We start from the raw sequence: 57,180 nt of genomic DNA on the forward strand, positions 1-57,180 counted from the left end.
TCCGCTCCTCCCCCCCCCCCCGCCCGCCCCTGCGGGCGCGCCGGCGGGCGCGGCCGTCGGGGGCGCCCCGGGGTTGGGGGGGGGGCCCCCCCCCCCCCCACCACCCCCCCCCCCCCCCAGCCGGGGGCGGCCTTCCCGGTTTCACCGGATTGTGGTGTTTTGCTTGGAGTGTCGCTTTTTCGCCGCCTAGCTTCGGCCGGTGACCACTCTCGAGCCGGCCGCCGTCGCGGATCTCGTGCGGAGCACTCTCTCCGCGCACAAGTCGTTGTTCCTCGCCACCTCGGGCAGTAGCGGGCCGTGGGTCGGCGGGGTCTACTTCGCCGAAAGCGGCGAGTTCACCCTGAACCTCGTGCTCGAGGACCGCGGCCGGACGCTGGCCGCCATCCGGGAGCACCCGGTGGTTTCGGTCGTCGTTTCGACGGGTTCGCCGATGCAGCCGTTCGTGCAGGCCCAGGCGCTCGCGGAGGTGGTCGGAGCCGATGAGGACGCCCGGGTGCGCGAACTGCTCGTCGCCAAGGTCCCGGAGGCCGCGCCCTTCCTGGCCGCGCCGGTCACGGCAGTCCGGCTGAACGTGCCGAAGTGGCGGGCCACGGACATCGCGAACGGCGTGCTGCCCGGCGTGGAGCTGCCGGGCCCGCGCTTCCCCTAAGCGTTCAGCTCTTCCAACGTCGTCGGCACGTGGAACGGCGGCGTGCTCGTGCCCGTGATCCGGTAGCGGCCCCACGGGTCCGGGTCCGACAGCTCGCCCGTCGCCGCGTGCGAGCCCGCCTGGATCGACACGGTCTTCTTCTTGCCGCCCGCGAGGCGGGTGAGCTCCTCGTTCACCGCCACCCGGCCGTACCAGCGGTAATAACCGTCGATCGGCTGGAAGTAGCCGCGCAGCTCGACCTCCACCGTCAGCGAAACGCCGTCCACCACCAGGGTGGCCGGGCCGCGGTAGCCGTCTTCGTCGTGCTCGTGCTCGCTCATGAGGTTTCCTCCAACGGGTCCGAGGCGCGGCCCAGCTGGACCACCTTGTTGGCTTCCAGGGGCTGGTTCGGGTCGATGACCACGCCGTTCTGGCGGGTCAGGCCGTCGATCGCCGCCCAGATGATCTGCGTCAGGTACTCGACGACCGCGTCGCGGCTCATCGAGCGGCGGTCCAGCCACCACTCGCCGGTGTTCTGGACCATGCCGACGATGCCGTGCGCCCACGGCTCGGCCGCGCCGGAGTCCATGTTGAACATCCGCATGTAGTCGCCGAGCAGCGCGGTCAGCGCCGTCGCGATCAGTTCCTTGTCCTCCGCCACGACGTCCGACGAGACCGGCTTCTCCGGCCGGCCGTGCGCGAGCAGGCGGTACAGGTTCGGGTGCTCCTCGATGACCGTGAAGAATGCGTCGAGGGCCATCCGGATCCGCGGCACCGGCGCCAGTTCCGCGTTGATCGCCGGGATCAGCCGCTCGAAGAGGATCTCCGTGCCGCGCTGGCCGAGGGCCACGTACAGGTCGGCTTTGTCGTCGAAGTGCCGGTACAGCACCGGTTTCGTGACGCCGGCTTCGGCGGCGACGTCCTCCATGCCGAGCTCCGGGCCGTGCGTGTCGAGGGCCCGCAGCGCGGCTTCGACGAACTCCTTGCGCCGGGCGATCCGGTGCTTGCGCCAGCGGTCGCGCCGGGCGTCGCCGGTCGCCTCCTCGCCGCGGGAGGACCTGCCGGGCTGCTTGCCTGAGCGCTTGACACGTTCGATCACGAGGGTCATGCTACGCACAGGTAACTGTTACCTCAAGTTACACATCCGGAAGGGGTGTCGGCAATGACGCGGACGCTGAAGGAACCGGACCGCGAAAAGACCGCGGACCGCCTGCTGAAGTCGTCGGCGAACAAGTTCTACGACCCCGACGTCGACATCGACTGGACCGCGCCGCTGGTCGAGGGCAAGCGGTTCATCCTCGAAGAGCGCTCTTCCCTCTACGGCACCGAACTCTGGGACAAGCTGACCCCGGACCAGCGCATCGAGCTGGGCAAGCACGAGGTCGCGAGCGTCGCGACCACCGGCCTGTGGTTCGAGATCCTCCTGATGCAGATGCTGCTCAAGGAGGTCTACGAACAGGACCCGACGTCCGCGCACGCCCAGTTCGCGCTCACCGAAATCGCCGACGAATGCCGGCACTCGACGATGTTCGCGCGGATGGCCGCGCGGATCGGCTGCCCCGCCTACGGCCCCGTGCCGTGGCTGCGGCGCCTGGCGAAGCTCATGCCGACCATCTCCTACGGCCCGGCGCGCTACGGCGCGATCCTCGTCGCGGAGGAGGTCCTGGACCGGCTGCAGCGCGAGCAGATGAACGACGAAGGCGTCCAGCCGCTGGTCCGGATGGTCAACCGGATCCACGTCCTGGAAGAAGCCCGGCACGTCACGTTCGCCCGCGAAGAGGTCACGCGCGGCATGGCGAAGCTGTCGAAGGCCGAGATCGCCTACCAGCAGTTCATCATCGCCCTGATCTCGTACTTCGTGACGCGGGCGTTCATCAACCCGGACGTCTACAAGGCGGTCGGCATCCGGCCGCGCGACGGCGTCGAAGCGGCCCTGAACAACCCGCACTGGCAGGGGACGATCGCGTGGGCCGGCGAAAAGATCATGCCGTTCCTGCAGGAGTCCGGCCTGGTCGGACTGCCCGGCAAGTACTTCTGGCGCAAGTCGTTCCTGCTCCCGGCGGGCCGATGACCACCGTCCTCGCGCCCGGCCGGTTCGTCACCAGCGACGGCGCGGAGCTGCACGTTTCCCAGGAGGGGCCCGCCGGCTCGCCGGTCACGCTGGTGCTCGTGCACGGCTGGACGCAGGACCACCGGACGTGGGACTTCGTCCGACCGCACCTCGACCCCGGCGTGCGCGTCCTGCGCTACGACCTGCGCGGCCACGGCGGCTCGTCGCCGGCCCGGCCCGGCGGGGCGACGATCGCCCGGCTGGCCGACGACCTCGCCGAGCTGATCGCCGACCGCGTCCCGGCCGGGCCGCTGGTCCTGGCCGGGCACTCGATGGGCGGCATGACGCTGATGGTGCTCGCCGAACGGCACCCGGCTCTCGTCAGCGAGCGGCTGGCGGGCGCGGCGTTCGTGGCGACGTCGTCGGGCGACATGGACAAGCTGACGCTGGGGTTCCCCGGCCTGGTCGGCCGGAGCGTGACGCGCTTCGAGCCGCGGGTGGCGAAGCTGCTGGCCGGACTCCGGAGCGACACGCTGCGGCTGCGCCCGGGACTGGTCCGCTCGGGCGCCCGGCGGCTCGTCTTCGGCGACCGGCCGGGGCGGGCGCAGGTGGACAGCGTCGTCGAGCAGCTGCTGCGTGCGCACCCGGCCAGCGCGGGGCTGTTCCTGGACGCCATCGCGGCCCACCGGGGCGTCGGCGGACTCGGCGCGCTCTGCGACGTGCCGTCGGTGGTGCTGGCGGGGGAGAAGGACCGGCTCTGCCCGCTGCCGCACGCGAAGGTGATCGCCGACGAACTGCCGCACGCGGAGTTCGTCCGGTTCCCGGGCGCCGGGCACATGCTCCCGCAGGAACGGCCCTTCGAGGTGGCGCGCCGGATCAGCGCGCTGGTCCGCGCCGCCGTCCGCTGACCAGCGCCCCGATGTGGCGTTCGGTGCGCTGGACGCAACCAACGCCACATCGGGGCCCTTGGAGTGAGCGGGTCAGGAGTCCTTGAGGGGGAAGCCGCCGCCGATGCCGCGCCAGGCGAGGTTGGCCGTCAGGGCCACCGCCTCCTCACGGCTCATCGACTGGTGGTGGGCCAGCCAGAACCGCGCGCTGACCTGGCTCATCCCGACCAGCCCGACGGCCAGCAGGCGCGCCTTGTCCTCGTCGAGGCCCGCGTCCGCGGTGATCGTCTCGGTGATCGCGTCCACGCTCGCCGACGTCGCCCGGTCGACCGCCTCCTGAACCGCGGGCTCGCCGCGCAGGTCCGACTCGAACACCATCCGGAACGCGCCCGCGTCGTTGCTGACGAAGTCGAAGAACGCGCCGACCGTGGCCGGGACGCGCTGCTTGTTCTCCGTCGTCGAGTCCAGGGCGTTCTGCACGCGCTTGACCAGCTCGTCGACGTGGCTCTCCAGCAGCGCGATGTACAGATCGAGCTTGCCGGGGAAGTGCTGGTACAGCACGGGCTTCGAGACGCCCGCGACCTCGGCGATCTCGTCCATCGCGGCGGCGTGGTAACCGTTTTCGGCGAAGACCCGCTGCGCCGCGGCGAGGAGCTGGGCCCGGCGCTCGGTCCGGGGCAGCCGCACCCCGCGTTGCTGCAGCCGCGTCATCTCCGTCATGCTTCGTCCTCCCGTCATCGTCTTCTTCGACGGGCGGGGTCGCCACCGCGTGAAGTCGCCCTGAAGATTACTCGCCGGTACGTGTGCCGCGCCAAGGGTCGGGCATTCTGGATCCGTGAACACCCCCGTGCCGGCGCGGCCGCCGCTGACCCACGTGCCGCTTTCGACCAGGGCGTTGCCGTCGCTCGACCCGGTCCCGCCGCCGTGGCCCGCGGCCTTCGAAGAGGTCGGCACCGCCCGGCTCCACGTCCGCCGCACGCCGGGCCCGGACGGCGTGCCCGCCGTCTACGTGCACGGACTCGGCGGCTCGTCGACGAACTGGACCGACCTGGCCGCGCTGCTCGCCCCGGTCGCCGGCGGCACGGCCATCGACCTGCCCGGGTTCGGCTACTCCGAGCCCGAAGAAGGCTTCGACTTCACGCTGCAGGCGCACGCGGACGTCGTGGCCAAGCACGTCGAGGCGGTCGGCGGACCGGTGCACCTGTTCGGCAACTCCATGGGCGGCGCGATCGCCCTGCTGGTCGCGGCGCAGAAACCCGAGCTCGTGAAGACGCTGACGCTCATCTCGCCGGCCGTGCCGGACCTGCGCCTCGACCCGCGGCGGCTGTCGGACCCGCGGATGGCGCTCGCCTACCTGCCGCTGGTCGGCGCGCGTGTGCGGGCCCAGCTGGCCGCGCTCGGGCCGCGGGAACGCGCCGCGCAGGTCATCAAGCTGTGCTTCGCCGATCCGTCGCGGTTCCCGGAAAGCCGGCTCGACGAGCTGACCGAGGAACACGGCGCCCGCGCCGGGTTCGCCTGGGCCGCGCCCGCGATGGCCCGGAGCACCTTCGCGATCTTCCGGGCGTGGTCGACGCTGGGGAAGGCGTCGCTGTGGTCGGTCGCGCCGCTCGTCAAGGCGCCGACGCTGGTCGTCTGGGGCCGGGAGGATCGCGTCATCTCGGTGAAGCGCGCCGCGCGGACCGCGCGCGCGATCCCGCGGGCCCGGTTGCTGGTGCTCCCGCGCACCGGGCACGTGGCGCAGATGGAGCGCCCGGTCGTCGTCGCCAAGGCCGTCCTGGGCATGTGGGAGCACGTCGAAGCGGGCACCTGGTGACCCGATCGGGGGACGGTGAGTTCACTCGATGATCCGCCAGTCGCCGATAACGGTTCGGTGGCGCTGTGGCACTCTGGTGCGGTGGACCGGGTGAAGCAGGACGCGCGAGGCGACGATCGGCGGGCTCCCCACCGCGCGTCGGCCCGCCGGACGCCGGAGCCCGCCGACCCCCCGCGCACCGGGCAGTACCGCCCGTCGAAGTCGCCGGCGCAGCGCGTCGGCGAGGACCGCTACCGCCCGGGCAGCCGCCGGACCAGCGCCGAGCCGCTGAGCGCTTCCTGGAAGCCGGACGTGCCGGTCGCGCGGGAGAAGGAGGATCCGCCGCCGAAGTCCGGCGTCGCGAAGCTCACGAAGACCTACGGCTGGCGCGTCTACGCCCTGCCGATCCTGGTCGTGCTGACCGTCCTCGTCGTGGTCAACACGGCCAACAGCCCGGCCCAGCCGATCGCCGAGCAGGGCACCGGCGCCGGCGCGCCCGGTGCCGAGTCGGCGGGCGGCGACAGCTCCGGCGGCGCCATCGACGGCAACGGCGAGCAGGCCATCCCGGAGAACCCGGCCACCCCGGTCGACCTCAAGGTGCCGACCGCGGACCTGCCGGAGGGCATCCCGTTCACCCAGGCCGGCGCGGGCAAGTGGCACGTTGTCCCGGGCACCGGCCCGAAGATCGGCAACGGGAAGCTCTACACCTACACCGTCGAGGTCGAGGACGGCATCGACCCGGCGAGCTACGCCGGCGACGACGCCTTCGCCACGGCCGTCCAAGGCACGCTGTCGAATCCGACGCAGGGCTGGACCTGGGACGGCAAGATCGCGTTCCAGCGGGTGGACGGCAACTTCCCGAACCCGTCGTTCAGGGTGAGCCTCACCACGCCGGAGACGACGCACCGGCCGGACGCCTGCGGGTTCCAGATCAAGTTCGAGGCGTCCTGCTACCGCAAGAGCCTCGGCCGGGTGCTGATCAACCTGGCCCGCTGGGTGCGCGGCGCCAAGGCCTACGGCGCCGACATGACGGGGTACCGGCAGTACGCCATCAACCACGAGGTCGGGCACGCCCTGGGCAACCAGCACGTCGGCTGCGGCGGCAACGACCAGCCGGCGCCGGTGATGATGCAGCAGTCCTTCGGCGTCTCCGACGACTACGTGTCGATGCTCAACGACATCCCCGGCGGCGACAAGGGCAAGGTGGCCAAGGACGGCCGCATCTGCAAGACCAACTCCTGGCCGAACCCCACGCCGCAGCCGCAGTAAGCGGGCGTCCCACCATCCGGACGCGGGAAGGCATATTTGCCTGCGCGCGTTGTGCATAGTGGGATGGACGCGATCCGCGCGCGAGATGGAGGACCCATGTCAGCACTGCCGCCGCTCGTCGAGCCGGCTGCCGAGCTCACCAAGGAAGAGGTGGCCCGGTACAGCCGTCACCTGATCATCCCGGACGTCGGGGTGAACGGGCAGAAGCGGCTGAAGAACGCGAAGGTCCTGGTGATCGGGGCCGGCGGCCTCGGCAGCCCCGCGCTGCTGTACCTGGCCGCCGCCGGGGTCGGCACGCTCGGCATCGTCGACTTCGACGTCGTGGACGAGTCGAACCTGCAGCGCCAGGTCATCCACGGCCAGTCCGACGTCGGCAAGCTCAAGGCCGCGTCCGCGCAGGAGTCGATCGCGGAGATCAACCCGCTGGTCAAGGTGCACCTGCACACCGACCGGCTGGACTCGTCGAACGCGCTGGAGATCTTCGAGCAGTACGACCTGATCGTCGACGGCACCGACAACTTCGCGACGCGCTACCTGGTCAACGACGCCGCGGTGCTGCTGGGCAAGCCGTACGTCTGGGGCTCGATCTTCCGGTTCGAAGGCCAGGTCAGCGTGTTCTGGGAGGACGCGCCGAACGGCAAGGGCCTCAACTACCGCGACCTCTACCCGGAGCCGCCGCCCCCGGGCATGGTCCCCTCCTGCGCCGAGGGTGGCGTGCTGGGCGTGCTGTGCGCGTCCATCGGCTCGATCATGGTGACCGAGGCGATCAAGCTCATCACCGGCATCGGCGAGCCGCTGCTCGGCCGCCTGATCAGCTACGACGCGCTGGAGATGAAGTACCGCGAGGTCAAGATCCGCAAGGACCCGGACACCCCGAAGATCACCGAGCTGATCGACTACGAGGCGTTCTGCGGGGTCGTGTCGGACGAAGCTGCTTCGGCCGCTTCGGGCAGCACGATCACCCCGGCGGAGCTCAAGGCCAAGTTCGACAGCGGCGAGAACTTCGCCCTGATCGACGTCCGCGAGCCGCACGAGTACGAGATCGTCAACATCAAGGGCGCGACGCTGATCCCGAAGGACCGGATCCTCTCGGGCGAGGCGCTGGCCGAGCTGCCGCAGGACAAGCCGATCGTGCTGCACTGCAAGTCGGGTGCCCGGTCCGCCGAGGCCCTCGCCGCACTGCACGCGGCCGGCTTCAAGGACGCGACGCACCTCGGCGGCGGCGTGCTCGCCTGGGCGAAGCAGATCGACCCGAGCCTGCCGACCTACTGACAGTGTGAGTTTTACCCGGCCGGGAAACCCGTGTGAGCAGCGCGTCTTCTCATTCGTGGAACACCCCGGCCGGGTAACGTCACGGCCGTGCGGTCAATGCTCGAACGTCCTCCGGCGCACGTCTGCGCGGCCTTCGGCGGCCCCGCCGACGACGCTGCCCGCCTGCCGGATTCGACGGCGTGGCGCTGCGGCGACCTCGTGTTGAAGCCGGTCACCGACAAGGTCAAGACGCTCTGGACCGCACACGCGCTCGACTACGTCCGCGAGCCGGGCCTGCGGGTCGGGAAGCCGGTCCGGTCGACGGACGGCCGCTGGATCGTCGGCGGCTGGACGGCGTCGCGGTTCGTCCCCGGCACGCCGGAGCACCGGGGTGACGCGTCCGTGCTGGCGGCGGTGAAGCTGCACCGCGCCACGGTCGGCCTGCCGAAGCCGGACTTCCTCGACGCCCGCACCGACGTCGACGCGGTCGCGGATCGCGTGGCCTGGGAGGAACTCGAGGTCCCCCTGGAGGAGACGAAGGGCGGCCGCTGGTTCGAGGTCCTGGCCCCCGCCCGCCGCCCGATCCGCCTGCCGGCACAGGTGGCCCACGGCGAGCTCCTGGCGGGCCTGCTGTTCGACGGCGATTCCAGCCCCGGCCTGGTCGACTTCGTGCCGTACTACCGCCCGGGCGAATACGGCGCGGCGATCGTCGCGGTGGACGCACTGGCGTGGGCCGGGGCAGGGCGTGACCTGCTCGAACGCTGGGCCCACCTGCCGGAGTGGCCACAGCTGTTGTTGCGCGCGGTGCTGTTCCGGCTGGCTTCGAACGCGTTGAACCCGAGGTCGACACAGGCCTCACTGGACGGCCTGCGCGCAGCGGCCCGCGAGGTGTCAGGCGTCCTGTAACGGGCCCCCACCCAGACCTCCCCGCAACCCCGATACGAAGCCAGAACACGGCCGGTACTACCGGCCGTAGCCACAATCGGGCTTCGGGGTGGTGGGCGCTGTCCCGGACCGACCCGCTCAACGACGGGCCGTGGTGGTTCGAGCGGCGGTTGTTCGACCAAGACGGCTGGGGCCGCTTGTGACCGACGTCGCAAGGTCACGGGTCATCTCGGCAAAGGGCCGCTGACCTCCGGACTCCCGGCCAGTGGACGGCGATCTCACCGGCCGGGCGCCGGACACACCGCCGTAATGTCAACTGCCTGAAACATTCGGTCGAATCCGGTTAACACGGCCTCCTTAGCGTCAGGGCAAGCCCGAACCGCCGAGGAGGTGCCCGATGCCGCAGGTCGACACCCACTGCCCGTACTGCGCCCTGCAGTGCGGGATGAGCCTCGACGGCGCCCGGGTGACGCCGCGGGACTTCCCGGTCAACGCTGGTGGCCTGTGCCAGAAGGGCTGGACCTCCGGCAGCCTCCTCACGTCCCCGAAGCGGCTGACCACGCCGATGCTGCGCGTGAACGGCGCGCTCGAGCCGGTCAGCTGGGACTTCGCCCTCGACCACGTCGCCCGGAAACTGCGTGAGACGCAGGCAACTCACGGCCCGGACGGGGTCGCGATCTTCGGCGGCGGCGGGCTGACCAACGAAAAGGCCTACCTGCTGGGCAAGTTCGCCCGCGTCGCGCTCGGCACGTCGCAGATCGACTACAACGGCCGGTGGTGCATGTCCTCGGCCGCCGCCGCGGGGATCAAGGCCTTCGGGGCGGACCGCGGGATGCCCTTCCCGGTCACGGATCTGAAGAACGCCGACGTCGTGCTGCTCGCCGGGGCGAACCCGGCCGAGACCATGCCGCCGTTCACGCAGCACCTGCGGGGCACCGACCTCATCGTCGTCGACCCGCGGCGCACCCCGACCGCCGAACTCGCGAGCCTGCACCTGGCGCCCGCGCCGGGCACGGATCTCGCGCTGGCCCTGGGCATCCTGCACGCCGTCGTCGAAGGCGGGCACCTCGATCAGTCCTATGTGGACGACCGGACGAGCGGGTTCGCCGAGATGTGGCGGATCGCCGCGAGCTGGTGGCCGGAGCGTGCCGAGCGGGTCACCGGCGTCTCGGCCGCCGACATGCGCCTCGCCGCGGAAAAGCTCGCCGCCGCCCGCAACGCCTACATCCTCACCGCGCGCGGCACCGAGCAGCACGCCACCGGTACCGCGACCGTCGGCGCCTGGATCAACCTCGCCCTCTCCCTCGGCCTGCCCGGCCGGAAGGGCGCCGGCTACGGCTGCCTCACCGGCCAGGGCAACGGCCAGGGCGGCCGCGAGCACGGCCAGAAGGCCGACCAGCTGCCCGGCTACCGCAAGCTCGACGACCCGGCCGCGCGCGAGTACGTCGCCGGCGTCTGGGGTGTCGACGCGGACAGCCTGCCCGGCCCCGGCCGCTCGGCCACCGAACTGCTCGAAGCGCTCGGTCAGGAGAACGGCCCGAAGGCGCTGATGGTTTTCGGCAGCAACGTGGTCGTCTCGGCGCCGCGATCGCAGCGCGTCCAAGAACGACTGTCCGAATTGGACTTCCTGGTCGTCGCCGACTTCGTGCTCTCGGAGACCGCGGCGCTCGCCGACGTCGTCCTGCCGGTCACGCAGTGGGCCGAAGAGGACGGCACGCTCACCAACCTCGAAGGCCGGATCCTGCTGCGGCGCAGGGCCTTGACGCCGCCGCCGGGCGTCCGCTCCGACCTCGACGTCCTGAACGGGCTCGCTCTCCGCTTGGGCCAGCCCGAAGGCCGGTTCCCGGCCGACGCCGAGACGGTGTTCGAGGAGCTGCGGATCGCCTCGAAGGGCGGCATCGCCGACTACTCCGGCGTCAGCTACGACCGGCTGCGCACCGGTGAGGCCCTGCACTGGCCGGTGCCGGAGAACGACCACCCGGGGACGCCGCGGATGTTCCTCGACGCCTTCGCGCACCCGGACGGCCGCGCGCGGTTCGTGCCGGTCGAGCACACCGGCCCGGCCGAGCTGCCGGACGACGAATTCCCGTTGCAGGCCACCACCGGCCGCGTGCTGCAGCACTACCAGTCCGGCGCGCAGACGCGGCTGATCAGCGAGCTCAACGAAGTCGTGCCGGAGGCGTTCGTCGAGGTCCACCCGGACACCGCCAAGCGCGCCGGGCTCGAAGAAGGCGATCGCGCGCTGGTCCGGTCACGGCGCGGCGAAACCGTCGCGAAGGTCCGGTTCGTCCAGAGCCTCAAGCCCGATCTGGTCTTCCTGCCGTTCCACTTCCCGGGTGAGCAGCGCGCCAACCTGTTCACCAACCCGGCGCTCGACCCGGTTTCCCGGATGCCGGAGTTCAAGGTGTGTGCCGTGTCTCTGTCTACTGTGGATGGTGCCGCATGACCCCCCGTGAAGTCGTCATCGTCGGCTACGGCATGGCCGGCGCCCGGCTGGCCGACGAAATCCGCCGCCGGGACCCGATCGCCGAGCGGGTCCGATTGACTGTCCTCGGCGCCGAACTGCACGCGGCCTACAACCGGGTGCTGCTGTCCGCCGTCGTCGCGGGCGGGATGAGTGCCGAAAGCGTTCGCCTGCACGACGACGAGTGGGCCCAGCGCCACAACATCGACCTGCGGCTCGGCGTCGACGTCGAACGCATCGACCGCGAGAAGCGCTGCGTCGAGCTGGCCGACGGGTCCGCCGTCGCCTACGATGCCCTGGTCCTCGCGACCGGCGCGAACCCGTGGATCCCGCCGGTGGAGGGCCTGGAAGCCGGGCCCGGCGTGGTCGCCTTCCGCAGCCTCGACGACTGCGCCAAGATCCTCGACGCCGCCCGGTTCGGCGCGCCGGTCGCGGTGCTCGGCGGCGGCCTGCTCGGCCTCGAAGCCGCCCGCGGCCTGGCCGGGCGCGGCAACCAGGTGACCGTCGTGCACCCGCTGGGGCACGTCATGGAACGCCAGCTCGACCCGGCCGCCGGCCACGTGCTGGCCCGGCAGCTCACCGACATGGGCGTGACGTTCAAGTTCGGGGCCACGGCCGCGCGCTACCTGCCCGGCGACGGGCTCAAGCTCGACGACGGCACGCTCGTCCCGGCCGACCTGGTCGTGGTCGCCGCCGGCGTCCGCGCCGAGACGCGCCTGGCCGTCGACGCCGGGCTCGACGTCGACATGGGGATCCTCGTGGACGACGTGCTGCGCACCAGCGACGGCCGCATCCACGCCCTCGGCGACTGCGCCCGCCACCCGGGCGCCCCGGCCGGGCTGATCCAGCCCGCCTGGGAGCAGGCCGAAGTCCTCGCCGACGTCCTGACCGGGACGAACGCGGCGGCCCGTTACCGCGGCACCACGGCCGTCACCCGGCTCAAGGCCCGCGGCATCGACCTCGCCGCGCTCGGCGAGACCCAGCTCGAAGCATCCGACAACGGCGCCGAGGTGCTCACCTTCAACGACCCGACCGGTGGCCGGTACGGCAAGCTCGTCGTCCGCGAAAACCGCGTCATCGGGGCGATCCTGCTCGGCCTGCCCGACGCGGCCGCCACGATCACCCAGTTCCACGACCGCGGGACGCCGCTGCCGGAAGACCGGCTCGCCGTCCTGCTCGGCCGCGCGCTGCCCAGCGGCAGCACTCCGGCGGCCAGCCCCGCCGACCTGCCCGCGGCGGCGGTGATCTGCCGCTGCAACAACGTCACCAAGGGCCGGCTGATCGAAGCCTGGAAGGCCGGGGCCACCGACACTCCCGCACTGGCGCGGGCCACGCGAGCGACCACGGGATGCGGCGGGTGCACCGACACCGTCGGCGGCATCGCCAACTGGCTCGCCGCGCAATGACCGATCCGACCCGCACTGAGGAGAACGCCGTGGCGCACCAAGGAAAGCACTGGATCGAGCACTGGGAACCCGAGAACGAGCAGTTCTGGGAGTCGACGGGCAAGCAGGTCGCCCGTCGCAACCTGTGGTTCTCGGTCTTCGCCGAGCACATCGGCTTCTCGATCTGGACACTGTGGTCGGTCATCGTCCTGTTCATGGGCAAGGACTACGGCTTCTCCGCCGCCGACAAGTTCCTCCTCGTCTCGACGCCGACCCTGATCGGCGGCCTGATGCGGCTGCCCTACACCTTCGCCGTGGCGAAGTTCGGCGGTCGCAACTGGACGGTCGTGTCGGCCGTGCTGCTGCTGATCCCGACCACACTGGCCGCGATCGTGCTGCACCCCGGCACGTCCCTCGGCACGTTCCTGCTGGTCGCGGCGCTCGGCGGCGTCGGCGGCGGCAACTTCGCGTCGTCGATGACGAACATCAACGCCTTCTACCCGGAGAAGCACAAGGGCTGGGCGCTCGGCCTCAACGCCGGCGGCGGCAACCTCGGCGTCGCGGCGATCCAGCTGGTCGGGCTGCTAGTGATCGGCACGGCGGGCGCCACCGCGCCCCGGCTGGTGCTGTTCATCTACCTGCCGCTGATCGTGGTCGCGGCACTGTGCGCGTACTTCTTCATGGACAACCTCGCCACGATGAAGGGTGACACCAAGGCGATGCGCGAGGTCGTCAAGGACCCGCACACCTGGGTGATGTCCTTCCTCTACGTCGGCACGTTCGGCTCGTTCATCGGCTACAGCTTCGCCTTCGGCCTGGTGCTGCAGAACCAGTTCGGCCGCACCCCGCTGCAGGCGGCCGCGGTGACGTTCCTCGGCCCGCTGCTCGGTTCGCTGTCCCGGCCCACCGGCGGCTGGCTGGCCGACCGGATCGGCGGCGGCAAGATCACCTTCTTCACGTTCATCGGGATGGCGCTGGCCACGGTCGTGCTGGTCCTCGCGTCGACGTCGAAGTCCCTGGCGCTGTTCACGATCGCCTTCATCGTGCTGTTCGTGCTCACCGGCATCGGCAACGGCTCTACGTACAAGATGATCCCGGCGATCTTCCGGGCCAAGGCGAAGGTGGCGATCGCCAACGGCGCCGAGGAAGCGGCCGAGCTGCTCAAGGCACGGCGCCTGTCGGGTGCGCTGATCGGCCTGGCCGGCGCGATCGGCGCCGAGGGCGGCCTGTTCATCAACCTCGCCTTCCGGCAGTCGTTCGCCGACACGAAGAGCGGTGTCCCCGCCTTCATCGGATTCCTGATCTTCTACGGGCTGTGCTTCGCCGTCACCTGGGCGGTCTACCTGCGCAAGCCCGCCGAACAGCCCACGAGTGAGCGCGGTCTGGCGCTCGCGGGAGCGGAGGTCTGAGATGCCCACCCTGGTCGTCGCCGGACACGGCATGGTCGCCCACCGGCTCGTGGAGGCGGTGCGTGCGGAAGACCCTGCGGGGAACTGGCACATCGTCGTCCTGTCCGAGGAGCCGCGCCCGGCGTACGACCGGGTGGCGCTCACGTCCTACGTGGACACCTGGGACCCGGCCACGCTGGCCCTGCCGGGTTCGGACTACGCCGGCGATTCCCACGTCGACCTCCGGCTCGGCGAGCTGGCGGTATCGGTGGACCGGTCTTCGAAGACCGTCACCACGGCTTCCGGCGACGTCGTCGCCTACGACGCCCTGGTGCTGGCCACCGGCTCGCGGCCGTTCGTGCCGCCGGTGCCCGGGCACGACCTGGACGGCTGCTTCGTCTACCGGACCATCGAGGACCTGGACGCGATCCGCGCGGCCGCCGTCGACAAGCCGGGCCGCGGCCGCCGGTCCGCGGTCGTCATCGGCGGTGGCCTGCTCGGCTTGGAGGCCGCGAAGGCGCTGCGGGACATGGGTCTGTCCCCGCACGTCGTCGAGATGGCGCCGCGGCTGATGCCGCTGCAGGTCGACGAGGGCGGCGGCTCGCTGCTGCGGCGGCTGATCACCAACCTGGACGTCACCGTCCACACGGGAACGTCCACCGACGCCATCGAGGCCGACGGCTCACGGCTGCTGGCCAAGCTGGGCAACGGCACCGAGCTCGACGTCGACCTCGTCGTGTTCTCGGCCGGTGTCCGGCCGCGGGACGACCTCGCCCGGCAGTCCGGTTTGGACCTCGGGCCGCGGGGCGGCGTCCTCACCGACGCCTCCTGCCGCACCAGCGACCCGGCGATCTACGCGATCGGTGAATGCGCCGCCGTCGAGGGTCGCGTGTACGGCATCGTCGCGCCCGGTTACGCGATGGCGGAGATCGTCGCCGCGCAGCTCACCGGCGGCGGGGGGACGTTCCCGGAGCCGGACACGTCCACGAAGCTCAAGCTGATGGGCGTCGACGTCGCTTCCTTCGGGGACGCGCACGCGGCTACCGAGGGCGCTCTGGAAGTCGCCGTCAACGACGCGGTCGCCGGGACGTACAAGAAGCTCGTGGTCACCGACGACGGCAAGACGCTCCTGGGTGGCGTGCTCGTCGGCGACGCGACCGAGTACAACACGCTGCGGGCGCTGGTCGGGCGTCCGCTGCCGGCCGAGCCGGGCGCGATCCTCGCCCCGGCGGGCGGCGGGGCCGCGGTCGGCGTCGACGCCCTGCCCGACGCGGCGCAGATCTGCTCGTGCAACGCCGTTTCCAAGGGTGCGATCAACCACGCCATCCACGAGGACGGCTGCGACACCGTCCCGAAGCTCAAGGCCTGCACCCGGGCGGGCACCGCCTGCGGGTCGTGCGTCCCGCTGCTGTCCAAGCTGCTCAACGCGGCCGGCGTCGAGCAGTCGAAGGCCGTCTGCGAGCACTTCCCGCAGTCGCGCGCGGAGCTGTTCGAGATCGTCCAGGCCACCCGGATCACCACGTTCAGCGAGCTCATCGGCCGGTACGGCTCGGGCAGCGGCTGCGCGATCTGCAAGCCGGCGGTGGCGTCCATCCTGGCCACCCTGGGCAACGGGCACGTGCTCGGCGGCGAGCAGATGACCCTGCAGGACACGAACGACCGGTACCTGGCGAACCTGCAGCGCAACGGCACCTACTCGGTGGTCCCGCGGATCCCCGGCGGTGAGATCACCCCGGACAAGCTGATCGTCATCGGGGAGGTCGCGCGCGACTTCGGGCTGTACACCAAGATCACCGGCGGCCAGCGGATCGACCTGTTCGGCGCGACCGTGGATCAGCTGCCGCTGATCTGGCGGCGGCTCGTCGACGCCGGGTTCGAGTCCGGGCACGCCTACGGCAAGGCGCTGCGGACGGTCAAGTCGTGCGTCGGGTCGACGTGGTGCCGCTACGGCGTCCAGGACAGCGTCGGCCTCGCGATCGAGCTGGAGCTGCGCTACCGCGGGCTGCGGTCGCCGCACAAGCTCAAGTCCGCGGTTTCGGGGTGTGCCCGGGAGTGCGCCGAGGCACGCAGCAAGGACTTCGGCATCATCGCCACGGAGAACGGCTGGAATCTCTACGTCGGCGGCAACGGCGGCACCACCCCGCGGCACGCCGACCTCCTGGTGTCCGATGTGGACACCGCGACGCTGATCCGCACGATCGACCGGTTCCTGATGTTCTACGTCCGCACAGCCGACCGGCTGCAGCGGACCGCACCCTGGATCGAGGAACTCGAGGGCGGGCTCGACCACCTGCGCGCGGTGATCGTCGACGACTCCCTCGGCATCTGCGAAGACCTCGACGCGGCGATGGCCAAGCACGTCGACAACTACGCCGACGAGTGGAAGGGCGTCCTGGAGGACCCGGAGAAGCTGGCCCGCTTCACCTCGTTCGTCAACGCGCCGGGCACGCCCGACCCGGCGATCTCGTTCCGCTCGGAGCGGGAGCAGAAAGTGCCCGTGATGCTCGGAGTGCCGGAGGTGCGTCGATGACTACTTCGATCCAGCGGACCTGGACGGCGATCTGCCCGGCCGGCGCGGTGCCCGAGTACGCCGGGGTGGCGGCGCTGCTCGACGGCGGCGTGCAGGTGGCGATCTTCCGGCTGCCCGGCGACCGGTTCTACGCTCTGTCCAACTGGGACCCGTGCAGCGGCGCGGCGGTGCTCTCGCGCGGCATCGTCGGCGACGCGGACGGCGTGCCCGTGGTGGCCTCACCGGTCTACAAAGAACGGTTCGCCCTCGAAACCGGCGAGTGCCTGGACGCTTCGGACGTTTCGGTGCCGGTGTACGAGGTGCGCGTGCGGGAAGGCGTCGTCGAAGTGGAGAGCCCGTGAGCGATGTGCTCCCACTGGCCGGTTTCGTGATCGGCATCACCGCGGCGCGCCGGGCTGACGAGCTCGGCGCGCTGCTGGTGCGCAAGGGGGCGAGCGTCCGCTACGGCCCGGCGATCCGGATCGTGCCGCTGACGGACGACACCGAACTGCACGCGGCGACCACCGCGCTGCTGTCCTCGCCGGTGGACGCGGTCGTCGCGACCACCGGCATCGGTTTCCGCGGCTGGCTGGAGGCGGCCGAGGGGTGGGGACTGGGGGATTCGCTGCTGGCGCGGCTGTCGTCGGCGTCGCTGCTGGCGCGAGGGCCGAAGGTGACCGGCGCGCTCCGGGCGGCCGGGCTTTCGGAGTCGTACTCGCCGGCGTCGGAGAGCAACGCGGAGCTGCTGCAGCACCTGCTGTCGTCGGGCGTCGACGGGATGCGGATCGCGGTGCAGCTGCACGGGGAGCCGCTGCCGTACTTCGTGGACACGCTGCGGGCGGCGGGGGCGGAGGTCATCGAGATCTCGGTGTACCGCTGGGTCGGCCCGGTCGACCCGGGCCCGGTGGACCGGCTCCTGGACGGCGTCCTGGACGGCTCGATCCACGCGCTGCCGTTCACCAGCGCGCCGGCGGCGGCGTCGCTGATCGCACTGGCCCGGCGCACGGGCCGGCTGCCGGGGCTCGTCACGGCGCTGTCCGGCCCGGTGGTGGCCGCCTGCGTCGGACCCATTACGGCTGGACCGTTGGCCGCTTTGGGGGTGCCGACGGTCCAGCCCCACCGAGCGCGCATCGGCGCGCTGGCCCGGACGGTGGCGGAGACCCTGGTGGCGCGGTCCCCGCGGCTGCGGGCGGGTGGCCGGTCGATCGAGCTGCGCGGCCAAGCGGCCATCGTGGACGGCGAGTGGTGCGAAGTGGCCCCCGCGCCGATGGCGTTGTTGCGTGCGCTGGCGGCGTCCCCGGGGCGGGTGGTGTCCCGGCGCGAGCTGATTTCGGCGTTGCCGGGCGGCGGCGAGGAGCACGCGGTGGAGACGGCGATCGGCCGGCTGCGGACGTCACTGGGCGGCGGGAAGGTGGTCCAGACGGTGGTGAAGCGGGGATATCGGCTGGCTGTCGACGTCTGACGGCGTGTCAGGGTCGGTGTCAGCGCGGTGGCCTTCCGGTGTCAGCGGGTCCGGCGAAGGTGGTTTCACACACCGAGTCAAGGAGAATCCGATGCAGACCTTCACCACCACCGCCCCCATCACCACCGTCCTCGACATCCCCGCCGGCCGCGTCCGGTTCGACGCTTCTCTTCGCTCGGACACGGTCGTTCAGGTCCTCCCCGCGGATCCGGCGAAGAGCCGCGATGTTGCGGCGGCTGCGGAGGCGTCAGTGTCCTTCGACGACGGCGTCCTGCGGGTTTCGCTCGAGGCGAAGAACCAGTACTTCGGTCCGTCCGGGGCGGTCGAGGTGACCGTTTCGCTGCCCGAGGGTTCCTCGGTGGAGGCCAAGGCCGCCAGCGTCTCGCTGCGCGGTGTGGGCCGCCTCGGGGATGTGACGGTCTCGGGCGCCCACGGCTCGATCGTCTTCGACGAGGCGGCGAGCCTGCGGCTGACGGCCCACGCGGGCGACGTCTCGGTCGGCCGGCTGACCGGCTCGGCGGAGATCACCACCGGAAAGGGCGACATCCGCATCGCCGAGGCATCGGCAGGCAACCTGGTCCTGAGCACCCAGGCGGGCAACATCACGATCGGCGCGGCCCCGGGCGTCTCGGCCTCCCTCGACGCGGGCACGACGTACGGCCGGATCAGCAACGCGCTGAAGAACGAGGGCACGGCGGGGCTGACCATCCGGGCGACCACGTCCTACGGCGACATCGACGCGCGTAGCCTGTGAGGCCGGTCCTGAAAGGCCTCAATGTGGCGTTCGGTGCGTCCAACGCACCCAACGCCACATCGGGCGCTTGGGGCGGCCGGAACTGTCGGTGCCCGCTGGTAGCGTGGAAAACGGGGGGCGCCCCCGCGGGCGGGTCAGCCGGCCCAGGTGACCGTGTGCTTCTCGAACCCCCGCGCCGCCGCCACCCGGGCCGCCTCCGCCTCCACTTCCTCGCGGACCGCCGGGCGCAGCGGGTCGAACGCCGTCACGGTGAACGCCAGCTTCGCGCCGCTGCCCTTCGTCCGCCACGTCCCCGCGACATCGCCGTCCGCGAGCAGCACCCCCGGGTTGCCCAGCATCTTCCAGACTTCCTTGCGCCGCAACGGGTCCGGGACCAGCAACGCCTTGTCCCGCGCCTGGATGAACGGGTCCAGCGGCGGCAACAGCCGCACGACGTCCGGCTCCGGCGGGTTCTCCAAAGACGAAAGGCAGCCCTCCGGCAGGTAACGGGTCTTGCCTTCGACCGAAACAGAAGCCAGGTCCGCGGGCCACGTGCGGTCCACCACTGCGCGGGCCGTACCCGCGAACTCCGCCGCTTCGCCCGGGGATGCCGGGCCGTTCAGCCGCAGGTAACGCTCGATCACCGCGGTCGCCGCCGCCGGGTCCGGGGTTTTCCGCAGGCGGCCGCGGCCCTCCAGCGGGGCCAGCGTCGCCGGGGATGCCCCCGAAACCAGGCGGATGCCGCCGAGCGGGGCCGCGATGCGCATCAGCTGCTCCTGGATGTGCGTCGCGTTGCAGCCCCGGCACCACCGCGAGAACGACGGTGGCAGGCGCTGGGTGACCGCCGTCGAAACCGCGCCCTTCGTCATCGGTTTCGTGACGACCTCGCGCAACGCCGCGGCAGCGGTGAACACCACTTCGGCAGCGCCCAGCCTGGTCGCCGCCATATCCTTGCGCTGCCACAGCATCCGGGCCAGCGCGTCGGCGTCGTCGAGCGGCACCAGCGCGCGGATCGCCTCGGGCAGGTCCGAACGCAGGTGGTAGTGCGGCGCGCCGCGCAGCGTCCAGGCCAGGACGAGGCGCTCGTCCTCCAGGGACACCGGGCCGTCGAGCCGGGCCGCCAGGGCGAGCAGCGCGGTGTCGCGCATGCTGTCCTGCAGCCCGGCCCGGACGACGGCGAGGTCGGCCACGTCCTTCGCCGAGCGGTGCAGGCCGTGCTCGGCGATGCGGTAGGCGAGTACCTGACGGCGGTCCACGTGCGGCTCCTAGAACGTGTACTCGAAGGTGTAGGCCACCTTGTCCTCGCCGAGCGCGCCGCCGGCGGTGCCGCTGCCGGTCAGCCCGGCCAGCTCGCCGGTGCCCGAACCCGGCACGACGGTGAACGTCGAGGCGATGCCCTTCGCGTCGAACGTGTACTCGTGGCGCACGACGAACGTCCCTTCGCGACCGTCGACCTTGCCCTCGAAGCGTTCGAAGCTCGGCGACGTCGTCTCGCCGCTGTCGTACCCTTCGCCCGCGTAGTACAGCAGAAGATCGCAGATCGACTCGCCATCGAGGACGCCTTCGTACGCGAAGGTGGCGTGCGCGTACGCCACCCGGGGGCCGCCTTCGGTGCCGCTGACGATCTTCTCTTCCCAGTTCTTCGTGGTGAATGCGTTCATGAGGACCACCCTGCCGGGCATACCTGTCAGCTTGTGTCAGGTATTTCTGCCAAACTGGAGACCATGCGCGCGAGCCGTCTCCTGTCCGTCCTCCTGCTGCTGCAGAACCGCGGCCGGATGACGGCCGAGGAGCTCGCGGAAGAGCTCGAAGTGTCGGTGCGGACGGTCTACCGGGACATCGACGCGCTCTCGGCGTCCGGCGTCCCGGTGTACGCCGACCGCGGCCGCACCGGCGGCTACCGGCTGGTCGACGGCTACCGCACCCGGCTCACCGGGATGACCGAGGAAGAGGCCCAGTCGCTGTCGCTGGCCGGGCTGCCGGTGGCGGCGGCCGAGCTGGGCCTCGGCACGGTGCTCGCGGCGGCGCAGCTCAAGCTGTACGCCGCGTTGCCGGCGGAGCTGCGAGACCGCGCCGGGCGCGTCGCCGAGCGGTTCTACCTGGACGTCCCAGGCTGGCACCGCGGCATCGAAAGCCTGCCGGCGCTGTCGGCGATCGCCGACGCCGTGTGGTCGTCGCACCGGATCCGGATCCGCTACGAGCGGTGGGGGCAGCGGGTCGTCGAGCGCGACGTCGAGCCGCTGGGGCTGATCCTCAAGGCGGGCAACTGGTACCTGGCGGGCCGCTGCGACGGCACGGACCGGACGTACCGGATCTCGCGGGTTCTGGAGCTGACCGACCTCGGCGAGGTGTTCGAGCGGCCGGCCGGATTCGACCTCGCGCGGTACTGGCAGGAGTGGTCCGAGCAGTTCGAGCGCCGGATGTACCCGCGCGTCGCGGTGGTGCGGCTTTCGCCGCGGGCGCAGGCTCTCGTACCGTTCTACGCAGGTTCTGTCGGCGCCCGCGCGTTGCGCGAGTGCCGGAACGAGCCCGACGCGGACGGCTGGCTCACCGTGGAGCTGCCGGTGGAGCCGGGCGAACCGGCCATCGGCGAGCTGCTGCGCTTCGGGCCGCACCTGGAGGTCCTCGAACCGGCGGACCTGCGGGCGGAGCTGGCCGAGGCGATCGAGGAGATGGGCGCGTTCTATGGGTGAGCTGAGCGGGATCGCCATCGGGGTCACGGCCGAGCGCCGGGCCGGCGAATTCATCACGGCCCTCGAACGCTACGGCGCCGAGGTCCGGCACGCGCCGACGATCACCATCGTGCCCCTGGATGCCGACCCCCAGCTGCACGAGGCCACCCTGAAGCTGGTGATGTCGCCGGTCGACATCACGGTCGTCACCACGGGCGCGGGCTTCCGCGGCTGGCTGGACGCGGCCGAGAGCTGGGGCCTGCGGCCGCAGTTGCTGGACCACCTGCGGGAGTCGCGGATCTACGCCCGCGGCCCGAAGGCGGTGGGCGCGGTCCGCGGCGCCGGCCTGCGGGAGACGTTCTCGGCCGCGTCGGAGTCGAACGCCGAGCTGTTCGAGGCCGTCGCTTCGGCGGGCGTGCTCGGGCAGCGGACGGCGGTCCAGCTGCACGGGACACCGCTGCCGGAGTTGACCGCGCCGCTGGTGGAAGCCGGCGCCTGGCTGACCGAGGTGCAGCCGTACCGGTGGACCTCGCCGCCGGACGTGACCCCGGTGCACGAGCTGATCGACGCGGTCGTGGCGGGCGAGCTGGACGCACTGGCGTTCACCAGCGCCCCGGCGGCGGCGAACTTCCTGACGCTGGCCCGGTCGTACGGGCGCTACGACGAGGTGCTCGCCGTGCTGCGCGGCCCGCTGGTGGTGGCGTGCGTGGGGCCGGTGACGGCCGCGCCGCTGGAGGCGGCGGGCGTCGAGACGCTGCAGCCGGACCGCCAGCGCCTGGGCGCGCTGGTGAAGCTGCTGGTCACGAAGCTGGGCAAGGAGTAGCCCGGCTTAGAACAACAACCCCTCGGCTTCCTCCTCTCCGTCCGGCTTCCACCGGTACTTCCGCAGGTCCACGCGCTGCCCGTCGGCCAGCACCCCCTCCGCCCGCAGCCGCTCCAGCTGGTCGTGGGCCAGGTGGGGGGCCGGGGTTCCGTTCGCGCGCAGGATGCGGTGCCACGGGAGGTCGTGGCCGTCCTCGGCGAGGATCGCGCCCACCATCCGGGGTGACGGTGCCCCGGACAGGGCCGCGATGTCGCCGTACGTCGCCACCGTGCCGGCCGGTACCGACTCGATGATCTCCCGCACGCGCTCGTGCAGAACGTCGTCCATACCGACACTCTGCCGCACCCCACCGACACTTTCCGCAGCCGTCCGCCGCACCGGGTGTGTGCTTCGCCGTTGTCAAGCGTGCCGGTGCACCACCCGGGGGACCCGGCGTGGTTCCATCGCGGGGTGAACGGGAGGCGAACGGCGCAGGCGAACGCGCGGCTGGTGCGCACGCCCGTCACCGCCACACCCTCGTTCACCTGGGACGACGGCGCCCGGCGGCTGCTCTCCGCGCCCGGGGGGTTCCGCCGCGTGCTCGGCGGCCCCGGCACCGGCAAGACCGCTCTGCTCGCCTCGGCCGCGACGCGCCGCATCGCCGAGGGCGCCGACCCCGAGAGCGTGCTCGTGCTCACCACGTCCCGCCGGTCCGCCGACGCCCTGCGCGCCGACATCACCCGGCGGCTCACCGCCGATCCCGAGCTCGCGCGGCCGCTGCCCCGGACCGTCCGCGAACCCCTGGTCCGCACCGTGCACTCCTACGCCTACTCGCTGCTGCGGCTCGAGGCGATGGCCGAAGAGCTCCCGCCGCCGCGGCTGCTCGCCGGGGCCGAACAGGACGTCGTCGTCCGGGAACTGCTGGCCGGTGACCTCGACGAAGGCGCCGGGTACTGGCCCGAGCAGCTGCGGCCCGCCCTGGTGGTCCCCGGGTTCGCCGAGGAGCTGCGTGACCTGCTGATGCGCGCGGCCGAGCGCGGGCTTGGCCCCGAGGACCTCGCCGAGCTGGGCCGCCGTCGCGGGCGGGAGGAGTGGATCGCCGCCGGGCAGTTCTGGGCGCAGTACGAGGAGGTCACGCAGCTGCAGGGCGCCGGCGGCAACGCACTCGGCGTGGCGAGCGCGCCCGCGCTGGACGCCGCCGAGCTCGTCACCTCCGCGCTGCTGGCCCTGGAGGACGACGACGAGCTGCGCGACCGCGAACGCACCCGCGTCCGGCACCTGTTCGTCGACGACGCCCACCACCTCGACCCGCTGCAGACCAGCCTGGTCCGGGTGATCGGGCACACCGCCGCCGAGTTCGTCGTGGCCGGCGACCCCGACCAGAACGTGTTCTCCTTCCGCGGCGCCGACGCGCGCCTGTTCGCCGACGCCGACCCGGACGGCAGCCGGACCGTCACGCTCACCACCGCCCACCGGCTCGCCCCGGCCGTGCGGCTCGCGGTGGCCAAGATCGGCGCGACGCTCCCGGGCGCGTCGCCGCACCGCAAGATCGTCCCGCCGAAGGGGGCCACCGGCGGAAACGTCCGCGTCCGCGTGATGCCGACCCCGGCCGCCGAGGCGAGCTGGATCGCCGACCAGCTCCGCCGCGCGCACCTCGTCGACGGCGTGCCGTGGTCGGAGATCGCCGTCCTCGTCCGGTCGCCCGCGCGCACTTTCCTGGTGCTGCAACGCGCTTTGCGCGCGGCCGGCGTCCCGATCGGATCGGCGACCGAGGAGCTGCCGCTGGCCAAACAGCCCGCGGTGCGGCCCTTGCTGGCCGTGCTGAAGCTCGCGCCCGCACCGGATCTGCTCGACGTCGACCTCGCCGAAATGCTGCTGTCGTCGGCGCTCGGCGGCGCGGACCCGCTGGCGCTGCGGCGGCTGCGGCGCGGGCTGCGCCGCCTCGAACTGGCCGGCGGCGGCCAGCGGTCGAGCGACGAACTGCTCGTGGAAGCGTTGCGCGGCGGCGACATCCTCGCCGGCTTGGCCGACGCCGAAGCCGAACCCGTGCGGCGCGTCGGCGGGCTGCTGCGCGTCACGCACCAGGCGGTGGCGCGCGGCGACGGCGTCGAGCAGGTGCTGTGGCAGCTGTGGCGGGAAAGCGGCCTGCAGGAGAAGCTGCTGAAGCAGGTCGAGCGCGGTGGATCGCTGGGCGCGCAGGCCGATCGCGACCTCGACGCCGTCGTCGCGTTGTTCGACGCCGCGGGCCGGTACGTCGACCGGCTGCCTCGCGCGAGCGTCGCGTCCTTCGCGGATTACCTTGGCGCGCAACGGATCGCGGGCGACACCCTGGCGCCGGCGGCCGTGCCGTCCGACGGCGTCTCGCTGCTGACCGCGCACGCCGCCGCCGGTCGCGAGTGGACGGTCGTCGCCGTCGCCGGTGTCCAGGAAGGAGCGTGGCCGGACCTGCGGCTGCGCGGATCCGTGCTGGGCGTCGAAAGGCTCAAGGACCTGATGGCCGGCGTCGACGACGACGCCGTGTCCCAGACCGCGCCGATCCTGGCCGAGGAGCGGCGCCTGTTCTACCTCGCGATGAGCCGGGCGAAGCAGACGTTGCTGGTCACGGCTGTTTCGGGGGAGGACGAGCAGCCGTCCCGGTTCCTCGACGACCTGGAGGAGAACGGCGCCGACGACGGCGGCCTCGACTCGCGGATGAAGCCGCCGGGCCGGTCGCTGGTGCTCGCCGAGCTGGTGGGGGAGCTGCGCGAGGTCGTCTGCGACGACAAGGCCGAGCCTTCGCGGCGGCGTCGCGCGGCGAAGCAGCTGGCGCGCCTGGCCGAGGCGAAGGTGCCGGGCGCGCACCCGTCGACGTGGTACGGCCTGCTCCCGGCGTCCACCGACGAGCCGGTGCACCCGCCGGGCGACCTCATCCGGATCTCACCGTCCACAGTGGAAATCCTGACGAAGTGCCCGCTGCGCTGGATGATCGAGCGGCACGGCGGCAGCGACCCGGCGCAGCTGGCGGCGGTGACCGGGACGCTGGTGCACGGGCTGGCGCAGGCCGTGGCGTCCGGCAGCACGGACGCCGAGCTGCAGGCGGCGCTGGACGAAGCCTGGGTGCGGGTCGACGCGGGAGCGCCGTGGTTTTCCCGGCGCGAGCGGCGCCGGGTCGAGCAGATGCTGCGGAACTTCACGACCTGGCTGGAGCGCAGCCGGGCGGAACTCAAGGAAGCCGGCGTCGAGCAGGACATCGAGGTCGAGCTGCCGGCCGGGGGCGAGGACGAGGTCCGGGTGCTGCTGCGCGGGCGGGTCGACCGGGTGGAGCTGGACGCCGACGGGCGGCCGGTGATCGTCGACATCAAGACGGGCAAGGTTCCCGTGTCCGGCGCGGAAGCCGAGGCGCACCCGCAGCTGGCGGCGTACCAGCTGGCGGTGCTGCTGGGCGCGATCGAGGGCCGGACGGAGGCGGGTGGCGCGCGGCTGGTGTACGTCGCGAAGGCCAACAACAAGACGGGATCGACGGAACGGTCGCAGCCGCCTCTCGACGAGGTGGGGGGCAGGCAGTGGCTGGAGCTGGTCCAGAAGGCGGCGGCCTCGGCGGCGGGGCCGGACTACCAGGCCCAGGAGAACCCGGACTGCGACCGCTGCCCGGCGCGGGGGTGCTGCCCGCTCCGGCCCGAGGGCCGTCAGGTGCCGGGCCCGTGATGCGCACCGAAGGCCTCCTGAGTGATAAGGCGAGTTCCAACCGTCCTTACCACTCACGACCGGTGGGGTGCGGCGCGTGAGTCCTCTCCTCATCGCCAACCCCGTCGAGCCCGCCGAGCTCGCCGATGCGCTCGGGCTGCACCGGCCCACGCCCGAGCAGGCCACCGTCATCGCCGCGCCCGTCGAACCTTCGCTCGTCGTCGCCGGAGCCGGGGCCGGGAAGACCGAAACCATGGCCGCGCGGGTGGTCTGGCTCGTCGCCAACGGGATCGTCAGCCCCGACCGCGTCCTCGGCCTCACCTTCACCCGGAAAGCCGCGCGCCAGCTCGGCGAACGCGTCCGCGCCCGGCTGCGCCGGCTCGCCGGGTCCGGCCTGCTCGACCGGCTCGACCCGACCGGCGGCCTGCGGTCCACTGTGGTCGCCGGGGAACCGACCGTCCTCACCTACCACGCCTACGCCGGGCGCCTGCTGTCCGAACACGGCCTCCGCCTGCCGGTCCAGCCCGGGGTCCGGCTGCTGTCGGAAACGTCGTCGTGGCAGATCGCGCACCGGGTGGTGTCCACTTGGGACAACGAACTCGACACCGACCGCGTGCCGCCGACCGTCACCGCCGACCTCCTCGCGCTGGCCGGTGAACTCGGCGAGCACCTCGTCTCGACCGAGCAGCTCGCCGAGTACACCACCTGGCTGTGCCGCGTCATCGAGAACGCCCCGCGCGCCAAGGGGCAGCGGGCCGCGCTGCCGCAGAAACTCACCGAAGTCATGGCGGCGCAGCACTTCCGGCTCGCCCTGCTGCCACTCGTCGACGACTACCACCGCCGCAAGCGCAACGAAGGCGCGCTGGACTTCGCCGACCAGATGTCGCTGGCCGCCCAGCTGGCCGGCGGGTACCCGTCGGTCGTGCGCGGCGAGCGGGAGCGCTACGGCGCCGTTCTCCTCGACGAATACCAGGACACCGGGCACGCCCAGCGGGTGCTGCTGCGGGCGTTGTTCGGCGGGGTCGAGAACCCGCCGATGCCGGTCACCGCGGTCGGTGACCCGGCGCAGGCCATCTACGGCTGGCGCGGGGCCAGCGCGGCCAACCTGCCCCGGTTCACCACGGACTTCCCGCGCTTCGACGGCGAACGGCTCGTCCCCGCGCACGAATTCGGGCTGCTGACCAGCTTCCGCAACCCGCCGGAAATCCTGGACCTGGCGAACGCGATCGCCGAACCGCTGCGCGCCCGCGGCCTCGGCGTCGAACGGTTGCGGGCCCGCGAAGGCGCCGGGCCCGCGGACATCGCGTGCGCGCTGCTCCCGGACATCCGCGCCGAACGCGAGTGGGTCGCCGAGGCGCTCGCGCGGCGCTGGCACGCCCGGCTGGAGAGCACCGGCAAGCCGCCGACCGCCGCGGTGCTCGTGCGGCGCCGCGCCGACATGGCCCCGATCGCGGCCGAGCTGCGGGCGCGCGGGCTGCCGGTCGAGGTCGTCGGACTCGGCGGCCTGCTGGACGAGCCCGAGGTCGCGGACCTCGTGGCGACGCTGAAGGTCCTGGCCGACCCGCTGTCCGGCAGCGCCGCGGCCCGGCTGCTGACCGGGTCGCGCTGGCGGCTCGCGGCCGCCGACGTCGCCGCGCTGTGGCGCCGGGCGGGCGAGCTCTCCAGCCCGGAGAAAGCGGACGCCCCGGAGCTGGTCGCCGAGCGCGTCGAACAGGCCGGGCTGATCGACGCCATCGACGAGCCGGGCGACCCGGCGCGGTACTCCGAGGAGGGGTACAAGCGCATCCGGCGGATCGGCTGGGAGCTGGCCGCGCTGCGGCGGCGGCTCGACCAGTCGCTGCCGGAGCTCGTCGCCGACGTCGAACGCACGATGCTCCTGGACGTCGAATCCCTGGCCCGCCCGGGATCGGCGGGGCGGGCGCACCTGGACGCGTTCGCCGAAGTCGTCACCGACTACGCCGAGACGGCGCCGACGGCCACCCTGCTGTCCTTTGTGGACTACCTGAACACCGCCGCGCACGCCGAGGACGGGCTCACCCCCGGCGAGGTCGAGGTCGTGCCGGACCGGGTGCAGGTGCTGACCGTGCACTCGGCGAAGGGCCTCGAATGGGAGGTCGTCGCCGTCCCGCACCTGGTGCACGAGGTGTTCCCCGGACGGCGGCGCTCGTCGTCGTGGCTGCGGACCGCGACCTCGCTGCCGGCCGCGTTGCGGGGCGACGCCGAGGACCTGCCCACTTTGGACATCGCCGAAGGGTACGACCGCAAGGAAGTCCAAGAAGGACTGGAACGGCACGAAGCCGGGTTCGTCGAGCGCGAGCAGGCGGAGGAACGGCGGCTCTGCTACGTCGCGCTGACGCGGTCCGAGCACGCGCTGATCGTCTCCGGGCACTGGTGGAACGAGAGCAGCAGCCGGGCGAAGGGGCCGTCGGAGTTCCTCACCGAGATCGGCGGCGTGCTGCGCGAGACCGGTGTCGGGCAGCTCGCCGAGTGGGCGCCGGAACCGGCCGAGGACGACGAAAACCCGCTGGTGTCGGACTCGCGGGCGGGCCGCTGGCCGGTCGACCCGCTGGCCGACCGCCGCACCGGCGTGCAGACCGGGGTCGAGCTGGTGTCCGAAGCGCTTTCCGCCGCGCCTTCGGAAGAAGAGGACGACGACCCCGACGGCTGGGTGACCGACACCGACGTCCTGCTGGAGGAGTGGGCGCGCAAGGACGACCACGTCAAGCGGGTCCCGCTGCCGTCGCGGCTTTCGGTCAGCCAGCTGGTCGCCCTGGCCGACGACGCGGCCCGGCTCGCCGGCGACCTGCGACGGCCGCTCCCGGTGGAGCCCAACAGCTTCGCCCGACGCGGCACGGAGTTCCACGGCTGGCTGGAGCGCCGGTTCGCGGGCGACCAGCTCATCGAGATCGACGACCTCCCGGGCGCGGCCGACTTCGGCGAGGCCCCCGACGCGGACTTCGAGGAACTGCAGACGGAGTTCGAGAAGAGCGAGTGGGCGGCCCGGGTCCCGGTGGCGGTGGAGGTGACGTTCTCGGCCGACGTCGAAGGCATCACCCTGCGTGGCCGCATGGACGCGGTCTTCGCCGACCCCGACGGCGGCTGGACGGTGGTCGACTGGAAGACCGGCGCGGTCCCGCCGGAGTCCCGCATCCCGGCGCTGTCGGTCCAGCTGGCGGCGTACCGGATGGCGTGGGCGGCACTGAAGGACGTCCCGGTGGAGCAGGTGCGGGCGGCGTTCCACTACGTCCGCGCGAACCGCACGATCCGCCCGGCCGACCTCCTGGACCCGGAAGCCCTCCAGCGCCTCCTGCGGGACATCCCGGAGGCGTGATCAGAAGGTCGACACGCGTGATTGAAGGGACGACACGCGTGATTGAAGGGACGACACGGCGGGACTCGGGCCGAGCTGCCGTGTCGACCCTTCAAACACGTGAGTTGGCGTTCCAATCACGCGTGTCGACCCCTTGATCACGTGGGTTACGCGTTGTCGCGGACCTTCAGGGCCCAGGCGATCAGGGGCCACTGGAGGGGGAGGCGGGCCCAGGCGATCGCGCGGCGGGGGGCCGGGGCCGAGCGGGCGTCCACCGCCATCTTCACGTTGCCCGGGAACACACCCAGGAACAACAGCGCCGCGGCCAGGCCGCCCAGACGCCGGGTCCGGGGCGAAGCCACCGCGGCCGCGACGGCCAGCTCCGCCACGCCCGATCCGTACGTCCAGGCCCGGCGGGACCCCGGCAGCGAACGCGGGATCAGGCCGTCGAACGGCTTGGGGACGGCGAAGTGCAGGACGCCCATGAAACCCAGGACGCCCGCCAGCACGTGCGCGGGCCGTTGCGAAGTTGCCATGAACTCATCGTTTCACGCGGCGGGCTCGTCTCCGGTTCGGCTATCCTCCGGGCGTGAGTGACGCTCGACACGAGCCAGCATGAAGGCGCTCAAACGGTTGCCGCTGGGCAGTCTCACCGATCGGCCCGACCACGAGCTCGTCGGCGTCCTGCGGATGCCGGAGCTGACCGTCAGCCCGCTGCGGTCGATCGTCAAGCGGATCATCGGCGCGCTGCTCGCGCTGCTGGCCACGGTGATCATCGTCTACGTCGACCGCGACGGCTACCGCGACGCCAACGGCGACGGCCTGTCCCTGCTGGACAGCCTCTACTACGCCACCGTCTCGCTGTCGACGACCGGCTACGGCGACATCGCGCCGGCCACCTCGTCCGCCCGGCTGGTGAACGTGCTGGTGATCACCCCGCTGCGGGTGCTCTTCCTCATCGTCCTGGTCGGGACCACCCTGGAGGTGCTCACCGAGCGCTCCCGGCAGGCGTTCAAGATCCAGAAGTGGAGGACGAAGGTGCGCGACCACACGGTCGTCGTCGGGTTCGGCACCAAGGGCCGGTCCGCCGTCAACGCGCTGCTCGGCGACGAGAACGTCGCCCCGGGCCAGATCGTCGTCGTCGACACCGACCAGCAGGCCCTCGACGCGGCGAGCGCGCTCGGCCTGGTCGCCGTGCACGGCTCGGCCACCCGGTCCGACGTCCTGCGCGTCGCCGCGGTGCAGCACGCGCGCGCGGTCGTGGTCGCCCCGAACCGCGACGACACGGCGGTGCTCGTCACGCTCACCGCCCGGGAGCTGGCGCCCAAGGCGCACATCGTCGCGTCGGTGCGGGAGGCGGAGAACGTCCACCTGCTCAAGCAGTCGGGCGCCAACCAGGTCGTCGTCTCCAGCGAGACGGCCGGGCGGCTGCTCGGCATGGCGACGTCGACGCCGCTGGTCGTGGACATCATGGAGGACCTGCTCACGCCCGAATCGGGCCTGGCGATCGCCGAGCGGCCGGTCGAACCGTCCGAAGAGGGCGGTTCGCCGCGGCACTTGTCCGATCTGGTCCTGGGCCTGGTCCGCGACGGCGTCCTGTACCGCGTCGACGCGCCGCAGGCCGACGCCATCGAACCGGGCGACAAGCTGCTTTACGTCAGAAAGGTCACCCAGGCGGAGAAAATCGAGCGGTAACCAGGGCGCCTGGGTTTTGCCCGCGGGATCTGGAACCATGGCGAAGTGCCCCCGCGATCCCTCGCCCTGAAGTGGCCCACGGTGGCGATCCCCGCCGCGGCGGGCGTGCTCGTCGTGCTGCTCGCCTGGCTCGCCGGGCCCGGGCTGCTGGGCATCAGCAGCGACGTCACCGGCGCGCCGGTGCAGGCGGAGGTCACCAAGCCGGCGTCGTGCGACAAGCCGGACGCGAAGGAAACCGTGCGGTTCACCATCACCGGGAAGGTCCACGAAGGCACGCTCGACGGCTGCGGCCACGGCCAGGGCGAACGCGTCGAGGTCGCCGTGCCGGACGTGCTGCCGGACGCCGGGCCGGCCGTCGTCACCGCCGCGGACACGTCGATGGGCGCGTCGGACGCCCGCCGCCCGCTCGGGCTCGCGCTGCTGGTGTTCGCGTGCTTCTCCGGCGGGATGTTCGCCTACCTGTGGCTGAGCATCCCGCTGCGGCCGAAACCGGCTAGCTGACCTCGGACGACGGCGCCGCGAAGGTGTTGCAGTCGGCGATCCGGTTGCTCGTCGCGCCCGCCCGCCACCAGGACGCGTAGTGCGCGTTCGTCCCGTGGTCGTGGCTGCGGGAGGTGTTGTCGCCGCGGGTCTCCTGGTCGTTCCACGCCTTGTTGTACATGTCGCGGCTGATCGTGCCGCCCTGGTCGACGTGCGCGCCGAGGAACATCCCGGAGAAGCACTGGGCCTGCAGTTCCTTGCGCCGCGACATCTCCAGCCCGGCCGGGCTGTTCTGGCCGGCCTCGTAGATCTTCTGCCAGGCCGCGTCCATCAGCCCGGCGACCTCCTGCACGTGGTGGCCGTACTCGTGGGCGAACAGGGCCAGGTAGACACCCGGGTTGTTGCCGTACTGGTCGGTCTGCAGGCCGCGGAACGGGACGTACAGGTTGTTTTCGCAGTAGTACGCCGCGGTCGCGATGCCGACCTGGATGGTGCCGCACTCGGTCTCGAAGCTCGCGCCGGTCGGGAAGTGCAGCGACGGCGGCGTGAACGGCAGGTGGTAGGCCTCGAGGAACGGGCCCCAGGCCGCGTCCAGGCACTTGCTCGCCGCGGTGAAGAACGCTTCCGCGCCTTCCTGCGTGCTCTGCCAGGCCGGCAAGGTGCAGACGCGGTTCTGCAGCCCGGCGTTGGGGTCCTGCAGGATCGGGTGGTCGGCGAGCTTGAGGATCTTCTGCGGGCCGGTCGGGCTGGGTGTCGGCAGGTCGGTCGACGGGCTCGACGCCGACGCCGGGGCACCGGCGCCCCCGGGCGGGAGCTGCTGCGGCGGGACGTCCTGGGACGACGGCGCGTCGCGGAAGTTCGCGTTCGCCAGCGGGGTGTCCGTGCGGTTGAGTGCCACGATCGCGACCAGCCCGAGCACCAGCACGGCCACGGCGCCGAGGCACACGCCGATCACGGCCGCCGGCGACCGGCGTTTCGGAGCGGACACGGTGTGCGGGCGGCCGAGCCACGGGAGATCCGGTTGCGCATCCGGCACCGGCGGCGGCTGGACGGTTCCGCGAGGCGGTTCCTGGCCGTAGGGCGGTTGCGTCACTAGGCAGTCCCGAAGGGTCTCGGTACGGACCGGGGGTACCCGATCCCGCCATTCAGCATATCGGGGGAACGGGTCGTCTCGCACCCGTCCGTGCGCAAGGTGTCACGGCGCGCGGACGTCACCCCAGGTCTGGCCGGGTGCAGCGGGCTCTGAGAGAGTGTCGTCAAGCAGGCACTGCAGGCGAGGGGCTTCGATGACAAACACCGGTGGCGCGCCCGGCGGCGAGGGCGCCGACACGCCGACTCCGAGCCAGGGCGTGCCCCAGGCTCCCGCCCCCGGATCGGGTGAGTCCAAACCGGCCGAAGATCACGCGCCGTCACCGGCGACGCCGCCGCGCGGCTGGCAGCCGCCGGACACCCAGGCCACGCCGCCGCCCGGCTGGGAGGCACCCGGGACCCCGGCCGCGCCGCCGCCGGGCTGGCAGGCGCCGAACCCGCCGAACCAGCCGAACCCGCTGCCGCCCTACGGCGGCCCCCAGTACGCGCAGCAGCCGCGGTGGAACCCGCACGGGCTCGGCAAGCCCGGCGTGATCGCGCTGCGGCCGCTGAACGTCGGCGACATCCTCGACGGCGCGATCACCGCGATCCGCCGCCACCCGCTGCTCGTCCTCGGCATCGGCGCGGTGATGGCGGTGATCAGCGCCGCCATCACGTTCGTCGTCCAGAAGTACGTGCTCGGCGACCTGGAGAGCTTCGCCTCGACGGTCCAGCTCGGCCCGGCCGCGACCGACGAAGAGCTGCGCAACGCCGTGTTCGGCACGTTCGGCGAGGCCGCGCTCGCGCTCATCTCGACCACCCTGGTCTCGACGTTGCTGCTGACCGTCACCACCGGCCTGATGGCCGCGGTGATGGGCCGCGCCGCGCTGGGCCGCGATGTCACCTTCGCCGAGGTCTGGCGCGACGTGCAGCCCCGGCTGCTGCCCCTGCTCGGCGTCGCGTTCGTCTACGCGCTGCTGACCACCATCGGCGTGCTGCTGTGCATCATCCCCGGCGTGGTCGCCTGGGTGTTCTGGGCGCTGGCCGCGCCGGCGCTGGTGCTCGAGCGCGGCACGTTCCGGGAGGCGTTCTCGCGGTCGGTCAAGCTGGTCAGCGGGGCGTTCTGGCGCGTGTTCGGCATCCTGCTGCTGGCGCAGATCATCCAGTCGTTCTTCGAGAGCATCATCCAGCTGCCGTTCACCCTCGGCAGCGGCGTGTTCACCCAGATCCTGAACCCGGCCAAGGTGGTCGTGCCGAGCACCGGCGACCTGCTGCTGGCGTCGGCCGGGCAGATCATCGCCGGCACCATCGCGATCCCGTTCGTCACGCTGGTCACCGTGATCGTCTACCTCGACCAGCGGATGCGCCGCGAAGGCATGGATATCGAGCTGGCCCGCGCGGCCGGGGTCCAGCCGCCGCAGGCATGGTGACGTTCCGGCTCATCGACGTCCCGGTCGACATCGACCGGGACTCGGCGCGCCGCGCGGCCGCCGAGGAGCTGTCCGACCCGAAGTACCAGGCCGCGAAGCCGAGCTTCCTGCAGCAGGCCGCGCAGTGGCTGGGGGAGCAGCTGGAGAAGCTGCTGAACAGCGTGTCTTCGGGCGTCCCCGGCGGGATCTTCGGGCTGGTGCTGATCCTCGTGCTGCTGATCGTGCTCGTCGTGGTGATCCGGCTGCGGACCGGCAAGGTCGCCCGCGCCGCCCGGGCCGGGCGGGTCGTCTTCGGGAGCACCCGCAAGAGCGCCGCCGACTACCGGCGGTCGGCTGCGGAAGCCGCGGCGGCGGGCCGGTTCGACGACGCCGTCCGCGACCGCTTCCGCGCCGTCGTGCGGGCCCTGGAAGAACGCGCGCTGCTCGACACCCGGTCCGGCCGGACGGCGGACGAGGTCGCCGCCGAGGCGGGTGTGCTGCTGCCGAACGTCGCGGACCACCTGCGGCAGGGAGCACGGCTGTTCGATGACGTCCACTACGGCGGCCGCGAAGGCACCGAAGCGGCCTACCAGGCGCTGACCGAGCTCGACGAACGCTGCCGCCGTGAACGACCGGTCGCCATGGCGGGCTCGTGACCTCCGCCGACGTGCTCTTCCCCGCGGAGGCGGCATGAGCACAGCCGTGTCGCCCGACCTTCGCCGGATCTGGCGCGGTGCCCGCGTTCCCCTCGCGCTGCTCGCGCTGATCTTCGTCGCCGGCGCCCTGCTCCTGCTCGCCCGCGGCGAGCAGACCCACGGCGCCCTCGAACCCGGCTCGTACGAACCCGGCGGCGCGCACGCCCTCGCGAAACTGCTCGAAGACCAGGGCGTCGACGTCCGGACAGCCCGGACGTTGGCCGAAGCGGACGACGAAACCGGCAAGGACGCGACGCTGCTCGTCACCCAGCCCGAACTCGTTCCGGCGAAGGGGTTCGACGCACTGCGGACGGCCGCCGCGGACGTCGTCCTGGTGACGCCGGGGCCGCGGACGCTGCACGACTCGCTGCCCCTGGTCCACGAGGTCGGCCGCAGCGACGTCGGAACCCTGAGCCCGCAGTGCACCGTCGCCGCGGCGGTCGCGGCCGGGGACGTCACGCTCGGCGGCACCGGCTACGCGGCGCCCGGCGCGCGTTCGTGCTACCCCGGCGAGGACGGCGGCGGCACCCTGCTGCAGCTCGCCGACTCCGGCGGCACGACGACGCTGCTCGGCTCGCCGGCGCCGCTGGCCAACGCAAGGCTCGCCGAACAGGGCAACGCGGCGCTGGCCCTGCACCTGCTGGGCGCGCACCCGAAGCTCGTCTGGTACCTGCCGTCCGCTTCGGACCCGGCACTGGACGGCTCCCGCAAGTCGTTCTTCGACCTGGTCCCGGACGGCTGGTACTACGGCGCCGCGCAGGTGGGCGTGGCGGTGGCGCTGCTGGCGTTGTGGCGGGCCCGCCGGCTCGGCCCGGTCGTCACCGAGCCGCTGCCGATCGTCGTCCGGGCGGCCGAAACGGCGGAGGGCCGCGCCCGGTTGTACCGGCGGGCGAAAGCCGCCGGCCACGCGGGTGAGACGCTGCGGGAAGCGGCCCGGACCCGGCTGCGGACGACGCTGGGCCTGCCGCGCGACGCCGACGCACAGGCGCTGGTGGTGGCGGTGAGCACGCGGACCGGCCGCCCGGCGAACGACGTCGGGGCGGTCCTCTACGGCCCGCCGGTGCCGGACGACCCGGCGCTGGTCCGGCTGGCGGGCGAACTGGACAAGGTGGAACGAGAGGCGGGGCGAACTTGACCAGCGAGAACGCGACGGGAGCCCGGGACGCGTTGATCGCGTTGCGCGCCGAAGTCGGCAAGGCCGTCGTCGGCAACGACGCCGCGGTCACCGGGCTGATCCTGGCCCTGCTCTGCCGGGGACACGTGCTGCTCGAAGGCGTCCCGGGCGTGGCGAAGACGCTGCTGGTGCGGGCGCTGGCCGCGGCGCTGGACCTGGAGACCACGCGCGTGCAGTTCACGCCGGACCTGATGCCCGGCGACGTCACCGGCTCGATCGTCTACGACGCGCACAGCGGCGAGTTCTCCTTCCGCGAGGGGCCGGTGTTCACGAACCTGCTGCTCGCCGACGAGATCAACCGGACGCCGCCGAAGACGCAGTCGTCGCTGCTGGAGGCGATGGAGGAGCGGCAGGTCTCGCTCGACGGCAAGACCCGGCCGCTGCCGGACCCGTTCATCGTGATCGCCACCCAGAACCCGGTGGAGTACGAGGGCACCTACCCGCTGCCGGAGGCGCAGCTGGACCGGTTCCTGCTCAAGCTGACCATGCCGGCGCCCTCGCGCGAGGACGAGATCGGCATCCTCTGGCGGCACGCGCAGGGCTTCGACCCGCGCAACCTCGCCGCGGCGGGGCTGAAGGCGGTCGCCGGGGCCGCGGAACTCGCGGCCGCGCGCGAAGCCGTGGCCCGCGTGACGGTCGGGCCCGAGGTGATCGGGTACGTCGTCGACCTGTGCCGGGCGACGCGGTCGCTGCCGTCGGTGCGGATCGGCGTTTCGCCCCGTGGGGCCACGGCGTTGCTCGCGGTGACCCGCGCCTGGGCGTGGCTCGCCGGGCGCGACTACGCGACCCCCGACGACGTCAAGGCGCTGGCCCGGCCCGCCCTGCGGCACCGCCTGGACGTGCGGCCGGAGGCCGAGCTCGAGGGCGTCACCGCGGACGGCGTGCTGGACCGCGTGCTGGCGTCCGTGCCCGTGCCGCGCTGACATGGCCGTCACCGGAAGGCTCGGGCTGCTGGCGCTGTTCGGCGCGCTGGTGGTCGGGCTGCTCCTGCCGTCGACGACCGGGATCCTCGCGGTCGGCGCGGTGCTGCTGGTGCTCGTCGGCGCCGACCTGCTGCTGGCGGGCAGCGTGCGGGCGCTGACGTTCCGGCGGTCGGGCGACACGTCGGTGCGGCTCGGCGAGCCGTGCGAGGTGACGCTGGTCGTCGCGAACGCCGGCGGGCGGACCGTGCGGGGCGTGCTGCGGGACGCGTGGCCGCCTTCGGCGGGTGCCGCGGACCGGCATTCACTGCGGGTTCCGAGCGGGGAGCGCCGCGCGCTCGTGACGGCGTTGCGGCCGACGCGGCGCGGCGACCGGACGGCGGCGCGCGTGACGGTCCGGTCGGTGGGCCCGCTGGGACTGGCCGCGCGGCAGGGTTCGCACGCGGTGCCGTGGACGGTCCGCGTGCTGCCGCCGTTCCACAGCCGCAAGCACCTGCCGTCGCGGCTGGCGCGGCTGCAGCAGCTGGACGGCCGCAACGCGGTGCTGATCCGCGGCCAGGGCACGGAGTTCGACTCGCTGCGCGAGTACGTGATCGGCGACGACGTGCGGTCCATCGACTGGCGGGCGACCGCGCGGGCGGCGGACGTGATGGTCCGGACCTGGCGCCCCGAGCGCGACCGGCAGGTGGTGCTGGTGCTCGACACGGGCCGCGTCTCGGCGGGCCGCGTGGGCGACGCGCCGCGCCTCGACGCGGCGATGGACGCGGCGCTGCTGCTCGCCGCTTTGGCCACCCGGGCCGGCGACCGCGTCGACCTGCTGGCCTACGACCGCCGGCTGCGGGCGGCGGTGCAGGGTTCGTCGGGGGCTGCCCTGCTGACGGCGCTGGTGAACGCGATGGCGCCGCTGGAGCCGTCGCTGGTCGAGACGGACGCGCGCGGGATGGTCGCGGAGGTGCTCAAGCGGACCCGCCGTCGCGCCCTGGTCGTGTTGCTGACCGGGCTGGACGCGGCACCGCTGGAGGAAGGGCTGTTCCCGGTGCTGAGTTCGCTGACCGCGCGGCACGAGCTGGTGGTGGCGTCGGTGGCGGACCCGAGGGTGGCGGAGATGCTGTCCGGCCGCGGCGACGCGGAAGCGGTCTACGACGCGGCATCGGCATCCCGCACGACGGCCGAGCGGCTGCGCATGACCGAGCGGCTGGCCCGGCACGGCGTGGGTGTCGTCGACGCGGTTCCGGAAGACCTGCCGCCGGCGCTGGCGGACCGGTACCTGGCGTTGAAGGCGGCGGGGCGGCTGTGATCAGCGAGTCGACACGCGTGATCCACGGGTCGACACGCGTGATTCCCGAGCCGACACGGCCGGCGTTCGCCGTGTCGACCCTCCAGACACACGTGTCGGCTTCCTGATCACGCGAGTTGACCCTTCCCGCACTCGGCTTTAGGCCGCTTCGGGCAGTGCGTCCCCGATGTCGCGCGCGTCGAGGTCACCGACTTCGCCGTCCTTCGCCGCGCGACGGCCGAGCGTGAACACGTAGACCAGGAACAGGACTTCGACCGCCACGCCGATGCCCACGCGCAGCCACGTCGGCCAGCCCGACGGCGTCACGAACGCCTCGATGATCCCGGACACGAACAGCACGCACGTCAGCCCGAGCGCCATCACGACCACCGACCGGCCCTGCTCGGCCAGCGCCGCGGTGCGGGAGCGGCGGCCCGGGTCGACCACCGTCCAGCCCAGCTTCAGGCCCGTGCCCGCCGCGACGAACACCGCCGTCAGCTCCAGGAGGCCGTGCGGGAGCAGGAGGCCGATCATCACGTCGCCGCGGCCGGCCGCGCTCATCGCGCCGATGATCAGCCCGGCGTTGAGCGAGTTCAGCCAGAGCGCGCCGATCACCGGCAGGCCCAGCGCGATGCCGAGGAACAGGCAGGTCGCCGCCACCCACGCGTTGTTCGTCCAGACGTGCGCGGCGAAGGACGCCGCCGGGCCGGTCGAGTAGTAGCTTTCGGCCTGGCCGCCGGGTTTGGTGAGCGCGTTCAGCTCGTCCGGCGACGCGATCGACGCCCGCACCACCGGGTCGCGCGCGACCCAGACGGCGATCACCGCCATCACCGCGATCGACACGAGCGCGGCCGGGATCCACCACCGCCGCGACAGGTAGACCGCGGCCGGGAACCGGCGCGTGAAGAACCGGGCGACCTCGCGCCAGGCGGGGCTGTGCGACCCGGCGACCGCCGACCGGCCCCGGGCGACCAGCCCGGACAGCCGTCCGACCAGCGCCGGGTCCGGTGCCACCGACCGGACGATCGACAGGTGCGTCGCGGCCCGCTGGTAGAGCGTCACCAGCTCGTCGGCTTCGGGCCCGGTCAGCTTGCCGCCACGGCGCGTCAGCTCGCCGAGCCGGTTCCACTCCGCCGCGTGCGCCGCGACGAAGACGTCCACATCCACGGCCCCACCCTATCCGTCGTTACGCTGGGCTTCGTGCACGAGGAATCGGAGCTGGTCACCGGCGAAGCGGTCGTCCTCGACCTGCGGGTGGCCAAGCTCGCCAGCCGGGCCGTGGCGATGGCACTGGACGTGCTGCTGCAGTTCGCGGCCCTGCTGGGCCTGGGCATGGTGCTGGCGTTCGCGCTGCCGGCCACCGACGAAGGGCTGTTCGTGGCCCTGCTGCTGGTGTGCACGGTGCTGGTCATGGTCGGCTACCCGGTGGTGTTCGAGACGCTCTCGCGCGGCCGGTCGCTGGGCAAGATGGCGGTGGGCCTGCGCGTGGTCCGCGTCGACGGCGGCCCGATCCGCTTCCGCCACGCGCTGGTGCGCGGCCTGGCCGGGTTCGTCGTGGACTTCTGGGCGCTGGGCTTGTTCGGCGCGGTCGCGGTGATCGTGTCGCTGTGCTCGTCGAACGGCCGCCGCGTCGGCGACTTCCTGGCGGGAACGCTGGTGGTCCGCGAGCGCGTCCCGGCGAGCGCGGGCTACGCGGCGATCAGCATGCCGCCGGGCCTGGAGGGCTGGGCGGCGCAGCTGGACCTGACCCGCCTCCCCGACGACCTGGCCCTGGCGAGCCGCCAGTTCCTCGCCCGGTTCACCGAGCTGCGTCCGGAGGCGTCGCACGCGCTCGGGTGGGGGCTGGCGCAGCAGGTCGGCAACGCGCTCGGGACACCGGTGCCGCCGGGGGTGCCGCCGTGGGCGTTCCTGGCGGCGGTGCTGGCCGAGCGGCGCAACCGCGACCACGCCCGGGCGTTTCACGGCCACGCGGCGCCTTCGCCGGGCTTTGCGGCGCCTTCGCCGGGCTTTGCGGAACCGCCGACACCGCCGTCCGGGACCGCGGTGCCCGCCGAAAACCCGTTCACGCCACCGAGTTAGGACACGTCGCCCGAGGGCGAGAGCCACGTGTTGCACTGCTGGTTGCGGTTCTTCGTGGCGCCGTGCTGCCACCAGGAGATGTTGTGCCTGGCGCTGCCGTGGTCGCGTTTGCCGTTGCGGGCGTAGTCGTCGCCGCGGTCCTGGGCGTTCCAGGCTTCGTTGTAGATGTTCTTGTCGACCGAGCCGCCCGAGACCGACGCCGAGCCGAGGAACATCCCCGAGAAGCACTGCGCCTCGAGTTCCATGCGCCGCGACAGTTCCAGGCCGGTCGCGGAGTCGGCGCCCGCGTCGTAGCGCTGGTTGCCGTACGCCTCGGAGATGCCGGCCAGGTTCTGCACGTGGTGGCCGTATTCGTGGGCCAGGATCGACAGGTACGGGCCGGGGTGGTTGCCCCACGCTTCGATCTCGATCCGGTCCATCGGCATGTAGATCGTGTTGTTGCCCGGGCAGTAGAAGGGCGTGACGCCGGTGGTGGTGCCGCCGCTGCCGCACGGGGTCGACGACTCGGAAAGGGACCGCGGGACGGCCAGCTTCGGCGACGCGAACGGCAGGTCCGCGCCGCCGAGCATGCGTGACCACATCGCGTCGAGGCAGGCGATGCCGGACTGGAAGAACTTCGTGGCGCTGTTCTGGTCGGTGGCCCAGCGGCTCAGCGAGCACGGGATGTTCTGCAGGCCGTAGTCGGCCCGGGCGAAGAGCGGGTTGTCCCCGGTGGCGGCGACCGGCCGCGGCCCGGCGGGCGGCTGCGAGGTCGGGGGCCGGCGCTCTGTGGTGCGAGAGGTCTCTTCGGCCGACGACGTGGTCGGCTCGGTGGTGGTCGTTTCGGTGGTGGTTTCGCCGGTGGTGGTGGGGTAGGTGCTGGAGTAACCGGCGTCGGCGACGTGCTGCTTCCGGTGCCCGGAGAGGGCAACGGCGGCCACCAGGCCCCCGGCGACGGCGACGATCGCGAGAACGGCGACGGCGACGATCACCCCGGTGTTCGACTTCTTGGCGACGTAGGGCCGGTAGCCGGGAGCGAACCGCGGCCCGAAGTACGGCGGAGGGGTGTGGTGCGGCGCGAAGGCCGGGGGAGGGGCCGCGGTGGGCGGCGGCAGGGGCGCCCGGGCGGGCGGCGGCGCGGGATAGCCGAACGGGGCGCGCGGCGGCGGCCCGGCCGGATCCTGCGGCGGGTGGCCCGGAACCGGCCCACCCGGACGCGGCCCGCCGCCGGAACCCGGCGGCTGCTGCACGGGAGCACCGAAGGGATCTCGCGGCCGACCCTGCCCTGGCGTGCTTTGCCCGGGTGCGCTGCCCGGCCGGGGCGTGCCACCCTGCCCCGGCAGCGGCCTGACCCCCGGCGGCGGCAACGGCCGCGCTCCCGGGGGTGGCAGCGGCGGCCGGCGCCTCGGGTCATGCGGACCAGGACCCTGCGGGCCGTGCGTCATCGAGTGGAACCCCCCGTGCGATTTCCCCGTCGGAAGCGGCGTACCTGCGGTGATCGCGCCGTTCCGGGCGTCAGCATAGATCGGGTGCTCTAGGGTGTGGTGCTGTGTCGATGAAACGGGGGGCCGCCGCCGCGATCGCCGTCGCGGCCGTCGTGCTGGGCGCCGGGCCGGCCGCCGCGCAGGGGCCCTCCGCCGGGCCCGTGCTGCCGAACCTGCCCGAAGACCAGGTCAAGAAACCCCAGCTGCTCACCGGGCAGGACGTGCAGCCGCCCGCGGGGCCCACCGCCGACGTCGCCCTCAAGGTCCTCCGCGACGGCTCCCTCTCCGTCACCGAGCACGTCACCGTGCCCGGCGGGCAGCAGCTCGTCTCCCGCGTGCCGCTGAAGGTCCCCGCAAGCGACGACCAGGACCGCGTCTTCGCCGTCCGCGACGTCAAAACCGAGGGCGCCACCAGCGAACTCACCGGCGACCAGCTCGTCCTCACCTTCCCGGCCGGTGCCGGCAGCGCCACGTACACCGTCGACGGCGCCGTCGCCGACCTGAACGGCCGCCAGCAGGCCCGCTGGCAGGTCGCGAGCGGCTTCGACACCCCGCTGGCCAAGCTGACCGCGTCCTTCCTCGCCCCGACGCCGCAATTGTCCCCTGTGGACTGTTTTGCCGGCCCGGTCGGCTCGAACCAGCGCTGCACCCTGTCCGAGCTCGACCACACCGGAGTCGTGCGCCTGGAACAGAACGACGTCCGGCCCGGCGACCGCGTCGACCTCCTCGTCGGCCTGCCCGCGAACACCGTCCCCGCCACCGCGAAGTTCGCCGACATCGGCCTGCTCGCCAACGCGTTCGCGCTGACGCCGCCGACAGGGATCGCCTTCGCCGTCCTGCTCGTCTTCCTCGTCGCGGCCGCGCTCTTCGTGTGGCGGCGCCGCAAGCAGGACGCCGGCGCGCTGCACGCCGCCACCGGGCCGGTCGAGGTCCTCCTGCGCGACGGCGACCGCGTCTTCTTCGCCAGCCCGGACGGCGTGCTGCCCGGGCAGGTCGGCACGGTCGTCGACGAGACCGTCGACGTCGTGGACATCAGCGCCACCGTCGTCGACCTCGCCGTCCGCAACTACCTGTGGCTGGCCGAAGTCCCGGGGCCCGACTGGCAGCTCGCCCGCCGCAACCCGCCGGACGAGCACCTGCACGCCTTCGAACGGGCCGTCTACGAAACGCTGCTGCCGGCGGGCACCGACTCCGTGCTGGTGTCGCAGCTGCGCGCCCGCGGCGGGCTCGACCTGCGCCGGATCAGCGACGCGATGTACGCCGACGTCGTCACCAAGCGCTGGTTCTCCCGCCGCCCGGACACCGCGCGCGGCCGGCTGACCTGGCTCGGCGCCGGCGTGTTCACCCTCGGCCTGGTCGCCACCGCCGTGCTCACCTTCACCGTCGGGTACGCGCTGCTCGGCGTCGCCGTCGCGCTCGCCGGGCTCGCCGTCGCCGCGGTGGCCGCGCTGCTGCCGTCGCGCACCGCCCGCGGCCGGGCCCTGGTGGGCCAGGTCCGGGGGCTGCTCGACTACCTGCACACCGCCCGGGCCGAGGACATCCCGCCGGCCGACCGCGAGCTCGTCTTCTCCCGTTCGCTGCCGTACGCGGTCGTGCTGGGCGACACCGAACGCTGGCTCGGCACCTTCGCCGCGCTGAACCCGTCGGCGGACGGCTCGGCCGGGCTGTACTGGTACGGCGGCATGGAGGCCGAGCCCGACCTGCGCCGGTTCGGGGCGCAGTTCCCGTCGTTCCTGACCGCGCTCGACGGCGTGCTCACCGCCGCCGCGGCCCGCTGACCGTGCTCGCCGGGGCGCTCCTGGCGCTCTTCCTGACCGCGGCCCCCGCGGACCAGCCGCCCCTGCCGGCGCTGCCGCAGAGCGCCGAAATCCAGCTCAAGGTCCAGCGCGACGGCTCGTTGTCGGTCGCCGAAGCGATCTCGGTCCCCGAGGGCATGACGATGGACCGCCGGGTCGCCCTGCGCGTCCCGGCGCCGCACCACCGCGACCGCGTCTACGGCGTCCGGGACGTCGTCCTGGAAGGCAGCGGGACGGCGAACGTGGACTCCGGCGCGTTCACCGTCCACCTCACCGCGGGCACGTCGATCGTCCGGTACACAGTGGACGGTGCGGTGGCCGGCGACCGGGTCACCTGGGAGCTGGCCGGCGGCTGGAGCGCCGAGCTGAAGTTCCTCCGTGCCTCCTTCGCGGCCCCGAAGATCCCGGTCGCCGTCGACTGCCTCGCCGGCGACCTGCCGTGCGGGGCCGCGCAGATCGACCACGCCGGCCTCACCCGCTTCAGCCAGCAGAACCTCGCCGCCGGCCAGGCGATGACCGCCACCGTCGAGCTGCCCGCGGGAACCGTCCCGGCGAACGAAGTCCTGGTCCCGGCGAAGACGCTCGGCGGGGCGTTCGTCCTGACCGCCCCGGTCGCCTGGGCGTGGGCGGCCTTCGGTGCGCTCCTCCTGGCCGCGGCCGGCTGGGTCCTCCTCGCCCGCCGCCGTCACGGGAAGGCGCCGGGTGGGAGCTTCCACGGGAAAGCGGGGGAGTTCGCATCCCCCGCCGGGGTGCTGCCGGGCCACGTCGGCCTCCTCCTGCGCGGCCGGGCCGGGCCGCTCGACCTGGCCGCGACCGTGCTGGACCTCGCCGTCCGCAACTACCTCTGGGTGAGCGACGGCCCCACGCTGGCCCGGCGCAACCCACCCGACGAGCACCTGACCGCCTTCGAACGTGCGGTGTACGCGGCCGTCGTGCCGGACGAGCCGGTGACCCTCGCCGACCTGCGGCCGCGGCACGTCGAGGTTCCCCGCGCCGAGCTGACCGCCGACGTCGTCCGGCGCGGCTGGTTCGCGACGGGGCGGCTGCGGCGGGCCGGGGTCCGGGTCTGCTGCTACGGCGTGTTCCTCACCGTCCTGCTGGCCCTGACCGTCGGCTACGCCCAGCTCGGCGTCATCCTCGCGCTGGCCGGCGTCGTCGCCGTCGGGACGTCGGCGGCCCTGCCCGCGCGCCGCCGGGCGGGCGCCGACGTCGCACGCCGGCTTCGCGGCATCACCGAGATCCGGGCGAAGGACCTCGACAAGCCGCAGCGCGAACTGGTCTTCTCCCGCGGCCTGCCGTACGCGCTCGCTCTGGGCGAACTGGCCTCGTGGGTGGCCGCCTTCGACGGGCTCAAGGTGCCGCCGCGGGTCTACTGGCACGCCGGCGACATCACCCCTGACCAGGCCGGATCCTTCGCGACCGCGCTGGCCGGGACGTTCGCCGCGGCCCACCGTGGTCACCTTCTCGAGCTCGTGAGTGGCAAGGCGAGTCAGAACGCGCCTTACCACTCACGAGCCGGGACGCCGGGAAGGGCGGGGTCGTCGTAGGGTGGGGCCATGGCCGATCCCGAGCTCGTCCGATACACCCTCGACAACGGTCTGCGCGTGGTCCTCGCCCCCGACGCGACCGCGCCGGTGGTCGGCGTCAGCGTGCACTACGACGTGGGTTTCCGTTCCGAGCCGGAGGGGCGCACCGGTTTCGCGCACCTCTTCGAGCACCTGATGTTCCAGGGCTCCGAGAGCCTCGAGAAACTCGCGCACTTCCGGCACGTGCAGTCCAGCGGCGGGACCTTCAACGGGTCCACCCACCCGGACTACACCGACTACTTCGAGGTGCTCCCGAGCGCCGCGCTCGAGCGCGCGCTGTTCCTCGAAGCCGACCGCATGCGCGCGCCCAAGCTGACGGCGGAGAACCTGGCGAACCAGATCGACGTCGTCAAGGAGGAGATCCGGCTCAACGTGCTGAACCGGCCCTACGGCGGGTTCCCGTGGATCACCCTGCCGCCGGTGCTGTACTCGACGTTCCCCAACGCGCACAACGGCTACGGCGGCTTCGAGGACCTCGAAAGCGCCACCGTCGACGACTGCGCGGCGTTCTTCGACACCTACTACTCGCCGGCGAACGCCGTGCTCACGGTGGCGGGCGACTTCGAAGTGGACAACGCGAAGAAGCTGATCGAGGACCACTTCGGCGACGTCCCGCACCGGCCCGCGCCGCAGCGGCCGTCGTTCGCCGAGCCGCTGCCGACCACGGAGCTGCACGGCGAGGTCGAGGACGCGCACGCCCCGCTGCCCGCGCTCGGCATCGGCTACCGGATGCCGGACCCGATCAACGACGTCGACAGCTACCTGGCCTACCTCGTGCTGGCCGGGGTGCTCACCGACGGCGACGGCTCCCGCCTGCAGCAGCGGCTGGTGCACAAGGAGCCCCTGGTGGTCGACATCGGCGCCGGCGCCGGGCTGTTCGGCCCGTTCGAGGCCCGCGACCCCGACACGTTCACCATCACCCTGATCCACCCGCACGAGGTGTCCCGCGAGCGCGTGCTCGCCGCGCTCGACGACGAGCTGGAGAAGCTCGCCGAGACCCCGCCGAGCGAGGAGGAGCTGCGCAAGGTCACCGCCCGCTGGACGGCGAGCCTGCACTCCGAGCACGACAGGCTGGTGTCCCGGACCCTGGCCCTCGGCTCGTTCGAGCTGCTCTACGGCGACGCGTCGCTGGTGTACCGGCTCGCGGACCGGATGTCCGCCGTCACCGCGGAAGCCGTGTCGGCGGCGGCGAAGGCGCTGCGCCCGGACGCGCGCGCCGTGCTGGTGGTCAAGCCCGCTTCGGAAGGGAACAACGAGCAGTGACTTCAGCAACGCACCGCAGCGCGGAGGAGATCGGCCGCACCGCGCGGGGGCCGCGGCCGCTGCCGCCGCTCGGGCAGCAGCGGGCCGCCGCCGACCTGTCCCATGTGGACACCGAGCTGTCGAACGGTCTGCGGGTGCTCGCCGTGCGCAAGGCGACCGTGCCGATGGTCGAGGCGCGGCTGTGGATCCCGTTCGCGGGTGACGACGCCCTGCACCCGGCGATCGCCGAGGTGCTCGCCGAGACGATCCTGACCGGCACGGCCCGCCGCAACCGCATCGAGATCGACGCCGAGCTGGCCCTGATCGGCGGCGACATCGGCGCGGGCGTCGACCCGGAACGCCTGGTGCTCACCGGGTCCGCGCTGGCCGACAAGCTGCCGACGTTCCTCGACGTGCTCGGCGACGTCCTCACCGGGGCGACGTACGCGGACGAGGAGATCGCGCGCGAGAAGGAGCGGCTGGTCGAGCGGATCGCCGTCTCGCGTACGCAGCCGCGCACGATCGCGCGGGAGGCCCTGCAGAAGCACCGTTACGGCGACCACCCGGCGACGCGCGAGGTCCCGCGCGCCGAAGACGTCGCCGTCGTGACGCCCGAGCAGGTGCGGGCGCTGCACCAGGCGTCGGTGCTGCCGCGCGGTTCGGTCATGGTGCTGGTCGGTGACCTGGACCCGGCCGCCGTGGTCGGCGACCTGGAGAAGGTGCTCGGTGGCTGGGCGTCGGACCGCTCCGCCGTCCGGCTGCCGCCGCTGCCGGACCTGACCGGCCCGAATGTGCTGCTGGTGCCGCGCGCGGGTGCGGTGCAGTCGCAGATCCGGCTCTCGGCGCAGACGATCCCGCGCACGGACCCGGGCTACGCGGCGCTGCAGCTGGCGAACCTGGCCTACGGCGGGTACTTCTCGTCGCGGCTGGTGGAGAACATCCGCGAGAACAAGGGGTACACGTACTCCGCGCACTCGGGCTTCGAGTTCACCGACGGCACGGCGGTGGTCAACGTCGACGCGGACACCGCGACCGACGCGACGGCCCCGGCGCTGCTGGAGACGCGCTACGAGCTGGGCCGCCTCGGCCAGGTCCCGCCGTCCGGCGACGAGCTGGAGTCGGTGCGGCAGTACGCGATCGGTTCGCTGCTGACGTCGACGTCGTCGCAGGCCGGGCTGGCCGGCCAGGTGCTGGCGCTGGCCTCGACCGGGCTGGGCCTGGAGTGGCTGAACGAGCACCCGGCCCGGGTGGCGGCGGTGACCGCTGACGACGTCGCGGAAGCGGCGCTGAAGTACTTCGCGCCCAAGCGCTTCACGGGCGTGGTGGTCGGCGACGCGGCGGTGCTGGAGCGCAAGTTGTTGGCGCTCGGCGACGTCGTCGTGGGCGAGCCGGCCTGATGTCCGTCCCGTTCACCCTCGGTGCGCTGCCGACGCTCTCCCGGTCCACAGTGGATCGTCAGGAGGACTTGCGCACCAACCCTTCGCGGCTGGTGTCGCGGTGGCCCGACGCCCGGGTCGTCCTCTTGGACGACACCGGGCGCACCCCGGTGGCCGAGGGGGCGTCGACGCTGGCGTTCCGGAAGGCCGTCGACTTCGGGTCGGCGCCACCGCCCGAGGCGGTGTTCCTCGGCGAGTGGCAGGACGTCGACTACTGGTCGCTGCCGGGCGGGCCCTCGGGTTCGGCCGACACCGTGAAGATGGCGGGCAGCTGGGGTTTCGTGGAGGAGGTCCCGCGCGCGGACGGCGAGGTCTGGGTCGAGCTGCGCGGTTACGGAGACCTCCTGGACGACACGTCGGCCGGGCTGTTCACGACGGCCCAGGCGTTGCGGTTCTGGCGTCGCCAGGCGAAGTTCTGCACGCGCTGCGGCAGCCCGACGGAGCTGATCCAGTTCGGCTGGGCGAGCAAGTGCACGAACGACGGCCGCGAGGAGTACCCCCGAACGGACCCGGCGGTGATCTGCCTGGTCCATTCGCTGGAGGGCGTCAACGGCTCGCACGTGCTGCTGGCCCGCCAGCCGATCTGGCCGGCGGGGCGGTATTCGGTCCTGGCCGGGTTCGTCGAGGCGGGGGAGTCCCTCGAGGCGTGCGTGGTCCGGGAGATCCGCGAAGAGGTGGGCGCTTCGGTGTCCGACGTGCGGTATCTCGGCAGCCAGCCGTGGCCGTTCCCGCGGTCGATCATGCTCGGGTTCACGGCCCGGGCTGATCGGTCCCTGCCGTTGGTGCCGGCGGACGGCGAGATCGAAGAGGCGTTGTGGGTGTCGCGGGCGGAGGTGCGCGCGGCGTTCGAGAACAGCTCGGCGCGGGGTGAGGGATCCCGCCCCACACCGATCGCCGGTGGGGCGGCGGAGATGATCCTGCCGGGGAACTCGTCCATCGCCCGCGTGATGCTCAAGGCCTGGGCGGACGCGGAGGAGTAACCGCCCGCCACTGACTGCGACCACAGAACGGCCCCGGCTACCCGCCGGGGCCGTTCTTGTTGCGCTCCGTGCACTCGAGCCAAGCGTTACCTGGCCGTTTCACGAGACCGTTGACGGCTGTGCCCCGGCTCACTACAGTCCCCGGAAACCGTCTGTAAAGTATCCTAATTAAGTCCGGAGGAACGAGTGCGAGCCGGTAGCCCGCGGATGCTGCGCGAGATCAACGATCGCGCCGCCATCGAGGTCCTCCTGCGGGAGGGGCCGCTCACGCGGGCCGAACTCGAACTCGCCATCGGGCTCTCCAAGCCCGCCACCGCGCAGCTGCTCACCCGGCTCGAACAGGACAACCTCGTCACGAAGGCCGGCGTACGGGGTGGTGGCCGGGGACCCCGGGCCCAGCTCTGGGCGGCCAACGGCAGCCTCGCCTTCGTCGCCGCCGTCGATCTCACGCCGCACCAGGCGGACTTCGTCGTCGCCGATGTCGCCGGGGTCGTGCTCGCCGAGTACCAGACGCCGCTGCCCGTGCACGCCGGCGCCGACGTCGTCGGGACCTTCGGCGAAGCCCTCCAAACCGTCGCCGAAGAAGCCGGGATCAGAAGAGAGGACCTGGCCCACGTCGTGATCGGCGCGCAGGGGGCGTTCGATCCGCGGACCGGGCTGCTGTCCTCCGCGCCGCACATCCCCGGCTGGCTCGGCTTCGACGTCCCGCAGAAGCTGTCCGACGAACTCGGCGTCGACGTCCTGATCGAGAACGACGTCAACCTGGTCGCGGTCGAGGAGATGACCGTCGGGCAGGCCCAGGACGTCGACGACTTCGTCATGGTGTGGCTGTCCGAAGGCGTCGGCGGCGCCGTCGTCATCGGACGGCGGCTGCTGCGCGGGGCCACCGGCGGGGGCGGCGAGATCGACTGGATGCGGGTGCCCGATCCGGCCACTGTGGACACCGGGGACGTCTGGCCCGAGGCCGGCGCCCGGTTCGGCAACCTGGTCGACTCGCCCGCCATCTGCCGTCTCGCCGCCGCCCACGGTGTCCAGGCCGGCACCGCCTGGGACGCCGTGGCGAAGACCGGACCGGACCATCCCTTCCGGCACGATCTCGCCAAGCGGGTCGCCGGTGGCGTCGCCAACCTCGTCGCCGTCGCCGACCCGCAGCTCGTGCTCCTCTGCGGCGACACCAGCCGGGCCGGCGGGGAGCCGTTCGCCGCGCTCGTCCAGGAAAAACTGCACGAGCTGGTCCTGCCGCGCACGCCCGTCGGGTGCGCGTCCGTGCAGGGCAACGCCGTCCGCGCGGGCGCGCTGCAGTCCGCGCTCGCCACCACCCGTGAGGACGTCTTCGGCGTCGTCACCCCCACGCTCCTCGGGTCGCGCAGGCCTGAGGGCGACAACACCCGTCCCCGCCCCAACCGATGAGGAGGAGGGCCATGCCCCCTACCACCCGGACCCGTCGCGGCGCCCTGCTTGTGGCCGCCGCCGCGGCGTCCGTCCTGCTGACCAGCGCCTGCTCCGGCGCCGCCGCCCCGAGCGGCGGCGGTGACGCGGCGGCCGCGCCCGGCAAGGACGACAAGCTCACGATCACCGTGTACTCCAAGTTCACCGACCGCGAGTACGGCGTGGTCACCGCGGGCCTCAACAAGCTCAAGGCGAAGTACCCGAACATCGAGATCAAGCACGAGGGCAACCAGGACGACGACAAGCTGACGCAGTCGATCCGCGGCGGCAATCCACCCGACGTCGCGATCTCCTTCTACACCGACAACCTGGGTGCCTGGTGCTCCACCGGCAGCTTCCAGGACCTCAAGCCCTACATCGAGCGCGACAAGATCGACCTGAACCAGATCCCCGAAGCGGTCCGCAACTACACCGAGTACCAGGGCAAGCGGTGCGCGATGCCGATGCTCGCCGACGTCTACGGCCTCTACTACAACAAGGACATGTTCGCGGCGAAGGGCATCACCTCGCCGCCGAAGACGACGTCGGAGCTGTTCGAGGCGGCCAAGAAGCTGACCGAGTTCAACCCGGACGGTTCGATCAAGGTCGCCGGCTTCCTGCCCTCGATGCCGTTCTACGCCAACCAGGCCCAGTACTGGGCGCCGAACTTCGGCGCGCCCTTCCTCGGCCCGGACGGCAAGTCCGACCTCGCCACCAACCCCGGCTGGAAGGCGATGTTCGAGTTCCAGAAGCAGCTGATCGACTTCTACGGCGGCCACGCCAAGGTCGAGCAGTTCAAGGCCGGCCTCGGTGACGAGTACTCCGCCGACCACGGCTTCCACAAGGGCAAGCTCGCCATGATCTACGACGGCGAGTTCCGCACCGCGTTCCTCAAGGACCAGGCGCCCAACGTCAACTACGGCACCGCACCGGCGCCGGTGCTCGACAGCATGGCCGACCACTACGGCGGCGGCTTCACCACCGGCACGATCATCGCCATCCCCAAGGGTGCCAAGAACCCCGGCGCCGCGTGGGAGCTGATCAAGCAGGTCACCCTGGACACCGACACCCTGGTGGACATGGCCAACGGCCTGAAGAACGTGCCCAGCACCAAGGCGTCGCTCACCTCGCCGAAGCTGGACCTGCAGCCGCAGTTCAAGACGTTCCTCGACATCTACGACAGCGGCAAGCTGGTCGCCAACCAGACCACCCCGATCGGCGACGCGCACCTCAAGGCGGTCAACGACTTCGCCGAGAAGTGGCAGGCCGGCTCGATCCCCGACCTGACCGAGGGCCTCAAGAAGGTCGACGCGCAGATCGACGACGAGCTCAAGCAGAAGGGCGCGGGCGGATGACTCTGTCCGATGGGGTCTCGGCGGTAACGAGTACCTCGCCCCCGCTCGCCGAAAAGGCCTCCCCGTCCGCACCTGCGAAGGTGCGGGCGGGGGCCCGCCGGGCCAAGCGCCGCCGGACCGTCCTGTTCTTCATGGCTCCGGCGTTCATCGGGTTCCTCATCTTCTTCGGCTACCCGCTGATCGCCACGGTCTACTACTCCTTCACCCGCTACGACCTGATCAACCCGCCGCAGTTCATCGGCTTCGACAACTACGTCCGGATGTTCACCAGCGAGCCGCTGGTCGGCACGGCCGCGTACAACACGCTGTGGCTGGTGGTCGTCCTGACGGTCTGCCGCGTGGTGTTCTCCCTCGGCGTCGCGTCGGTGATCTCGCGGCTGAAGTCGGGCGTCGGCCTGGTCCGGACGCTCTGCTACCTGCCGACGCTCGCCCCGCCCGCGGCGGCCACGCTGGCGTTCGTCTTCGTGTTCAACCCGGAGTTCGGGCCGGTCAACCGGTTCCTGCGGCTCGTCGGCATCGACGGCGGGCTCTGGTTCAACAGCCCCGCGATGTCGAAGCCCGCGTTGACGCTGCTGGCGCTGTGGGGCTCCGGCGAACTGATGATCATCATCCTCGCCGCGCTGCTGGACGTCCCCACCGAGCAGTACGAGGCCGCCGAGCTGGACGGCGCCGGGCCGATCCGCCGGTTCTGGCACGTCACGCTGCCGTCGATCTCGCCGGTGCTGCTGTTCGGCGTGGTCAACTCGATCATCTACGCACTGCAGTTCTTCACGCAGGCGATCGTGGCGGCATCCGCGAGCGCGGGCACGGCGGACGTCGCCGGCAACTCGAAGCTCATCGGAGCGCCGCAGAACTCGACGCTGACCTACCCGATCTGGCTGTACGTCCAGGGTTTCCGGTACTTCAACATGGGCTACGCGGCGGCGATGGCGGTGCTGCTGTTCATCGTCTCGTCCGTCTTCACCTGGATTCTCGTGCGGCAGCTCAGGAAATCGCAGCACCAGGAGGAGGGGGCATGACCGCACTGGCCGAGGCGCCGCAAAAAGCGGCGGGCGTACCGCCGAAGGTGCGGTTCAAGCGCAACTGGGACAAGCGGCTGTCGTTCATCGCGCTGCATTCGGTCGGCATCGCCATGGGCGTGATCTTCATGCTGCCGATCCTGTTCGTCTTCCTCACCGCGGTGATGGCGAGCGACCAGGCGATGACGGCGAGCCTGTGGCCGACGGAATGGCACTTCGAGAACTTCGTCAAGGTGTTCCAGAAGGCGCCGCTGCTCGAATACTTCGGCAACAGCCTGCTGTATTCGGCGCTGGCGACGGTGGGGGCGCTGCTTTCGGCGATCCCGGCGGCCTACGCGTTGTCGAAACTCAAGTGGCGCGGGCAGAACCTGTTCTTCATGCTGACCGTGGCCGCGATGCTCCTGCCGCCGCAGGTGACCGTCGTGCCGCTGTACGACCTGTGGGTGCGGATGGGTCTCACCGGCACGCTGGTGCCGCTGATCGTGCCGTACTTCTTCTTCGACGCCTTCTCGATCTTCCTGCTCCGGCAGTTCTTCCTCACCATTCCGAAGGACTACCTCGAAGCCGCGAAGATCGACGGCTGCAACGAGTTCCAGGCGATGTACCGCGTGCTGATCCCGATGGCCAAGCCGGGGATCGCGGCCACCGCCATGTTCTGCTTCCTGTTCACCTGGAACGACTACTTCGGGCCGTTGCTCTACACCGGCGAGAACCAGGATCACTGGCCGCTTTCGCTCGCGATCGCGTCCTTCCGCGGCATGCACCACGTCGAGTGGAACATGACGATGGCGGCGACCGCGCTGATCATGGCGCCGGTGATCGTGCTGTTCGTCTTCGCCCAGAAGTCGTTCGTCAAGGGCATCACATTCACGGGAGTCAAGGGATGAAGCTGGCAGTCGTCGGTGGCGGGTCCACCTACACGCCGGAGCTGATCGACGGGATCGCCGGCCGCCGGTCCACTTTGGACGTCGACGAGATCGTGCTGGTCGACCCGGACGCCTACCGCGTCGAGGCGGTCGGCGGGTTCAGCCAGCGGCTCCTCGACCACGCCGGCCACCCGGCGCGGGTACGGACCACGCAGTCGCTGGAAGAAGGCGTCGACGGCGCTTCCGCGGTGCTGATCCAGCTGCGTGTCGGCGGCCAGCGGGCGCGGCGCTCGGACGAGACGTTTCCGCACGCCTGCGGCTGCGTCGGCCAGGAGACGACCGGCGCGGGCGGGCTGGCGAAGGCGCTGCGCACGGTGCCGGTGGTGCTGGACATCGCCGACCGCGTCCGCAAGATCGCCGGTGACGACACGTGGATCGTCAACTTCACGAACCCGGTCGGCATCGTCACGCGTGCCCTGCTCAACGAAGGGCACCGCGCGGTCGGGCTGTGCAACGTCGCCATCAACCTGCAGCGCCAGTTCGGGAAGCTGCTGGGTGTCGGCGCGGACGACGTCAAGCTCGTCCACACCGGACTGAACCACCTGAGCTGGGAGCGCGGTGCTTTGGTGGACGGCGTCGACCGCCTGCCCGAGCTCCTCGATCAGCACCTGGACTACCTCTCCAACGAGGTGAGTGTGCCGGAGAAGTGGCTGCGGCGGATGAACGTCGTGCCGTCGTACTACCTCAAGTACTTCTACGCGCACGACGAGCAGGTCACCAAGCAGCGCACCGAACGCCCGCGCGCGGACGTCGTGTCCGACGTCGAGGAAGAGCTGCTGAAGATCTACCTCGACCCGGAGCAGGTGACCAAGCCGGAGTCCCTCGAAAAGCGCGGCGGCGCGTACTACTCCGAGGCTGCCGTGCAGCTGGTGCACGCGCTGACCGCAGGCGGCCCGGCCGAGGAGCACGTGGTGAACGTCCGCAATGACGGCACGTTCCCGTTTCTGCCGGACGACGCCGTCATCGAGGCTCGGTCCGTTGTGGACACGAAGGGTGCGACGCCGATCCCCCAGCCGCCGGTCGAGCCGAATTTCTCGGGCCTGATTTCGGCGACGACGGCGTACGAGTTCCTGGCGTTGGAAGCCGCGCTGAAGGGTGGCCGCGACCGCGTGGCGGACGCTCTGCTCGCGCACCCGCTGGTCGGCCAGTACACGAAGGCCGACACGCTCGCCGACTCCCTCGTGCAGATCAACCGCGAGTACCTGCCCTGGGCGCGCGGATGAGGCCCGCTGTCATCGCGATCGACGGCGGCAACAGCAAGACCGAGGTCCTGGTGATCTCGGAAGACGGCGTCGTGCTGGGGAAGTCGAGAGGCCCCGGCGCGTCGCCGCAGAACATCGGCGTCGCGGCCTGCGTGGCGGCGCTGGAAGACCTCGTGCTGGAGGCGTACCCCGCGTTCGGGACGCAGCCGGACGCGGTCCACACCTCCGCGTACCTGGCCGGGCTCGACTTCCCGCGTGAGGAAGAGGCGCTGCACGCGGCCCTGTCTGCCCGCGGCTGGAGCGACACCCTGACTGTCGGCAACGACACCCTCGCGCTGCTCCGGGCGGGCAGCGCGGGGGTGGGGGTCGCGGTCGTCTGCGGCGCCGGGATCAACGGTGCCGGCGTCGGCCCGGACGGCCGCGTGCACCGCTTTCCCGCGCTGGGCAAGATCTCCGGCGACTGGGGTGGCGGCTACCGGCTCGGCGAGGAGGCCCTGTGGTGGGCGGTCCGCGCCGAGGACGGCCGCGGCCCGCGGACCGCGCTGATGCCCGCGGTGGCCGCGTACTTCGGGAAGCCGACGCTCCTGGACGTGGTGCAGGGCCTGCACTTCGAGGAGATCGACCCGGCGTCGATCCACGGCCTGTGCCCGCTGCTGTTCGAGGTCGCGGCGGCGGGGGACGAGGTCGCGCAGGACATCGTGACGCGGTTCGTCGAGGAGGTCAGCGTCTTCGCGGCGGTGATCCTCCGCAACCTGGACCTGACCGAGGACGCCCCGGAGATCGTCCTCGGCGGCGGCGTCCTGACCGGGATCGGGGCACCGGTGATCGCGGAGATCGAACGCCGGTGCCTCAAGGTCGCGCCGCGCGCGGTGGTCCGTGTCGTCGACGTGAACCCCGTGGTGGGCGCGGCCCTGTTCGGACTCGACACGCTGGGCGCTTCCGAGGCCGCGAAGGCGGCGTTGAAGGCGGCGACCCAGCGCGTCTGAAGACCCTGGCGGAGCCCGGCCCGAAGCGGCGCGGGACGGGCTCCGCCAGACCCCCTTACGGCGCCGGGACCAGGATTTCGCCGGTCTCCAGCAGGGACTTGAGGTCGGAGAGCACCCACGCCCAGCCGCCACCGGCGTTCTCGCCCGGCCCGGCGTTGACGTCCTCGTGCACGCCGCCGACCATCTCGGCGGTCAGCGGGGCGCCGGTGAGGTCGTGGGTGACGGTCAGTCGCGTGCCGGCGGTCTTCGTCGCCTCGATGTCGTAGGTGAGCGTCGTGTACGGCTCGGCGCCCATCCCTTCGGGACCCATCAGCAGTTTCCACGTGATGACGAGCTTGCGCGGCGGATCGACTTCGAGGACTTCGCCGTCGACGAGATCACCGGTGAACCCGGCGTCGATGAACGCCTGCGTCGGGCGGGTCCGGTGCTTCCCGCCGACCTTGAGGTCGAAGTCGGCGAGGCCGGTGTAGCCGTACTTCGCCGTCCACTCGGGCTGGGTGATGGCCTCCCAGATGCGCTCCGGGGTGGCCTTGATGTAGACGCGGTGGACCTGCACGGTGGTCGTCATGGTTCGTCGCCTTCCAGCTCGTTCTTGAGGTCGAGGAGCGCGGTGACCTGGCGCTCGGTGTACTTGTCGATCCACCGGTCGTGGATCTGGCGGATCGGGACGGGGTTGAGGAAGTGCCGTTTCTCCCGGCCTTCCTTCCGCGCGACGACGAGCCCGGCCTCCTCCAGGAGTTTCAGGTGCTTCATGACGCCGAAGCGGGTCATCTCCACCTGGGTCTCCAGCTCGGTGAGCGTGCGGCCGTCACGCTCGAAGAGCAGGTCGAGCAGGAACCGGCGGGTCGGATCCGCCAGCGCCTTGAACACCAGGTCGTCGTCGGGCACGTGAGCGAGAATAGGTGACCAAAAGGTCACATGTCAACGTGCGAAGAAGGCCGCCACCCGCGGTGGGTGGCGGCCCTTCGTTCGCGGCTAGACGACCAGCGACAGCGGCAGGATCAGCGCGATCGCCACCACGGAGATCAGCGTCTCCATCACCGACCAGCTCTTCAGGGTCTGCCCGACCGACAGGCCGAAGTACTCCTTGACCAGCCAGAACCCGGCGTCGTTGACGTGTGAGAAGAACAGCGACCCGGCGCCGATCGCCAGGACCAGCAGCGCGCTGTGCGACGGGTCCATGGTCGCCGCGAGAGGGGCCACGATGCCGGCCGCCGACACGGTCGCGACCGTGGCTGAGCCCGTCGCCAGGCGGATCGCCACCGCGACCAGCCAGCCGAGCAGCAGCGGCGAGAGGTTCGCGTCCTTGGCCAGGCCCGTGATGACGTCGCCGACGCCGGCGTCGACCAGGGTCTGCTTGAAGCCGCCGCCCGCGCCGACGATCAGGATGATCCCGGCGATCGGGCCCAGGGAATCGGCGAGCACAGTGGACAGTCGCGCCCGGTCGAGGCCGGCCGGGCGGCCGAGCAGGACCATGCCCACGAGCACGGCCGCCAGCAGCGCGATCAGCGGGTCGCCGACGAAGTCGAGGATCTTGCGGACCTGGCTGTCCTTGGCCAGCAGGATGTCCGAGAGCGCTTTCGCCAGCATCAGCACGACCGGCAGCAGCACCGTCGTGAGCGTCGCGGCGAAGCTCGGGCGCGGCTTGTCCGTGTCGGCGCGTTCGGGGACCAGCCGCTCGGGGGCGACGGCGTCCGGCACCAGCCGGGCCGCGACCTTGCCGAACAGCGGGCCCGCGACGACCAGCGTCGGGATGCCGACGAGCAGCCCGAACGCCAGCGTGACCCCGACGTTCGCGTTGAGCGCGCCGGCCGC

Annotated in this window: 50 protein-coding genes (1 of these 50 only partly in view); 37 read left to right on the top strand and 13 right to left on the bottom strand. The window is 72.1% G+C overall.

The genetic code is table 11. The annotated features are described in order from the left end of the window. The first annotated feature begins 199 nt into the window (after positions 1-199). Positions 200-649, top strand: coding sequence for a pyridoxamine 5'-phosphate oxidase family protein (locus AB0J55_RS41905; protein ID WP_364262370.1), 450 nt, complete (start codon positions 200-202; stop codon positions 647-649). On the opposite strand, the gene AB0J55_RS41910 is transcribed toward AB0J55_RS41905, so the two are convergent. Then, positions 646-969, bottom strand: a complete 324-nt coding sequence (locus AB0J55_RS41910; protein ID WP_364262373.1) for a DUF4873 domain-containing protein — start codon at positions 967-969, stop codon at positions 646-648. The genes AB0J55_RS41905 and AB0J55_RS41910 overlap by 4 nt on opposite strands. Further along, positions 966-1,736, bottom strand: a complete 771-nt coding sequence (locus tag AB0J55_RS41915) for a TetR/AcrR family transcriptional regulator (protein WP_364262376.1) — start codon at positions 1,734-1,736, stop codon at positions 966-968. Before AB0J55_RS41915 ends, AB0J55_RS41910 begins: the two co-directional genes overlap by 4 nt. A 54-nt stretch (positions 1,737-1,790) precedes the next feature. Here AB0J55_RS41915 and AB0J55_RS41920 point away from each other — a divergent pair, with 54 nt between their 5' ends. Next, positions 1,791-2,699, top strand: coding sequence for a diiron oxygenase (locus AB0J55_RS41920; RefSeq protein ID WP_364262379.1), 909 nt, complete (start codon positions 1,791-1,793; stop codon positions 2,697-2,699). After that, positions 2,696-3,586 carry an alpha/beta hydrolase gene (locus tag AB0J55_RS41925; protein WP_364262382.1) on the top strand — a complete coding sequence of 297 codons (891 nt, stop codon included), beginning with the start codon at positions 2,696-2,698 and terminating at the stop codon, positions 3,584-3,586. The genes AB0J55_RS41920 and AB0J55_RS41925 overlap by 4 nt, the downstream gene beginning before the upstream one ends. Positions 3,587-3,658: 72 nt before the next feature. Here AB0J55_RS41925 and AB0J55_RS41930 read toward each other — a convergent pair whose 3' ends face one another. Then, positions 3,659-4,285 carry a TetR/AcrR family transcriptional regulator gene (locus AB0J55_RS41930; protein WP_003095505.1) on the bottom strand — a complete coding sequence of 209 codons (627 nt, stop codon included), beginning with the start codon at positions 4,283-4,285 and terminating at the stop codon, positions 3,659-3,661. Positions 4,286-4,400: 115 nt separating this feature from the next. On the opposite strand from AB0J55_RS41930, the gene AB0J55_RS41935 reads away from it, so the two are divergent. From AB0J55_RS41935 to AB0J55_RS41985, 11 genes are all read left to right on the top strand, one after another. Continuing rightward, positions 4,401-5,378 carry an alpha/beta fold hydrolase gene (locus AB0J55_RS41935; protein ID WP_364262385.1) on the top strand — a complete coding sequence of 326 codons (978 nt, stop codon included), beginning with the start codon at positions 4,401-4,403 and terminating at the stop codon, positions 5,376-5,378. A gap of 81 nt (positions 5,379-5,459) precedes the next feature. Then, the gene (locus AB0J55_RS41940; protein WP_364262388.1) at positions 5,460-6,626 is read left to right on the top strand and encodes a DUF3152 domain-containing protein; all 1,167 of its coding nucleotides are present in this window, start codon (positions 5,460-5,462) and stop codon (positions 6,624-6,626) included. Positions 6,627-6,722: 96 nt separating this feature from the next. Beyond that, positions 6,723-7,898 carry an adenylyltransferase/sulfurtransferase MoeZ gene (moeZ, locus tag AB0J55_RS41945; protein WP_206795548.1) on the top strand — a complete coding sequence of 392 codons (1,176 nt, stop codon included), beginning with the start codon at positions 6,723-6,725 and terminating at the stop codon, positions 7,896-7,898. An 87-nt stretch (positions 7,899-7,985) separates the two neighbouring features. Next, on the top strand, positions 7,986-8,783 hold the full coding sequence (locus AB0J55_RS41950) for a TIGR02569 family protein (protein WP_364262391.1): 798 nt from the start codon (positions 7,986-7,988) through the stop codon (positions 8,781-8,783). 376 nt (positions 8,784-9,159) lie between these two features. Continuing rightward, the gene (locus tag AB0J55_RS41955) at positions 9,160-11,208 is read left to right on the top strand and encodes a molybdopterin oxidoreductase family protein (RefSeq protein ID WP_364262394.1); all 2,049 of its coding nucleotides are present in this window, start codon (positions 9,160-9,162) and stop codon (positions 11,206-11,208) included. Continuing rightward, the gene (locus AB0J55_RS41960; protein WP_364262397.1) at positions 11,205-12,632 is read left to right on the top strand and encodes an FAD-dependent oxidoreductase; all 1,428 of its coding nucleotides are present in this window, start codon (positions 11,205-11,207) and stop codon (positions 12,630-12,632) included. The genes AB0J55_RS41955 and AB0J55_RS41960 overlap by 4 nt, the downstream gene beginning before the upstream one ends. Continuing rightward, positions 12,629-14,020, top strand: a complete 1,392-nt coding sequence (locus AB0J55_RS41965) for a nitrate/nitrite transporter (RefSeq protein ID WP_364262400.1) — start codon at positions 12,629-12,631, stop codon at positions 14,018-14,020. Before AB0J55_RS41960 ends, AB0J55_RS41965 begins: the two co-directional genes overlap by 4 nt. 1 nt (position 14,021) lies before the next feature. After that, positions 14,022-16,529 (top strand): nitrite reductase large subunit NirB, encoded by a 2,508-nt coding sequence (nirB, locus tag AB0J55_RS41970; RefSeq protein WP_364262403.1) that lies wholly within the window; start codon positions 14,022-14,024, stop codon positions 16,527-16,529. Continuing rightward, positions 16,526-16,870, top strand: a complete 345-nt coding sequence (gene nirD / locus AB0J55_RS41975) for a nitrite reductase small subunit NirD (protein WP_364262406.1) — start codon at positions 16,526-16,528, stop codon at positions 16,868-16,870. The genes nirB and nirD overlap by 4 nt, the downstream gene beginning before the upstream one ends. Then, positions 16,867-17,970, top strand: a complete 1,104-nt coding sequence (locus tag AB0J55_RS41980; RefSeq protein WP_364262409.1) for a uroporphyrinogen-III synthase — start codon at positions 16,867-16,869, stop codon at positions 17,968-17,970. Before nirD ends, AB0J55_RS41980 begins: the two co-directional genes overlap by 4 nt. A gap of 91 nt (positions 17,971-18,061) precedes the next feature. Further along, positions 18,062-18,724 (top strand): DUF4097 family beta strand repeat-containing protein, encoded by a 663-nt coding sequence (locus AB0J55_RS41985; RefSeq protein ID WP_364262412.1) that lies wholly within the window; start codon positions 18,062-18,064, stop codon positions 18,722-18,724. 134 nt (positions 18,725-18,858) lie between these two features. Here AB0J55_RS41985 and AB0J55_RS41990 read toward each other — a convergent pair whose 3' ends face one another. Then, entirely contained in the window at positions 18,859-19,959 is a 1,101-nt protein-coding gene (locus AB0J55_RS41990) for a crosslink repair DNA glycosylase YcaQ family protein (RefSeq protein WP_364262416.1), read from the bottom strand. Positions 19,960-19,968: 9 nt separating this feature from the next. After that, complete coding sequence (locus AB0J55_RS41995) at positions 19,969-20,364, bottom strand: DUF3224 domain-containing protein (protein ID WP_364262419.1); 396 nt, start codon at positions 20,362-20,364, stop codon at positions 19,969-19,971. Positions 20,365-20,427: 63 nt separating this feature from the next. On the opposite strand from AB0J55_RS41995, the gene AB0J55_RS42000 reads away from it, so the two are divergent. Together AB0J55_RS42000 and AB0J55_RS42005 are read left to right on the top strand one after the other, a co-directional pair. After that, positions 20,428-21,396, top strand: coding sequence for a YafY family protein (locus AB0J55_RS42000; RefSeq protein ID WP_364262422.1), 969 nt, complete (start codon positions 20,428-20,430; stop codon positions 21,394-21,396). Next, the gene (locus AB0J55_RS42005; protein ID WP_364262424.1) at positions 21,389-22,198 is read left to right on the top strand and encodes a uroporphyrinogen-III synthase; all 810 of its coding nucleotides are present in this window, start codon (positions 21,389-21,391) and stop codon (positions 22,196-22,198) included. Before AB0J55_RS42000 ends, AB0J55_RS42005 begins: the two co-directional genes overlap by 8 nt. A 6-nt stretch (positions 22,199-22,204) precedes the next feature. Here AB0J55_RS42005 and AB0J55_RS42010 read toward each other — a convergent pair whose 3' ends face one another. After that, positions 22,205-22,525, bottom strand: a complete 321-nt coding sequence (locus AB0J55_RS42010) for an MGMT family protein (protein WP_364262427.1) — start codon at positions 22,523-22,525, stop codon at positions 22,205-22,207. Between the two features lie 162 nt (positions 22,526-22,687). On the opposite strand from AB0J55_RS42010, the gene AB0J55_RS42015 reads away from it, so the two are divergent. After that, a complete protein-coding gene (locus AB0J55_RS42015) occupies positions 22,688-25,861 on the top strand; it encodes an ATP-dependent DNA helicase (protein WP_364262672.1) in 3,174 nt (1,057 codons plus the stop codon). Positions 25,862-25,937: 76 nt separating this feature from the next. Next, positions 25,938-29,171, top strand: coding sequence for an ATP-dependent DNA helicase (locus AB0J55_RS42020; RefSeq protein ID WP_364262431.1), 3,234 nt, complete (start codon positions 25,938-25,940; stop codon positions 29,169-29,171). Between the two features lie 146 nt (positions 29,172-29,317). Here AB0J55_RS42020 and AB0J55_RS42025 read toward each other — a convergent pair whose 3' ends face one another. After that, positions 29,318-29,686 (bottom strand): hypothetical protein, encoded by a 369-nt coding sequence (locus AB0J55_RS42025; RefSeq protein ID WP_364262434.1) that lies wholly within the window; start codon positions 29,684-29,686, stop codon positions 29,318-29,320. Positions 29,687-29,765: 79 nt separating this feature from the next. On the opposite strand from AB0J55_RS42025, the gene AB0J55_RS42030 reads away from it, so the two are divergent. Together AB0J55_RS42030 and AB0J55_RS42035 are read left to right on the top strand one after the other, a co-directional pair. Next, positions 29,766-30,845, top strand: coding sequence for a potassium channel family protein (locus tag AB0J55_RS42030; protein ID WP_364262437.1), 1,080 nt, complete (start codon positions 29,766-29,768; stop codon positions 30,843-30,845). 81 nt (positions 30,846-30,926) lie between these two features. Then, complete coding sequence (locus AB0J55_RS42035) at positions 30,927-31,346, top strand: hypothetical protein (protein ID WP_364262675.1); 420 nt, start codon at positions 30,927-30,929, stop codon at positions 31,344-31,346. Here AB0J55_RS42035 and AB0J55_RS42040 read toward each other — a convergent pair. Beyond that, entirely contained in the window at positions 31,339-32,361 is a 1,023-nt protein-coding gene (locus AB0J55_RS42040; protein ID WP_364262678.1) for a neutral zinc metallopeptidase, read from the bottom strand. The genes AB0J55_RS42035 and AB0J55_RS42040 overlap by 8 nt on opposite strands. A 250-nt stretch (positions 32,362-32,611) precedes the next feature. Here AB0J55_RS42040 and AB0J55_RS42045 point away from each other — a divergent pair, with 250 nt between their 5' ends. From AB0J55_RS42045 to AB0J55_RS42065, 5 genes are read left to right on the top strand one after another with little or no spacing between them, the layout of a single operon-like run. Continuing rightward, entirely contained in the window at positions 32,612-33,823 is a 1,212-nt protein-coding gene (locus tag AB0J55_RS42045) for a hypothetical protein (protein WP_364262441.1), read from the top strand. Further along, positions 33,817-34,458, top strand: coding sequence for a DUF4129 domain-containing protein (locus AB0J55_RS42050; protein ID WP_364262444.1), 642 nt, complete (start codon positions 33,817-33,819; stop codon positions 34,456-34,458). The genes AB0J55_RS42045 and AB0J55_RS42050 overlap by 7 nt, the downstream gene beginning before the upstream one ends. A gap of 34 nt (positions 34,459-34,492) precedes the next feature. Next, a complete protein-coding gene (locus tag AB0J55_RS42055) occupies positions 34,493-35,632 on the top strand; it encodes a DUF4350 domain-containing protein (protein WP_364262447.1) in 1,140 nt (379 codons plus the stop codon). Next, complete coding sequence (locus AB0J55_RS42060) at positions 35,629-36,594, top strand: MoxR family ATPase (protein ID WP_364262450.1); 966 nt, start codon at positions 35,629-35,631, stop codon at positions 36,592-36,594. The genes AB0J55_RS42055 and AB0J55_RS42060 overlap by 4 nt, the downstream gene beginning before the upstream one ends. Before the next feature lies 1 nt (position 36,595). Continuing rightward, entirely contained in the window at positions 36,596-37,888 is a 1,293-nt protein-coding gene (locus tag AB0J55_RS42065) for a DUF58 domain-containing protein (protein ID WP_364262453.1), read from the top strand. 138 nt (positions 37,889-38,026) lie between these two features. On the opposite strand, the gene AB0J55_RS42070 is transcribed toward AB0J55_RS42065, so the two are convergent. Further along, a complete protein-coding gene (locus AB0J55_RS42070) occupies positions 38,027-39,034 on the bottom strand; it encodes a stage II sporulation protein M (RefSeq protein ID WP_364262456.1) in 1,008 nt (335 codons plus the stop codon). A gap of 33 nt (positions 39,035-39,067) precedes the next feature. On the opposite strand from AB0J55_RS42070, the gene AB0J55_RS42075 reads away from it, so the two are divergent. Beyond that, positions 39,068-39,946 carry an RDD family protein gene (locus AB0J55_RS42075; protein ID WP_364262459.1) on the top strand — a complete coding sequence of 293 codons (879 nt, stop codon included), beginning with the start codon at positions 39,068-39,070 and terminating at the stop codon, positions 39,944-39,946. On the opposite strand, the gene AB0J55_RS42080 is transcribed toward AB0J55_RS42075, so the two are convergent. After that, complete coding sequence (locus AB0J55_RS42080) at positions 39,943-41,175, bottom strand: neutral zinc metallopeptidase (RefSeq protein ID WP_364262462.1); 1,233 nt, start codon at positions 41,173-41,175, stop codon at positions 39,943-39,945. The two genes, AB0J55_RS42075 and AB0J55_RS42080, sit on opposite strands and share 4 nt — an antisense overlap. A gap of 305 nt (positions 41,176-41,480) precedes the next feature. Here AB0J55_RS42080 and AB0J55_RS42085 point away from each other — a divergent pair, with 305 nt between their 5' ends. The 11 genes from AB0J55_RS42085 (at position 41,481) to AB0J55_RS42135 (ending at position 55,365) form a co-directional block, all read left to right on the top strand. Continuing rightward, a complete protein-coding gene (locus tag AB0J55_RS42085) occupies positions 41,481-43,187 on the top strand; it encodes a DUF2207 domain-containing protein (protein WP_364262465.1) in 1,707 nt (568 codons plus the stop codon). 2 nt (positions 43,188-43,189) lie between these two features. Next, positions 43,190-44,752, top strand: a complete 1,563-nt coding sequence (locus AB0J55_RS42090) for a DUF2207 domain-containing protein (RefSeq protein ID WP_364262468.1) — start codon at positions 43,190-43,192, stop codon at positions 44,750-44,752. A 9-nt stretch (positions 44,753-44,761) separates the two neighbouring features. Beyond that, positions 44,762-46,054, top strand: a complete 1,293-nt coding sequence (locus AB0J55_RS42095; RefSeq protein WP_364262471.1) for a pitrilysin family protein — start codon at positions 44,762-44,764, stop codon at positions 46,052-46,054. After that, entirely contained in the window at positions 46,051-47,430 is a 1,380-nt protein-coding gene (locus AB0J55_RS42100; RefSeq protein ID WP_364262474.1) for a pitrilysin family protein, read from the top strand. The genes AB0J55_RS42095 and AB0J55_RS42100 overlap by 4 nt, the downstream gene beginning before the upstream one ends. After that, entirely contained in the window at positions 47,430-48,449 is a 1,020-nt protein-coding gene (nudC, locus tag AB0J55_RS42105; protein ID WP_364262477.1) for an NAD(+) diphosphatase, read from the top strand. Before AB0J55_RS42100 ends, nudC begins: the two co-directional genes overlap by 1 nt. Before the next feature lie 207 nt (positions 48,450-48,656). Further along, the gene (locus tag AB0J55_RS42110) at positions 48,657-49,859 is read left to right on the top strand and encodes an ROK family transcriptional regulator (RefSeq protein ID WP_364262681.1); all 1,203 of its coding nucleotides are present in this window, start codon (positions 48,657-48,659) and stop codon (positions 49,857-49,859) included. Between the two features lie 11 nt (positions 49,860-49,870). Beyond that, positions 49,871-51,232 carry an extracellular solute-binding protein gene (locus AB0J55_RS42115; protein WP_364262480.1) on the top strand — a complete coding sequence of 454 codons (1,362 nt, stop codon included), beginning with the start codon at positions 49,871-49,873 and terminating at the stop codon, positions 51,230-51,232. 80 nt (positions 51,233-51,312) lie between these two features. Next, on the top strand, positions 51,313-52,251 hold the full coding sequence (locus tag AB0J55_RS42120; protein ID WP_364262483.1) for a sugar ABC transporter permease: 939 nt from the start codon (positions 51,313-51,315) through the stop codon (positions 52,249-52,251). Beyond that, a complete protein-coding gene (locus tag AB0J55_RS42125) occupies positions 52,248-53,138 on the top strand; it encodes a carbohydrate ABC transporter permease (protein ID WP_364262486.1) in 891 nt (296 codons plus the stop codon). Before AB0J55_RS42120 ends, AB0J55_RS42125 begins: the two co-directional genes overlap by 4 nt. Further along, a complete protein-coding gene (locus AB0J55_RS42130) occupies positions 53,135-54,400 on the top strand; it encodes a 6-phospho-beta-glucosidase (protein WP_364262489.1) in 1,266 nt (421 codons plus the stop codon). Before AB0J55_RS42125 ends, AB0J55_RS42130 begins: the two co-directional genes overlap by 4 nt. After that, on the top strand, positions 54,397-55,365 hold the full coding sequence (locus AB0J55_RS42135) for a BadF/BadG/BcrA/BcrD ATPase family protein (RefSeq protein ID WP_364262492.1): 969 nt from the start codon (positions 54,397-54,399) through the stop codon (positions 55,363-55,365). The genes AB0J55_RS42130 and AB0J55_RS42135 overlap by 4 nt, the downstream gene beginning before the upstream one ends. Positions 55,366-55,420: 55 nt before the next feature. Here the strand turns inward: AB0J55_RS42135 and AB0J55_RS42140 are convergent, their stop codons facing one another. The 3 genes from AB0J55_RS42140 to AB0J55_RS42150 all read right to left on the bottom strand — a co-directional run. After that, the gene (locus tag AB0J55_RS42140; RefSeq protein WP_364262495.1) at positions 55,421-55,933 is read right to left on the bottom strand and encodes an SRPBCC domain-containing protein; all 513 of its coding nucleotides are present in this window, start codon (positions 55,931-55,933) and stop codon (positions 55,421-55,423) included. After that, entirely contained in the window at positions 55,930-56,253 is a 324-nt protein-coding gene (locus AB0J55_RS42145) for a metalloregulator ArsR/SmtB family transcription factor (RefSeq protein WP_364262498.1), read from the bottom strand. Before AB0J55_RS42145 ends, AB0J55_RS42140 begins: the two co-directional genes overlap by 4 nt. An 87-nt stretch (positions 56,254-56,340) precedes the next feature. Continuing rightward, a protein-coding gene (locus tag AB0J55_RS42150; protein WP_364262501.1) for a gluconate:H+ symporter crosses the window boundary here: on the bottom strand, positions 56,341-57,180 show its 3' portion. Its footprint extends 528 nt past the window's final position; only the last 840 of its 1,368 coding nucleotides appear in the window; its start codon lies beyond the right edge, outside the window; it ends in the stop codon at positions 56,341-56,343.

Origin of the sequence: Amycolatopsis sp. NPDC049688, from assembly GCF_040674975.1 — a bacterium.
In the GTDB taxonomy this organism is placed as follows: domain Bacteria; phylum Actinomycetota; class Actinomycetes; order Mycobacteriales; family Pseudonocardiaceae; genus Amycolatopsis.

Coding starts and splice junctions, on each gene's coding strand:
- AB0J55_RS41910 (WP_364262373.1), bottom strand. CDS start 969: ATGAGCGAGCACGAGCACGACGAAGACGGCTACCGCGGCCCGGCCACC.
- AB0J55_RS41915 (WP_364262376.1), bottom strand. CDS start 1,736: ATGACCCTCGTGATCGAACGTGTCAAGCGCTCAGGCAAGCAGCCCGGC.
- AB0J55_RS41920 (WP_364262379.1), top strand. CDS start 1,791: ATGACGCGGACGCTGAAGGAACCGGACCGCGAAAAGACCGCGGACCGC.
- AB0J55_RS41925 (WP_364262382.1), top strand. CDS start 2,696: ATGACCACCGTCCTCGCGCCCGGCCGGTTCGTCACCAGCGACGGCGCG.
- AB0J55_RS41930 (WP_003095505.1), bottom strand. CDS start 4,285: ATGACGGAGATGACGCGGCTGCAGCAACGCGGGGTGCGGCTGCCCCGG.
- moeZ (WP_206795548.1), top strand. CDS start 6,723: ATGTCAGCACTGCCGCCGCTCGTCGAGCCGGCTGCCGAGCTCACCAAG.
- AB0J55_RS41955 (WP_364262394.1), top strand. CDS start 9,160: ATGCCGCAGGTCGACACCCACTGCCCGTACTGCGCCCTGCAGTGCGGG.
- AB0J55_RS41960 (WP_364262397.1), top strand. CDS start 11,205: ATGACCCCCCGTGAAGTCGTCATCGTCGGCTACGGCATGGCCGGCGCC.
- AB0J55_RS41965 (WP_364262400.1), top strand. CDS start 12,629: ATGACCGATCCGACCCGCACTGAGGAGAACGCCGTGGCGCACCAAGGA.
- nirB (WP_364262403.1), top strand. CDS start 14,022: ATGCCCACCCTGGTCGTCGCCGGACACGGCATGGTCGCCCACCGGCTC.
- nirD (WP_364262406.1), top strand. CDS start 16,526: ATGACTACTTCGATCCAGCGGACCTGGACGGCGATCTGCCCGGCCGGC.
- AB0J55_RS41985 (WP_364262412.1), top strand. CDS start 18,062: ATGCAGACCTTCACCACCACCGCCCCCATCACCACCGTCCTCGACATC.
- AB0J55_RS41995 (WP_364262419.1), bottom strand. CDS start 20,364: ATGAACGCATTCACCACGAAGAACTGGGAAGAGAAGATCGTCAGCGGC.
- AB0J55_RS42000 (WP_364262422.1), top strand. CDS start 20,428: ATGCGCGCGAGCCGTCTCCTGTCCGTCCTCCTGCTGCTGCAGAACCGC.
- AB0J55_RS42005 (WP_364262424.1), top strand. CDS start 21,389: ATGGGTGAGCTGAGCGGGATCGCCATCGGGGTCACGGCCGAGCGCCGG.
- AB0J55_RS42010 (WP_364262427.1), bottom strand. CDS start 22,525: ATGGACGACGTTCTGCACGAGCGCGTGCGGGAGATCATCGAGTCGGTA.
- AB0J55_RS42025 (WP_364262434.1), bottom strand. CDS start 29,686: ATGGCAACTTCGCAACGGCCCGCGCACGTGCTGGCGGGCGTCCTGGGT.
- AB0J55_RS42030 (WP_364262437.1), top strand. CDS start 29,766: ATGAAGGCGCTCAAACGGTTGCCGCTGGGCAGTCTCACCGATCGGCCC.
- AB0J55_RS42045 (WP_364262441.1), top strand. CDS start 32,612: ATGACAAACACCGGTGGCGCGCCCGGCGGCGAGGGCGCCGACACGCCG.
- AB0J55_RS42050 (WP_364262444.1), top strand. CDS start 33,817: ATGGTGACGTTCCGGCTCATCGACGTCCCGGTCGACATCGACCGGGAC.
- AB0J55_RS42055 (WP_364262447.1), top strand. CDS start 34,493: ATGAGCACAGCCGTGTCGCCCGACCTTCGCCGGATCTGGCGCGGTGCC.
- AB0J55_RS42065 (WP_364262453.1), top strand. CDS start 36,596: ATGGCCGTCACCGGAAGGCTCGGGCTGCTGGCGCTGTTCGGCGCGCTG.
- AB0J55_RS42085 (WP_364262465.1), top strand. CDS start 41,481: ATGAAACGGGGGGCCGCCGCCGCGATCGCCGTCGCGGCCGTCGTGCTG.
- AB0J55_RS42095 (WP_364262471.1), top strand. CDS start 44,762: ATGGCCGATCCCGAGCTCGTCCGATACACCCTCGACAACGGTCTGCGC.
- nudC (WP_364262477.1), top strand. CDS start 47,430: ATGTCCGTCCCGTTCACCCTCGGTGCGCTGCCGACGCTCTCCCGGTCC.
- AB0J55_RS42110 (WP_364262681.1), top strand. CDS start 48,657: ATGCTGCGCGAGATCAACGATCGCGCCGCCATCGAGGTCCTCCTGCGG.
- AB0J55_RS42115 (WP_364262480.1), top strand. CDS start 49,871: ATGCCCCCTACCACCCGGACCCGTCGCGGCGCCCTGCTTGTGGCCGCC.
- AB0J55_RS42125 (WP_364262486.1), top strand. CDS start 52,248: ATGACCGCACTGGCCGAGGCGCCGCAAAAAGCGGCGGGCGTACCGCCG.
- AB0J55_RS42130 (WP_364262489.1), top strand. CDS start 53,135: ATGAAGCTGGCAGTCGTCGGTGGCGGGTCCACCTACACGCCGGAGCTG.
- AB0J55_RS42135 (WP_364262492.1), top strand. CDS start 54,397: ATGAGGCCCGCTGTCATCGCGATCGACGGCGGCAACAGCAAGACCGAG.
- AB0J55_RS42140 (WP_364262495.1), bottom strand. CDS start 55,933: ATGACGACCACCGTGCAGGTCCACCGCGTCTACATCAAGGCCACCCCG.